Here is a 53,303-nt window from a genome sequence, read left to right as displayed (position 1 = left end):
GCGCGCTCGACGTCGTCGTGGCGAAGGCCAAGGCGGACCCGGCCGCCGTGCGGACCCTGCGGTGCCGGACGGTGGCACAGGGGCGGCTGCACCAGCTCAACTACATCCGGAACCTGCCGCCGCAGCAGGTGATGGAGGACGAGCCCGAGGGACTGCTCGGCGAGAGCGTGGCCCCGAACGCGTCCGAGGCCCTGCTCGCGGCCCTCGGGTCGTGCCTGTCCATCGGCATCCACGCCAACGCCCTGGCGCAAGGCATCCCGATCCGGTCCCTCGAACTCAACGTCGAAGCCGACATCAACATGACGTCGGTCTGGGGCAGCGGCGATCTCCAGCCGAAGACCATCGGGTTCGAGACCATCCGGGTTGCCGTGACGATGGACGCCGATGCGTCGCGAAAGGCGCTGGCCGCGCTCATCAGGCATACGGTGCTGTGGTCGCCGGTGGCGAACACGCTCCACAACCCGGTCCATCTCGATGTCGCGCTCACGGCGGCCGTCGCCTAGCGCATACGCCGTCTCCGGAATCCGGTGGCCGCCGTCCGGGGCGATCCGGTCGGGCGGGGCCCAACATCGCGACGCCCTGACTGCGGGTGAAGACAGGGGACCGATCCCGTCATCACGCGGCCCCCAGTCCGGGCACGGCGCAAATCCGGGTGTCCGGTCGCCGGATTTGACTCCGTTCGTCGCCGCCGCAGGCACGTTGTCCCGATACGGAGCGGATGCGGGTCACCGAATGGTGGCGGAGGCGCCGCGGTGCCGTCATCGGCGGAGCATGCGACCAGACCGAACCCGAAGGACAGGCCCATGTCGACCCATTCACTGCCGGTCAGCCCAGGGATCCATCCGTATCGACCGCCCGCGTATCGGCCGGACGGCGTGGGCACGCTCCGTCGCGTCAGTTCGGCCACGGCCCTTCCGCTGGCGGAACGCGACGCGCTGGAGCCGCTGAGCCGGCGGGTCGCCCTCGACCAGAAGCAGACCCTGTACGGTCAGGACGAGCCCGCCGCCTCGGTCTACAACGTCACGTCCGGCGCCCTTCGCCTGTACCGCATCCTCACCGACGGACGACGCCAGGTCACCGGATTCGCCTTCCCCGGGGACTTCCTCGGGCTCTCCATGCTCGACCGTTTCTCGGTCTCCGCCGACGCCCTCGGCCCGGTGACGGCCTGCCGCTTCGAGCGGCTGGCCTTCATGGACCTGCTGCGCGGGCAACCGGGCCTGATGATGCACCTGCACGCGATCACCGGGCAGGAGTTGTCCCGGGCCAAGGACATGATGATGCTGCTCGGGCGGCGCACCGCGGAGGAGAGGATCGCCACCTTCCTGACGGGCCTGCAGGCGCGCTACGTCCGGATCGGGCGGTCCGCGGTCACCCTCGAATTGCCGATGGGCCGCCTCGATATCGCCGACCATCTCGGCCTGACCATCGAGACGGTGAGCCGGACCCTGTCCCGCCTCGACCGGGACGGCGCCATCCTGATCGTGCCGGGCGGCGTGCGCCTCATCGATCAGGGCCGCCTCGACCGGCTGTCGGCACAGTGATCCCCTCGGTCGCAGCGCGCCGGAGGCCGGGCCCGCTCACGGGGACGGCGGCCGGGCCGGCGGCCGCTTGATGTCGCGCCACCGGGATATCGCGCCCGTCTCCGCGGGTCCTTGGGCGCTTCCCGCCGCGGCGGGATCCTCCGGTCGGATCTCGCTGGGCACGATGTCCCGCGCGGGCGGCATGTTCGGGCCGCTGGAACCGGCCTGAGGCCCGTCGGCGGGGGCCGCCTGAGCCATCGCGCCGACGAGGACCGCCCCGAGGGCGGCGAACGTGGTCGTCAGTGATCTTGCCATCGCGGGTTCGTCCTTCCCGGGTCGTCGGCCGCGTTCGGCCGCCCCGGTGCGCGATGCAGCATGGGCGCGTGGCCGGTCCCGGACTTTGCGTTGGATCAAGGACGGGGCCCGCCCGGTCATTAGGGTTCGGTGGCCAGGACGGACGGCCAGGACGCACGGCCCGAACCGAGGCCGCGACGGCCCCCCTCACCGTCCCGGCACACCGGACGCAGCCGATCCCCGAAGCCCCAGCGGCGACGGGGCGCCGTCCTCCTCGATCCAGGACCGCATCATGACCATGGACAAGACTCTGCAGACCAACGTCATCGCCGAGCTCGGCTGGGAGCCGAGCGTCACCGCCGCGCATATCGGCGTCACCGCCAAGGACGGCATCGTCACCCTCACCGGCCACGTCCAGAACTACATGGAGAAATACGCCGCCGAGCGGGCCGCCGGCCGCGTCAAGGGCGTGCGCGCCGTCGCCGAGGAGATCGAGGTCCGCCTGCCGGACCATGCCAGGCGGAACGACGACGAGATCGCGGTCGCCCTGCTGCAGCGCCTGGACTGGAACGTCTCGATTCCCGACGGGGCGGTCCAGGCCAAGGTCGAGAAGGGCTGGGTCACCCTCACCGGCACGGTCGACTGGCAGTACCAGAAGGAAGCGGCGCAGCACGACATCCGCGGGATGCTCGGCGTGGTCGGGATCTCCAACTGGATCGCGATCAAGGCCCGGCCCAGCGCGGTGAATATCGGCGCGGACATCACCAAGGCCCTGCACCGGAGCTGGTACGACCCGAAGACCATCGCGGTCAGCGCCGAGGGCGGCGTGGTCCATCTGAGCGGGACGGTGGACACCTGGTACGACCGGCAGATGGCCGGATGGACCGCCTGGGGCGCGCCCGGGGCCACCACGGTCGAGAACGACATCCGCGTCGTCTGATACCGGGCCTCGATGAGCCCGGCTCATCGAGGCCCGCCCACGCGACGGCGCGGCGGCGGCGATCCGCCGGGCCTCACCGATCCCCGCCAGGGGTCGGGATCGGTGGGGCTGAGCCAGCCGCGCACCGCGACCTACCGGGCGGTCCGAGCCGATCGGCCCGGTACGGCCTCCCTCAGGAGCCCCAACGTGATGATGCACGCCCGGATACACGGCCACGACCGGACCACCCTCGCCCTGATCTTCAACCACCCGACCAGCGAGAACCTGGAATGGCGGGAGGTCGTGGCCTTCGTCGACAGGATCGGGACCAGCGAGGAAAAGCCGGACGGGAACTGGAGCCTGAGCCTCGGCGGGCGGGCGTGGACCTTCCCCCAGCCGCCGCACAAGGACATGGATCCCCGCGAGGTCGAACGGCTGAGGCACCTGATGGAGGAGGCCGGCCTGTCGGCGCATTCCACGGAATTGATGGCGCCCGGCCCGGCCGCGGCCGAGAACGACGCCCTGATCGTGATCGATCATCACGAGGCGCGGATCTATCGCCTCGACCCCGAGACCGTGGGCAAGACGGCCGAGACCACGCTCCGGCCCTACGATCCCCACGGCTACATCCACCACCTCGCCCACAAGGAAGGCGGGACCTACCCCGGCCAGCGCGCCCCGGAGAACATGGCCTTCTACGACGGGATCGTCGCGTCGGTCCGGGATGCGCCGCGCATCGCCATCGTCGGCCACGGCACCGGCAAGAGCAGCGCCATGTCGGTCCTGTCGCGCCGCCTCGGCGAGCACCATCACGCGACGCAGGGCCGCGTCGTGGCGACCGCGAATGTCGACCTCTCGGCGGCGACCGACGGACAGTTGCTGGCGCTGGGGCGCACGATGCTGAACCGGGACGCAGGGTCATGACCGCAGGCGTCTCCACCGCCCCCGAGGGCGCCCTGACGCTGGCGGAGGCCAGCGCGGTCGTCGCGCAAGCCATCGCGGAGGCCCGTCGCCTCGGGCTCGCCGTGAGCGTCGCCGTCTGCGGCGGCCAGGGCCGCCTCGTCGCCTTCGCGAAGATGGACGGCGCGGGCTGCTTGACCGCGCGCGGGGCCATCGGGAAGGCCGTGGCCTCGGCGCTCTCGGGCGAGCCGAGCGAGGTCCTGCGCGCGCCCGGGGAGGCCGTCTGGAGCTCCTTCGTCGAGGCCGAAGGGACAGCGGCCCTCCACGAACGCGGCGGCGTGCCCTTGAGACGGGACGGCGCCCTGATCGGCGCCGTCGGCGTCTTCGGGGAGGCATCCCGGGACCAGGATCTCGCCTGCGCGACCGCCGGCAGCGGCGCCCTGCGGTCCACCGCGCCTGCGCCGGAAGGGCGGGGTCACACCGCCGTCACGGAGCGCCCCGTCGTCACGAACGACGCCCGCGGGATCGGCGGCCCCGAACCGGACCACGGGGCTGCCGGCGTCGCGGCGGGTCGCCCGGCCGATCCTCACAACGGGGCACGGCTCGAACCCGTCCTCATCCGAACGTAGCCCGCGATCACGCCAGGTGAGGAAAGTCTCCGATGTTCTTGCGCTGCCTGCTCGTCCCGACCGCCCCGGGTCTCGACCCGACCCGTCGGCTGGAGGCCGCCCTTCGTCTCAGCCGGCGCCTCCATGCCCATATCGGCGTGCGTTTCATCGCGCCCGGTCTGGACCATATGCTCGCCGGCTTCGCGAGCCTCGCCCCCCTCGACGGTGCGAGCCTCGAGGCCGTCCAACAGGGCGTGCGCGAGGCGGCGGCCGACGGCAAGGCGGCTCTGCAGGCGTGGTGCGCGCGGGCGGAGGTGCCGTTCCATGGGAAGTCCGAGCGCCTCGACGCCACCTTCGTGACCTGGGCCGAGCTCAGCGGCGAGGTCGAACCCCTCCTGACGCTGGCCGGGCGCGTCAACGACCTGGTCATCGTCGACCGGCCCGATCCGAAGCTGCCCTTCACCGGCCGTGCGCTCGACACCGCGCTGTTCTCGGTCGGGCGGCCGACGCTGATGGTCGGCGAGACCGTCCCGTACGACCTGCTGAACCATGTCGTGATCGCCTGGAACGGCAGCTTGGAGGCGACGCGCTTGATCGGCCAGTCCATCGACCTGCTGCACGAGGCCGCGCGCGTCACGGTCGTGCATGCAAGGACCGAACGCTCCGACGAGGCGCGGGCCGCGGACCTGTGCGGGTACCTGAGCTGGCACGGGGTCGTGGCCGAGGCCGCCAGTCTGGCGATCGAGGACGGAGCCCCGGTCGGCGCCGCGATCCTGGCCGAGGCCGAGCGACGGGGCGCCTCCATGCTCGCCCTGGGCGCCTACACCCACAGCCGCGTGCGCGAATTCCTGCTCGGCGGCGTCACCCGGCACGTCGTCGAGAACGCGGGCATGCCCGTGCTGATGGCCCACTGACGCGGAGAGACGGCGCGGCTTCTCGACCGCCGCCCGATCGCTCGAACGAGGCCGCGACCGTTCCGGTTACCGGCTTCGTCCCTCCGGTTGACCGGGGGCATCGCCGGACTCGCGCGCCGCCGCCAAGGTCCCGTCCGCGATCCGGTCCCGGATGTGGTCCGGTTCCTGTCGGATCGCCACGGCGAGGTGACCGAGCGCCCGCCGCATGCCGCTCATCCGGTCGACGAGGTCGAGGATCAGGTCGATCCCTTCGGCGTTCACGCCGAAATCCCGGTCCAGGTCCTGGATGAGCTGCGCCCGGCCGAGGTCGATCTCGCGGAACGTCCAGCGTCCCTCGGTCTCTCCGGGGATGAGCCAGCCGGTCTCGACCCAGGCGAGCAGAGCCTCGGTCTCGACCCCGGCGCGGGCCAGGAACTCACGCATCTCCATCATCGCGCGTCCTCGCTTTGGCGGGTCTCGGGATGGTCCGCGCTCCCCCATCGGGAGACGAAGTCCTGTAGTTCCACATCCGGCTCGGCCGGCAGGGTCAGCCGCAGCGTGACGTACGCGTCGCCAGGGGCGCCGCCGCTACGGACCATGCCCTTGCCCTTCAGGCGGAGCACGGCGCCGGCGTTGCTCCACTTGGGAACCGTCATGGAAACCGGACCGGACGGCATCGGCACGCTGACCCTGCCGCCGAGGACCGCGTCGCGGAGCGAGAGCGGCAGCGCGACATGGATGTCTTCGCCCTCCAGCTTGAACACCGGGTGGGGACGGACCTCGATCGCGATCAGGGCGTCGCCGGGCGGCCCTTTTCCGATGCCGGGCTCGCCCTTGCCGCGCAGGCGCAGCGTCTGCCCCGTCCGCGTCCCGGGCGGGATCGTGACGTCGAGGGCTGGACCGTCCGGGAGCGTCAGCGTGCGCGTCCCGCCGTTGAACGCCTCCAGGAAATCGAGATCCAGCCGATACCGGGCGTCGGCACCTGCTCGATTGGAGTCGGCGCGGCCAGCGCGACCGAACATCTGCGCGAAGATGTCCTCGCCGTCGAAATCCCCGAAACCCGCATCGCCGCCATACGGATGGCCGCCGTCGCGCTCGGCCTGCGCGCGGTAATACGGCTGCCGCGGCCGCTCCGCGCCGGACGCGTCGATCTCGCCACGGTCGAACTGGGCGCGCTTGGCGGGATCGTTCAGCAGATCATAGGCGGTCGCAACCGTCTTGAAGGCCGCCTCGGCTTGTTCATTGCCCGGGTTCAGGTCGGGATGCAGCTTCTTGGCGAGCTTGCGATAGGCCTTGCGCAGGGCCGCCTCGGAGACGTCCCGCGTCACGCCGAGGATCTTGTACGGATCGTCGCTCACTGCGGAGTCCTCCGGCTCGGGATGATCTCTGGACCGACCCGGGCCTGTCAGCCCGGCGTGCCGCCGCCGGATCGCACCTTGGCGACACTCACCCGGGCCGGTCTGAGGAGCCGGTCATGGAGGGTGAAGCCGTCCTCCATGACGTCGAGGACGATCCCCGGCGGGTGGATCGCATCCTCGATCTCGCGCATCGCCTCATGGGCCTTTGGATCGAAGGGCATCCCGAGGGCCGGGATCCGGTGGATGCCGAAGCGTTCGAGGGTGCCGGTCAGCATCCGCTCGGTCGCCCCGACGCCTTCGAGCAGGGACGCGTGGGCCGCCGGACCGACGCCCTGGCCGCTCATGGCCGCCGCGACCGCCCGGCCGAGGTTGTCGACGACCGGAAGAAGCGCGCCCGCGAGACCCTGGACGGCGAATTTCTTCGCCTCCTCGACACGCCGCTCGCCCCGCCGCCGGACGTTCTCGGTCTCGGCGAGCGCCCGCATCAGGCGATCCTGCAGGGATGCGTTCTCGGCCTGGAGGGCCGCGAGATCCGCGGCCTCCGAAGCGGGCGACATGGCCTCGGTCGGGGGCTCCGCGATCGGGCCGGTCATGCCGCCGGCCGGTGGCGGGTGTCGCCGCCCGGCGCCTCCTCGAATTCCGCGTCGACGATCTCCGGGTCGGAAGACGGCGCCTTCGGTGCGGCCCCGGTCTCGCCCAGCCGGGACGCCGCCTGGGTCAAGCGCTCGGTCGCCGTCCTGATGCGCGCGAGGTCGCCGGCCTGGATCGCCGCCTTCGCGGCCGTGACGGCGGTCTCGACCTCGGCCTTCACATCGGCGGCCACATGGCCCTCAGCATCCTTCAGGCTCTTCTCGGTGGTGTAGATCGCGACATCCGCCTGATTGCCGGCCTCGACCAGCTCCTTGCGCACCTTGTCGGCGCCGGCATGGGTCTCGGCCTCGCGCACGAGCCGCTGGATCGCCGCCTCGTCCAACCCGCCGGACGCCTCGATGCGGATCGTCTGCTCCTTCCCGCTCGCCTTGTCCTTGGCCGCGACGTTGACGATGCCGTTGGCGTCGATGTCGAAGGTCACCTCGATCTGCGGCTGCCCCCGGGGCGCCGGCGGGATGCCGACAAGGTCGAACTGGCCGAGCATCTTGTTGTCGGCCGCCATCTCGCGCTCGCCCTGGAACACCCGGATCGTCACCGCCGGCTGGGCGTCGGCGGCGGTCGAGAAGGTCTGGCTCCGCTTGGTCGGGATCGTGGTGTTGCGCTCGATCAGCCGGGTCAGCACGCCACCGAGGGTCTCGATGCCGAGGGAGAGCGGGGTGACGTCGAGGAGCAGCACGTCGCTGACGTCGCCCTGGAGCACGCCGGCCTGGATCGCCGCGCCGATGGCCACGACCTCGTCGGGGTTCACGCCCTTGTGCGGCTCGCGTCCGAACAGGGCCTGCACGGTCTCCTGGACCTTCGGCATCCGGGTCTGGCCGCCGACGAGGACGACCTCGTCGATCTGCGACACGTCGAGGTTCGCGTCCTTGAACGCCGCCCGGCACGGCGCCGTCGTCCGCTCGATCAGGTCGGCGACCAGGGCTTCGAGCTTGGCGCGGCTGAGCTTGATCGCGAGGTGCTTGGGCCCGTTCTGATCGGCCGTGACGAAGGGCAGGTTCACCTCGGTCTGGGTGGCCGAGGACAGCTCGATCTTGGCCTTCTCGGCGGCGTCCTTGAGGCGCTGCAGCGCGAGGCGGTCCTTGCGCAGGTCGATGCCGCTCTCCTTGCGGAACTCGTCGACGAGATAGTCGACGATGCGGTTGTCGAAATCCTCGCCGCCCAGGAAGGTGTCCCCGTTGGTGGATTTCACCTCGAACACGCCGTCGCCGATCTCGAGGAACGAGACGTCGAAGGTGCCGCCGCCGAGGTCGTAGACGCCGACCCTGCCGCTGCCCTTCTTGTCGAGCCCGTAGGCCAGAGCGGCCGCCGTGGGCTCGTTGATCATGCGCAGCACCTCCAGGCCGGCGATGCGGCCGGCATCCTTGGTGGCCTGGCGCTGCGCGTCGTTGAAATAGGCCGGCACGGTGATGACCGCCTTGGTTACCTTCTCGCCGAGGAAGGCCTCGGCGGTCTCCTTCATCTTCGTCAGGATGTAGGCGCTGATCTGGCTCGGGCTGTAGGTCTTGCCCCGGACCTCGACCCAGGCGTCGCCGTTGGGGCCGGGCACGATCGTGTAGCCGACCATGGCCTTGTCCTTCTCGGTCAGCGGGTCGTCGTAGCGGCGGCCGATCAGGCGCTTGATCGCCGAGATGGTGTTCTCCGGGTTGGTGATGCCCTGGCGCTTGGCCGGCTGCCCGACCAGCACCTCGCCGCCCTCCGTGAAGGCGACGATCGACGGCGTGGTCCTGCCGCCTTCCGCGTTCTCGATGACCTGCGCCTTCGCCCCGTCGAGGACGGCGACGCAGGAATTGGTGGTGCCGAGGTCGATGCCGATGGCCTTGGACATGGTGGTCTCCGCAGTGTCTGTGGTCAGGGTTGCCGGTGCCGGCGCGTTTCGGCATGGGCGTCGAAGGTCTCGAAGGGTCAGGCTCGAAGGCCGGTCGGGGGAAGGCTTGAGCGGGGCCGTCGCGACGGCCGATCCGGCGGGGCGCGACCCATGTCGGTTGCGGCTTGCGCGGGGCCCGGAGACGGATGCGGAACCCGGCTCGCCGTGCGCGGGCCCGACACGCCGGCCCCGCCATCGTCCGCCCAGGTCTCGCGCTGGAACCGCTCGATGGGCGTCAGGCGCTCGGATGGGGATGTCATGTCCGGTCCTCCCTGCATCGTGCCGGGCCGCGGGCGGCGGTCGCTCTCAGCGCGCGGGAACCGGACCGATGCCGGCCGCCCCCGGCACCGCAGCGTCGGGGCCGCGGTCGGATTTCGGGGCGGTCAGGGCCCCGGTCGTGTCCGGAGCCGCTTCGCCGCAGGTACAAGCGAAGGTCTCATCTCCGGCTTCGGAAACATCGTCCGGATCGGCCTGACGGTTCGAACCGCCGGGCAGGATCGAGCCCGCGGCGTCCGCACCCGGCGCCGTGATGCGGCAGGTGCAGTCCAGGGCCTGCTCACGGGCCGGCGCCGCGTTCCGCACCGAGCCGGGATTGTTCGCGCTGTTGACGGCATCATCCGGCAGAGTGGCCTGAGCGAAACCGGACCCGGTGATCGCCGCTGCGAACACGGCCGAAAGGATCAGAACGGACAGTCGCATCGGAGATTTCCTTCGTCCGATGGGGCTCACAAATCTGCATCCATCGCGACATATCTATGCATTTCATCGCAATGGAGGTCTTTGTCTTGGATCAAAGACGGTGGGAGCTCGTCCAATATTCTCAAGACCGCGCCTGAAGAGCGCGGTTTCTCGTGTCCACGGGCATCACGGTGGCGCGGGCGCGTCGAACAAGCGCTGGCAGGCAAGTTCTGGACAGCGCGTCACTGCATGGCCCACGCCGACGCCCCCCGCCACGGCCCGAAGGCCTATCTCGTCGGCGGCGGCCGTCTACCAGGGCAAGTTCGATCCCCGCATCCTGTTGACGGCTTACCGGGCCCTGCACGATCGGCAGGCCACCGGGGTCTCCCGCGCGGATCTCGGCAGACCGGCGGCCTGAGCCGCACGGGCCGACGATCCTGACCCGGTCGGCGCGCCGGCGGTCGGGATGACGGCCGGATGCCCCGAGGCGTCGCGGCGGTTGCGGTGGATCAAGGACGTCACCGGTGCGGCTGCTTAGGGTCGCCGAATGCCGGGCCATCCCCCCCCTCACGGCGCGGACGGCAAAGGAGCCTCCGCCGGGGGTTCAGGGTCATCCGCGCCCCGCATCGTCACGGAGACCACCATGTCCCACGACACAACCCTCCAGCACGCCGTCACGGCCGAACTCATCTGGGATCCCCAGGTGACCTCCTCCGAGATCGGCGTGACCGCCAAGGACGGGGTCGTCGCCCTGTCCGGCCAGGTCGGCACCTACGACGAGAAGATGGCCGCCGAGGCCGCCGCCCGCCGGATCCGGGGCGTGCAGGCGATCGTCCAGGAGATCGAGGTGACGGTGCCGTTCGCGCTGAAACGGTCCGACGCGGACATCGCGGCGACGGCCGTCGCCCGCCTCGCCTGGAACGTGGCCGTGCCGCCGGACTGCATCTCGGTGAAGGTCTCGAAGGGCGTCATCACCCTGACCGGGGAGGTCGACCAACACTTCCAGTCCAAGGCCGCCGAGCGGGAGCTTCGTCAGATCTCCGGCGTCGTGGCGGTGAACAACGACATCACCGTTCGGCCCCAGGTCGACGTCTCGGCGGTCAGCGACAACATCAGTGAGGCGCTGGATCGCTCGTGGCTGTTCGATCCGAAGACCGTGACCGTCACCGCCGACGGTGGGACCGTCCATCTCGGCGGGACCGTCCGCACGATGCAGGAGCGCCGCGCGGCGGTGGGGGCGGCCTGGGCCTCCCCGGGCACCACGGCCGTCGACAACCTCATCAGCGTCGTCTGACGGGCGCACCCCCTGCCGGATCGCACGTGCCGGCAGGGCGACCTTCGACCAGGACAGGGAAACCGACCATGACCAGACCCGATCACGAGCACGGCCAATCCTCGGATGCCGGGGCCGGCGGCAGCGACGACGGACGCCGCATTGAGGGGGCTGCCGACGAGATCTTCGCGCGCGCCCAGGACGCGGTCCGCGACGTCGCCGACCGGGCCACGCACCTGGCGCAGGATAGCCTGGCCCGCGGACGGGCCGGTGTCAGGCGGGCCGAACAAGCGAGCCAGGGCGACCCGCTCAACGGACGCGCGCGCGGTGGGGCGTCGCCGCTGGCCACCGCGTTGGCCGTCGGGGCGATGGGCTATGCCATCGCGACCCTGATCCAGGGGGCTTCGCGCAAGCGTCGCCCCGCCCCCCGGACGGCGTTGCCGGCGGCCCCCGCGGCATAGGCGCCGCGCCGTCGCGCCCGCGGGCGCGACGGCGGGCGTCAGGGCTTCGTCCTCACGCCGCGTGATCGGCGCAGGATTCGCCAGCCGGAAGATACAGGCCCCGATGGCGGCACAGACCGTCGCTGCTCTTCACGGAGGCGAAGGCCGAGCTCATGGCGGCGAGGTTGCCGAACAGGCGCTCCAGCCTGTGCGGATCGGTCTCGAAATGCACGCAGGTCCCGCAGCGGCGCCCCTCGCGCGCGGCCCAGCGCAGGCCGGCCACTGTGCGCCGCCAGCGGGGGGCGCTCACTTCGCCAGCTCCGCCCAGTAGGTGCCGAAGACCAGGACCGACATCACGAAGCCGACGATGAGGTTCACCGCGACGCCGGCCGTGAAGGCGATCGCCGGCCGCCCGCCCGCCGGGGCGAAGTCGCGGAAGCGCGTCGTCAGCCCGATCGACAGGAAGCTGAACGTGAAGGCCCAGATCCGCAGGCTGGTGATGGGGGCGATCAGGGCCGGCTTCACCCGCGCGTTGTAATCCGCGAACGAGATCCCCCGCGTCACGGCGGTGACCAGGAGCGAGGCGATCAGGAACCCGACCACGAATTTCGGGAAGCGCCACCAGATCTGGCCGACCTCCACCGGGCCTGTCGTGCCCTCGCGCTCCCAGTAGGTCACCGAGATGATCGACAGGACGAGGGCCCAGATGCCGATCCAGACATCGCGCCCGACCACCTTGATCAGCGTATAGGCCCAGACGGCCTGATCGGCCGTGCCGGCGATGCCCGTCGCCGGACCGGCGAGGCCGCCATAGGCCTGCGCCGCGGCGAAGCCCGCCGCATCGGCGAATTCCGAGGTGCCGATCCACGCCCCCCCGACCCCGGCCGGGAGGCCCAGAGCCCGGGACACCAGCGGCAGCAGGAAGATCAGCACGATCGCCCAGAGCACGACGAGCGTGATCGCGATCGGCGGATCCTCCTTGCGGGCGCGCACGGCCCCGGCGACGGCGATCGCCGCCGAGACGCCGCAGACCGCGCCGCCGGCCCCCAGCGTCGCGGCCAGCCGATGGTCGAGGCCGAGCCTGCGCGCCACGAAGAAGATGACCAGGAAGGTCAGGATCGAGACGATCGACGCCTGCAGGATCGCCACCGGGCCCGCCCAGAGGATCAGCGTGAACGGCAGCGTCGCGCCGAGCAGGACGATGCCGAGCTTCACGTAGAACTCGACGCGGAACGCCGCCGACAGGGCGGCCGGCAGGCCGGTCGTGTTGGCGATCACCAGCCCGATGAAGAGGGCGATCAGCGGTGGTTCGAGGTTGTAGGTCTGCGCCTTGTCCCAGGCGCCGAGGGTGAAGATCGCGAAGGACAGGAGATAGACCAGCACGAAGGAGGCCAGGAAGGCCCCCGGGCGCAGGCCGATGACGGCGAGGGCGATCGTGAAGACGGCGGCGAAGGCCACGAACTGGACGGCGTAGCGGACGGCATCGGCCGCAAGCTGCGCCCGGAGTTGATCCAGCGTCGACCATTTGGCCGGCGCCGCGGCGATCCAGCCGATGCTGGTTCCCTGGGCGAACGCCGCGTAGGCGATCAGCACGGTGGCCAGGCCGACCCAGACGGCCCACCAATCCTCCTTGCGCCACAACTCGTTCCACCCGCCCCCGTGTTTCGAGGACACCGGCTCGGTTGCGGCCGGTATCGCAGCGTCCCCACCCATCTCGACCCTTTCACACATCCAGCGCCCGAGACCCCGTGCCCGGCCGGACCGGCCGCGCATCCCGCCGCCACGTCGGCACTGAGGGAGACCCCCCGGGCGCGCTGTCTCGACTGCGCGTTGCGGTATGCCCGTCCACGGCGCGGGACGCTACGGCCCCGCGGCGTTGGCGAGCGCCTGCTGCGGCTCGGCGAGGAACAGGGACCGCAGCCGCGCCGCCGATTCGGGGGGCGGCAGCGCGAGGGCGCGCGTCGCATCGGCGATCCGGGCCTCGCAATCCTGCGATCGGGCGACGCTCGGAACCGTGACACCCGGGCTCGTGACCGCCGGGCTCGTGACCGCCGGGATCGTGGCGGGGACCACCCCTTGGCCCGGCGCCGCCCCTTGGCCCGGCAGCGCCCCTTGGCCCGGCAGCGCCCCTTGGCCCGGCAGCGCCCCCTGCGTCCGGGCGAGGAGCGGCGCCAGCCCGAACCCGGAGGGTCCCTCGGCGCGGAGCCGCGCGTCGAGCGTCACGAGATCGCCGGCCAGGAGCGCCGTGCAGGTGGCCGCGCCCCGCGTGCCGGTGATCCGCATCATCGCCAGCACCCGGCGCCCCAGCGCCCGGACGACCCCGTCGTCGGCCGCTCGGAAGCGCCGCCGCAGATAGGCGCCGGCCAGCCGGCTCAGGCCCGCCCGCGCCTCCGCCTCCGGCCGCCCGGCCGCGTAGCTGTCCCGGTACCACCGGGCGATGGGATCGAGTCCCGCCGCCCCGGCCTGCCGCAGGATCGGCAGGGCCCGCAGGATCGCCGCGCGGGCCCCGGCCTCGCTCGGATCCGCGTCGAGGGTCGAATCGGGGAAGCGGTCGGGGCCGACGACCTCGGTCACGACGCCGGCCGCGCGGAGTTCCGCCGCCGCGGGCATCCAGATCCCGGCCGGGGGCACCGCCAGGGCCCGCGCCACGAAGGCCCGCGGCAGGCCGGCGGCGCGGTAGGCCGCCCGCTCCGGCGCGGAATCGACCGGGTGCATCCGGCCATGGGCGCCGATCTCGTAGGGCGCGTGGAAGCCGAGCCGGCCACCGACCGCGAGGGAGCGCGCCCGCCCGCGGACGAAGATCAGCGTGCAGGCCGAGGCGCAGGCATCGGGCACGTAGGTGGCGAGCCCGCGTGCCGCCACGAGCGCCCCGATCGCCGCACCCTCCTCGACCAGCCCGCCGTCGCTGGTGAGGTGGAGGCGGGCGATCTGCGGATGCGCGGCGAGGATCTCGGCGACCCGCGCGGCCACGCCCTCCGTGAGGTCGCCGGCGAGGCGCAGGTCCCGGCCATCCGGTCCGACCGTGAGCCGGGCCGGGATCTCCGGCCCGTCCGCCGCGACGGACGCGCGGCGGTTCTTCGACAGGGGCCCGGCGACAACCGGGCCGGCGGCGAGCGCCAGGGCGAGGACGCAAGCCGCCCTCCCCGTCCGGCGCCGCCACCCGCGGGGGATGACCGACATGACAGGTTTCCATCGTTCGGGAGCGGGATTGCCGGCGCGGCCGGCCGCGGCGCGTCTACTGGAGGTAGGCGACGAACATCTCGGCGACGGCCCGGGACGCGTAATCCTCCGGGCTCTCGCCCCGGCGGACGGGAAAGGCCTCCGCCACCCGGCGGCCGGCGAGGATCCGGGCCACCTCGTCGGGCATCAGGCCGTCGTCGAAGGCGGTCGCGAGGGCGGCGCGTTCGTAGGCGGGATGGGAGCGGACGCTCCGGTACAGGGTTCGGCCGAGGGACGCGGCCGGTTCGGCCTGCGCGGCGCTCAAGTCAGATCGGGTGTTCCGGGTCGTCTCATAGGTCTGCATCGCTGGTCGCCTTCCGTGCCTGATGTCGTGCGCTCTCCGCCTCCTGGACGCGGCAACACGGCAGACACGGCACAGTCGTCAGGGCGATCCGATCCTTGCTGGCGACCACGGCACACCTCATTCGGCGCTGCGTCGACTTCGCGTCGACACCGTCAATCTAGATGCCGATGCCGAGAATGTGCTGCCAAATCGGCGATAACCTGCAGCGCAGGTTGTTCGCCGAAGGCGCGTCCCGGAGCATAAGATACGGTCCGGCCGGGGCCTGAACCCGCCCTCCGGCTCACCCGCGGCCGACGGCCCGGCGGCGAGCGGTCTGGGCGGGGTGGCGTTCGGGCAGCCGGTCGCCCTCCCCGAACAGCTTGTTCCGGTGCGACCCGTCCGCATACGCGGTCTTGTAGAGCCCCCGGTCCTGCAATTCCGGGATCACGATGTCGATGAAGTCGGAGAAGCTCTCCGGGGCGACGATGCGGCTGAGGTTGAACCCGTCGACCTCGCCCTCCTCGATCCAGGCCTGAAGCTCGTCGGCGATCGACACCGCGTCGCCCGCCAGCACCGCGTAGCGCCCGCCGAGATCCAGCTCCCCCAGGAGGTCGCGCTTGGTCAGGCCGCGCTTGGCGGCGGCCGCGGTGGCGGACTGGATGGCGTTGCCCGGGCCGTAGGGGATCGGCTCGTCGAGGCCATAACGCGCGAAATCGATCCCCGTGGACGCGGAGAAATGCGCCAGGCCCGCCTCCGGGTTGGCGTAGCGCCGGTACTCGGCGCGTTTCTCCGCGGCCTCGGCCCGGCTCCGGCCCGGGATGACCGCGAGGCCGACGAACACCTTGATGTCGTCCGGCCGGCGCCCCGCCGCCACCGCCTCGGCCCGGAGCGCGCGCACGGCCTCCCGGGCGGCGCCCCGGTCGCGGGCGGAGATGAACACGCACTCGGCATGGCGCCCCGCGAAGGCCCGGCCGCGGCCCGAGGCGCCCGCCTGGTAGAGGACCGGGGTCCGCTGCACCGACGGCTCGGACAGGTGATAGCCCTCGACATCGAAGAACTCGCCGTGGTGCGAGACCGGCCGGATATGGGCCGGATCGCTGAACACCCGGGCCTCCCGGTCCCGGCGCACGGCCGCGTCGTCCCAGCTGCCCTCCCAGAGCTTGTAGAGGACCTCGAGATACTCGTCGGCATAGTCGTAGCGCCGGTCATGGGCGGGCAGGCTGCCGCCGCTCTGGCCGCGATGGGCGCTGTCGAGATAGCCGGTGACGATGTTCCAGCCGATCCGGCCGCCGGTCAGGTGATCGAGGGTCGAGAGGCGCCGGGCGAAGGTGTAGGGCGCCTCGGTATGGACGTTGACCGTCACGCCGAAGCCGAGATGCGCGGTCACCGCCGCCATGGCGGGCACCAGCAGGCTCGGATCGTTGACCGGGAGTTGCACCGCCTCCCGGGCGGTGACGGCGATGCCGCCGCCGTAGATGTCGTAGACGCCGCTGATGTCGGCGATGAACAGGCCGTCGAACAGGCCGCGCTCCAGCAGCTTCGCCTGGTCGGTCCAGTACCGCAGGGTGTTGTACTCCGAGGACCGGTCGCGCGGATGGGTCCACAGGCCGTGGTTGATGTGGCCGACGCAGTTCATGGTGAACGCGTTCAGCCGGATCTGCTTTCTGGCGGCCATCAGAGGGCTCCGTGCCGGGGCGGCAGCCGGCCGTCGAGGTGGTAGGCGCCGATCCAATGGTATTTCCACCGCACCGGATCGTGCAGGGTGTGGGTGCGGACGTTGCGCCAGTAGCGGTCCAGCGCCTCGGCCCGGTCGGTGGCGGAGGTGCCGCCGAGTTCGAGCAGCGTGTTGGCGGCGCGCAGCCCGGCCCGGTGGCTCGCGGCCCGGGCCTCCGCCACCGCCACGGAGGCCGCCGCGACGCTGTCCGCGTCGGGTTCGGCCTGCGCGGCATCGACGAAGCGGCCGGCCCGCTCCAGCAGGGCATCGGCGGCGGCGAGCCGCACCCGCACGTCGCCGAGCGCGTGGAGGGTCAGCGGATCCTCACTGGCGCGGGCGACGCCGGCATCGATCCAGGGCCGGGCCCGATCCCTGACAAAGGGCAGCGTCGCCGCGAAGGCGCCCTGGCCGATGCCGAGATCGATCCCGGCGTGCAGGATCTGCGCGAAGGGGCCGATGGCGGTGGGGCGGTCCATCGAGGCCTGGAACGGCACCACCCAATCCGGCTCCACCCGAACGCGGTCGAACACGACCGAGCCCGAGCCGGTGAGCCGCTGGCCGAACCCGTCCCAATCGTCGACCAGCGTCACGCCGGGGGCGTCCCGGGGGATGAACACCAGACAGGCGACCGCCCTGCCCTCCTCCTCGGCATTGACCATCGTGGGGATGCGGTGGGCGAACAGCGAGCCGGTGCAGTAGTATTTGCGCCCCTCCACGAACCAGCCGGCGGGATCGCGCACGAGCCGCGTGCGGCGGCTGTGGTCCCGCGGGCCGATCTCGGCAAGCGCGTTGCCGAACCGCTCGCCGGCCAGGACCCGCCCGTAGAGGTCCTGCTTCTGCGCCGCGGTGCCGCCGTTGCGGAGCACTTCGAGGGCGTAGAAGTGGTTCTGCGGGATCTGGCCGATCGACCCGTCCGCCGCCGCGATGATCGCGATCACCTGCGCCACCGTGGCGGCGCTCACCCCGGGGCCGCCGTAGTCCCGGGGCACCGTGATCGCCCAGAGGCCGGTCCCGGTGAAGCGCTCGATCTCCGCGAAGGGTAGCGTCCGGTCGAGGTCGCGGGTGGCGGCATCGACGGCCAGGTCCTCGGCCAGCGCCCGGGCGGCCGCGAGGGCGGCGGCATCGTCGGCGAGGACCGGCACCGGACGCGGCCGCTCGGGCAGCCGGGGGAAGGCGGATTCGTGCGCCTGAAGCGGCATGGCCCTCAGTTCCACTGGTGCCGGGCGGGCAGCGCGCCGTTCAGGGTGTAATCGCCCAGCAGGTGATATTTCCAGCGCACCGGATCGTGCAGCGTGTGCACCCGCGCATCGCGCCAGAAGCGGCCGAGATTGTCGCCCGCGCGGGTCGCCGCGGCGCCGGCGAGTTCCAGCAGGCGCTCGGCGGCCTCGAGGGCGACTTCGGTGGTTAGGATCTTGGCCTCGGCGACAGCGACGGAGGCCTCGGCCGAACTCTGCGCGGTGACGGGGGCGGCGGCGATGCGGTCCAGCGTCCGGCCGGCGCGGGCGAGTACCGCCTCGGCGGCGTGCAGGTCGACCTCCAGCCGCCCGACCTCCCCGAGGAGGTGCGGATCCTCGGCCACGCTCTCGGCGGTGAACGGAAAGGGCCGTGTCCGGGTCCGCAGGAAGTCCAGGGCGGCTTCGGTCGCGCCCCGGGCGATCCCGGCATCGATCGCCGCCTGCACGAGCTGGGAGACCGGTCCGAACAGGGCCGGCCGCTCGGCCAGGGGCGCGAGGTCGAGGGTCAGTCCGTCCTCGATCGGCGCGTCCACGAACGCCACCGTGCCGCTGGCCGTGGTGCGCTGGCCAAAACCCTGCCAATCGTCCACGACCCGCACCCCCGGGGCGTCGCGGCGCGCCCAGACCAGGAGCGGCCGGCCGTCCGGGGCCACGGCGCGGGTCGGGATCCAATGGGCGAAGAGGGCGCCGGTGGAATAGAAGCGCCGGCCGGTGAGGCGGCTCCCCGCCGGCCCGGGCGCCAGCCGCGTCTCCACCTGGGTGATCGCCTTGGCGTTGCGCGACGGCCCGGCATTGCCGATCCGGTGGCCGTCGAGCACGGCGCCGTAGATCCGGGCCTGCTGCTCGGGGCTCGCCGCCGCCCGCACCAGGGCCAGCACGCCGAACTGGCTCTGCGGGATCTGGGCGGCCGAGCCGTCGGCGGCGGCCAGGATGGCGAACACCGCGGCCAGGGTCGTGTGCGCGACATCGGCGCCGCCATAGGCCCGCGGCACGGTGATGCCGCCCAGGCCGCTCGCCGTGAACGCCTCGATCTCCGCCCAGGGCAGGCGCCGGTCGCGGTCGCGCTCCGCGGCCCCGTCGGCGAAGCGCCGCGCGATGGTCCGGGCGATCGCGATCGCCTCCGCGTCCGAGCGGATCCGGTGCGGGCGGGTCGGCGGCAGCGGGCGCCGGTCCTCGAGACCGTCGGCACGGTGCAGGGTCATGCGCGGATCACCTCGAACGGAAAGGGGCGGCGCGACAGCCGCCGCGGGTGGCGCGCCCGGATGCGGGACGATCAGCGGGCGCGCAGGCGCCGGACCGCGCGGTCGCCCGCGCACTGCACCAGGCAGACCAGCGCGACCAGCACCGCGATCACCGCCGCCATCACGGTGGTGTCGAAGCGCTGGTAGCCGTACCGGATCGCGACATCGCCGAGGCCGCCGGCGCCGACCGCCCCGGCCATGGCAGAAGCGCCGATCATCGCGACCAGGGTGATGGTGAAGCCGCCCAGGATGCCCGGCAGGGCCTCGGGCAGGAGCACGTGGAGCAGGATATGCCGGCGCCGGCAGCCGATGGACTGCGCCGCCTCGATCAGCCCGCCATCGACCTCCCGCAGCGAGACCTCGGCGATCCGCGCGAAGAACGGCGTGGCGCTCACCGAGAGCGGGACGATCGCCGCCCAGATGCCGATGGTGGTGCCCGTCACCAACCGGGTGAACGGGATCAGCGCCACCAGCAGGACGATGAAGGGCACGGCGCGGAAGCCGTTGACGATCGTCCCGACCACCCGGTTGGCCTTCGGCGCCGGGAGGATGCCGCCGGGCTCCGAGGTGACCAGGAACAGCGCCAGCGGGATGCCGGCCAGCACCGCGATCCCGGCCGAGACACCGACCATAACGAGCGTGTCGAGACATGCCTGCCCGAGGCGATCAATCATCTGCGGTGACATAGCCGATCCTCTCCACGGTTCCTCCGAGGGCGCGCAATCGATCCTCCGCGTCCGGCCCCGCCGCATCGAGGGCGATCAGCATCCGGCCGACCGCGTGGCCCTGGATCCGCTCGATGCCGGCCTGGAGCAGCCGGACGGGTCCGCCGGCGGCCGCCACGAGGGCCGACAGATCGGGGCCGGCCGGCCCGGCACAGGTGACCGCCAGGACCGTCGCGGCACCGGGGGTGAAGTGCGGCCGGAGCCGGGGCGCCAGATCCGCCGGCAGGCCCCGGCTCAGGGGTTCAAGGAGGGCCCGGGTCGTGGGATGTTCGGGGCCGCCGAACACCCGCCAGACCGGCCCCGTCTCGACGACCCGGCCCTTTTCCAGCACCACCACGTCGCTGCAGATCTCCCGGATCACGCTCATCTCGTGGGTGATCAGGATGATGGTGATCCCGAGCCGGCGGTTGATGTCGCGGAGCAGGTTCAGGATCGTCAGGGTCGTTTCCGGGTCGAGCGCGGAGGTCGCCTCGTCGCAGAGCAGGATGTCCGGGCGGCTGACGAGGGCGCGGGCGATGCCCACGCGCTGCTTCTGGCCGCCGGAGAGGCGCGACGGATAGGTCTCCGCCTTGCCCTCGAGCCCGACCAGGCGCAGCGCCTCCTGGACCCGCGCGGCGATCTCCGGCTTCGGCAGGCCGGCCGCCTTGAGCGGCAGCGCCACGTTCCCGTGCACCGTCTTGGCCGAGAGCAGGTTGAAATGCTGGAAGATCATGCCGACGCGGCGGCGCAGGGCGACCAGCCCGTCCGTGTCCAGCGCCGCGACCGGCTGGCCGTCGACCAGAACGCGGCCGGAGGTCGGCGCCTCCAGCCGGTTGACCGTGCGCAGCAGGCTCGACTTGCCGGCCCCCGACCGGCCGATGATTCCGAGGATCGCGCCCGCGGGCACGTCGAGGTCGACCCGATCGAGGGCCTGGACCGGGCCGGCGGCGGACAGGTAGGTCTTGGACACCGCCTCGAACCGCACGGTGCCGGCCGCCCGGGTCGCGATCGCCGACACGAGGGCGGGCGCGGCGGATGCGCCGGGCCGGTCCCGGGCGATCCAGCGGGCGGGGTCGCGGAGGCTGTCGAACGTGAGGCCGGCCATCAGTTCTGCCACACCAGCACGTAGAGCTTGTCGCTGTTGGCGAAGGATTTGTGGATCTGCCGCTTCACCGCCTCCGAAGTCTGGAAGATCCGCACGAACCTGGCGATGGTCGGGTCTTCCTTGCGCGCCGCCTTGGTGACGAAGCTCACCGCGAAGAGCTTGTCCTCGATGCCCGTATAGATGAGGCCGCTGGTCGGATCGAAGCTGCCGGCGGCGACGATGAAGTGCGGATAGCCCTGCGCCAGATCGACATCGCCGGTGATGCGCGCGAGCTGGGGGCCCTCGACCTCGGTGAATTTGAGCTTCTTCGGGTTCTCGGTGATGTCATCGAGCGTGCCGAGGAAGCCGACCTGGTCCTTGAGCTTGATCAGCCCGGCCTTCTGGAGCAGCAGCAGGCCGCGGCCCTGGTTCACCGGATCGTTGGCGATCGCCACCGTGCCGCCCACCGGGATCGCCGCGAAGCTCGTGTGCTTCAGGGAGTAGAGCCCGAGATTCTGCAGGATACCGAGCCCGACGATCGCGAATTTGTAGCCCTTCTGCCGCTCGGCATTCTCCATGAAGGGGCGGTGCTGGAAGAAGTTCAGGTCGATATCGCCCGCGTCGAGCGCGACGTTCGGCGTCGTCCAGTCGCTGAACTCGATGACCTTGACGGTGATGCCCTGGGACTTGGCCTCGTCTGCGGCGACGTTGACCGCGTCGGCATAGGCGCCCGGCACCACACCGACCGTGAGGGTCTCGGCCCGGGCGGCCATCGCGCCGAGCGACAGGAGGGCGGCGGCAAGGAGACGCGGGACTCTCATCGGGTCGAACTCTGGGATGGGGCGGCTTTGGGCAGCCAGGGCAGGGCGTAGAGGCTCGGGTTGTGGGCGAAGGACGCGTCGATCCGCGCCCGCACGGCCGGCGAGGTCTGATAGATCGCCACGAATTGCGCGATCTCGGGATCGTCGGCGCGGTCGGCCCGGGTCACGAACCGAATGGCGTAGGCGCGGTCGCCGATGCCGGAATAGATCAGGGCCTGGCCGGCGAAGTCTGCGCGACCGGCATTGACGTAGTGGCCCGGATACCCCTGCGCGAGATCGACATCCGAGACCGCGCGGACCAGTTGCGGACCCGCGATCTCGACGAATCTGAGTTGTTTCGGATTGGCGACCACGTCGTCGAGCGTCGCCTTCGTGCCGGCCCCGTTCGTGAGCGTGATGAGCCCGGCGGATTCGAGGAGCGCGAGCCCGCGGCCCTGGTTCACCGGATCGTTCGCCACCGCCACCGTGGCCCCGTCGGGCAGGGCGGCGAGGCGCGCATGCCGCTCCGAGTACAGGCCGATATTGGGCACGATGCCGAGGGCGACGCTCCTGAGCGGAAAGCCGGTCTCTGCGACGGCGTTGTCGAGGAAGGCCTGGTGCTGGAAGTAGTTCACGTCGAGATCGCCGTTGGCGACGGCGAGATTGGGCGTCGTCCAATCGGTGAATTCGACCACCTGCACATCGAGCTTGCGTGCCTTGGCCTCCGCTGCCGCGACGTGGATGGAATCGGCCAGGGATCCGGGCGTGACCCCGATCCGCACCCGGGCGAGGGCCGGCGCAGCGCCGAGGGCCAGCAGCAGCGCGGCCGCCAGGACGCGGCGTCTCCGGCGCGGCCGCCGGGGCGAACGGACGATTCCGGCCTGTGGGGGAAGGATGGCGCGGGACTCCATGACGGCGTTCGACCTCGCGGGACCCCGTCGGGGGATTCCCGCAGTGCAGAGCGGATGGGACGGCCATTCATCGAACACCCCGAACACCGATTCCCGGCCTCCGAAGTCTTCCGTGCGCGACAGCCGAGGGAAGATCGGATGGGATCGTGTCGGGACGATCGTTGCGACCGCGAGCGTTTGATCTCGCGTCGCAAATTAGACCAGAGTCGCGGGGCCGGGCATTCCAAAGATCTCTGAATCGCGATACAGACGACCTATCGCCGGCCTGACGGACAGAAGTTCTAGCCTGCCTCCGATCGGTGGCCCGGGCTCGCAGTCAGACCGTCGTCGGTCTGCGGTCCGCGGCCCCGGAATGGGGCGTCCCGCGGGAGGCCCGCTCGGCGTGCCCCTTCAGATGTCGTCCCACGCGATTGCGATGTTGCCGCCCTGAGACAAAGTCCCGCTCGACCGCTGCAAGCTGCGCGACGCCGGGAACCTGCCTTTCAAGACCGGATCTGCTTCGGGATCGCGCGGCCGCGGCAGGCGGCGCGGTATTGCTGGCGCGGCAGGCCGCGCATGTTGCGCCGGTCCGCCTCCTGCGTGCAGGCGGTCTTGCGGTCAGCCTTGCTCAGTTCCCGGGTGCCGGAGGACGGCACGTCGGTCGGCGCGGGGGCGATGTAGCTTTGCGCGCCTGCCGCACCCGGAAGAGCAACGAGAAGGGCGAGCCCGAGATACAGCCGGCGCATGATCGTCCCTGTGAACTAGAGCCAAGTCGAAGCAAGCACCGCGCCAGGACGAAGACCCACGGGACGTGCAGGAACTCCGGTTCAAGCCCCGGATTCTGGCGCGGGATAGCGCAGCGGGTCGCCTCCGCGGGTCCGGCATCTGTTGCACTTTTATAACGCGTGCGGCCGGCCGCGCTCTGAACCGGAGCGATGGCATATCGGTTGCGGCCGCTCGTCCGATGCTTTGCGTAGCCGGGGGACCGAGACGATGTTCAGGCGCGGGATCGCGGCTGCCTTGTTGCCAGCCCTGATGTTCGGGGCCGCGCATGCGGCAGACCTTGAAGCCGGCAAGACGGCCAAGGCACCCGAGGCTGCCGCCGTGGCCGATGTGCCGTTCTTCCTCTTCGCCGACACGCAGGTCAGCTATCGCTACCAGTTCCCGACGGTCTCGCCCGGCGTCCAGATCCAGCGGGCGGACGGCAGCTTCGTCTCCCGGGAGGCGCCCAAGCAGATCCTCAACATCGCGCATGCCGATGCCTGGGCCTACGGCACCAACTTCTTCTCCCTCGACATCCTGAAATCGGGCTCGCAGTTCCCGGCGGGCACCACCAACCCGCCGGGCAGCGTCGCCGCGCCGGCCTTCTTCGAGAACGGCAATACCGAAGCCTACGGCCTGTACCGCGGCACCCTCAGCCTGAACGCGCTCACCGGCACCAGGGCGTTCACGATTCCCGGGCTCGTCAAGGACGTGTCCCTCGCCTTCGGGTTCGACGCCAATGCACAGAACGACGCGTTCGGCTCGAAGAAGCGCGATATCGTCGGCGGCTTGAATTTCTCCTTCGACGTCGCGGCGGGCTTCCTCAATCTCAGCACGCATGTCTACAAGGAGTGGAACCGCAATGGCTTCAACCTCCAGCCGGATCGCGACCAGAGCTTCGACGCCGTTCCGGAATTCGAGCTCGTCTACAACTTCCCGCTGACGTTCACCGGGCTGCCGCTCAGCCTGACCGGGTTCAACAACATCGTTCTGCCCAAGGGCCGCGGCGTGCGCAACGTCGCGGACTTCCCGTACAACCCGCCGCGCGGTCTCGAGTTTCTCTCGCGCACGAACCTCGTGCTGGATCTCGGCAAGCTGATCTACGACCAGCCGAACAAGGTCGATGTCTTCATCGGCTTCCAGTACTGGCTGAACAAGTTCGGCAACCTGGAGACTGCGACCTTCAAGGGGACCGAGGAGAAGAGCTTCCTGGCGGGCTTCGCCTTCCACGTCCTCTGAGGCGCTGTCCCGGCATCGCGGAGGGTCTGGATGACGATCGCGGCGACTGAGCCGATGCCCGCCCCGGGCGATCCGAGGCCGCTGTTCGGCGCCTACGGCATCGTGAAGCGCTTCGGCGCTTTTACGGCCAACGACCGCATCGACCTCGAGATCCGGGCCGGCGAGATCCATGCCCTGCTCGGCGAGAACGGGGCCGGGAAATCCACGCTGATGAAGATCCTCTACGGCCTCCTGGAGCCGACGGCGGGCGTCGTCACGCATCGGGGCGAGGTGGTCCGGCTCAGGAACCCCGAGGCCGCCCGCCGGCTCGGCATCGGCATGGTGTTCCAGCACTTTTCCCTGTGCGCGAATCTGACGGTCGCCGAGAACATCGCCCTCGTGATGGGCAAGGGCCTCGGCCGCAGGGCGCTCGCCGACCGGATCGCGGCCCTCGGTCGGACCTACGGCCTGCACCTCGACCTGGATCGGCCGGTCTGGTCGCTGTCGGCGGGGGAGCGTCAGCGCATCGAGATCGTGCGCTGCCTGCTCCAGGATCCGAAGCTCGTCATCCTCGACGAGCCGACCTCGGTGCTCACCCCCGGCGAAGCCGAAAAGCTGTTCACGGTGCTGGAGCGCCTGCGGGACGAGGGCCGGGCGCTGCTCTACATCTCGCACCGGCTCGACGAGGTGCGCCGCCTCTGCGCCCGCGCCACGATCCTGCGCGGCGGCCGGGTCGTCGGCGCCTGCGACCCGCGTGCGGAGAGTGCCGGCTCCCTCGCCGCCCTGATGGTCGGCGCGCCGGTGCGCGCGCTGACGCGGGAGGCCGCCCCCGCACGGTCGGCGCCGGCGGGACCCGAGCGCCTGCGCCTCGACCGGCTGTCGCTGCCCGCCCCCGGCCTGCACGCCACCGGCCTGCGCGACATCTCGCTCAAAGTCCGCGGCGGCGAGATCCTCGGCATCGCCGGGATCGCGGGAAACGGCCAGTCCGAACTGTTCGCGGCGCTCTCGGGGGAGGCCCGGGCGCCGGAGGCCGGCGCCGTCCGCATCGACGGGACGCCCGCCGGCCACCTCGACATCAACGCGCGGCGGCGTCTCGGGGCCGCCTTCGTGCCCGAGGAGCGCAACGGCCATGCCGCGGCGCCCGGCCTGAGCCTCTCGGAGAACGTCGTGCTCTCCCGGTACGCCACCGCGTCGCTGACGCGCATCGGACTCGTGCGCCGGGGCGCGGCCCGGGCGCTGGCGGCCCGGGTGATCGCGGCGTTCGATGTGCGCAAGGCCGGCCCGGACCCGGCCGCCGGCACCCTGTCGGGGGGCAACCTGCAGAAGTTCGTGGTCGGACGCGAGATCCTGGGCGAGCCCGGGGTGCTCGTCGTCGATCAGCCGACCTGGGGCGTCGATGCGGCGGCGGCCGCGCGCATCCGCCAGGCGCTGATCGACCTCGCCGCGCGCGGGAGCGCCATCCTGATGATCAGTCAGGATCTCGACGAGCTGTTCGCGATCGCCGGCTCCATCGCGGTCCTCCAGGCCGGCACCCTGTCGCGGGCGGTGGCGCGCGCCGAGACCTCCCGCGAGGCGGTGGGCCTGCTGATGGGCGGCTCCGGCGGCCCGCCCCCGGGCGGCCACACGGGCACACCGGCGGGCCGCAGCCGCGAAGGAGATTCCCATGCGACGTAACCAAGCGACGTAGCCATGCGCCTTGACCTCGTGCCGCGCCCCGGCCGCGCGCCGCTCGCCGCCCTCCTCGCGCCGGCCCTGGCCTTCCTCGCCTCCGTGCTGCTCGGCGGCGTGGCCGTCGCCCTGCTCGGCGTCTCGCCGGCGGCGGCCTTCGCGGCCTACTTCATCGCGCCGCTGTCCGAGCTGTGGTCCCTGCAGGAGATCGCCGTGAAGGCCGCGCCGCTCGCCCTGATCGCGACGGGCCTGGCCTTCTGCTACCGGGCGAACCTGTGGAATATCGGTGCCGAGGGCCAGTTCGTGGTCGGCGGCCTCGCCGGCGGCTGCGTCGCCCTCGCCACCCAGGGCAGCGCGGGCTTCACCTTCTGGATCCTGCCGACGATGCTCGTCGCCGGCACCCTCGCCGGCATCGCCTACGCGATGATCCCGGCTGTGCTGAAGGTGCGGCTCGGCGTCTCCGAGATCCTGACCAGCCTGATGCTGGTCTACGTCGCGGAACTGCTCCTCGACTACATGGCCCGGGGCCCGTTGCGCGATCCGGCCGGATACAACTTCCCGCAGAGCGTCCCCTTCGATGCCGCGGCGCGCCTCCCCTACCTGATGGAGGGGGAGACCCTGCATGCGGGCGTGCTCGTCGCCTTCGTGGCCGTCGTGCTGGCCACGATCGTCCTCGGGCGGACCCTGTTCGGGTTCGAGGTGCGGGTCGTCGGGGCGAGCCCCCGCGCCTCCCGGTTCGCCGGCTTCAGCGAGGCCCGCCTGACGCTCGCCGCCTTCGCGGTCTCGGGCGGGGCGGCGGGGCTCGCGGGGATCGCGGAAGTCGCGGGCCAGATCGGGCAGCTCCAGCCGACGATCTCGCCGGGCTACGGCTTCACGGCGATCATCGTCGCCTTCCTCGGCCGGCTCTCGCCCCCGGGCATCCTCGTCGCCGCCCTGGTGATCGCGCTGACGACGATCGGCGGCGAGGGCGCGCAGATCGACCTCCGGCTTCCCCTCGACCTGACGCGGGCCTTCCAGGGCGTGCTGCTCGCCTTCGTCCTGGGGGCGGATGTCCTCACCCGCTTTACGGTCCGCCTCGTCCCGGGAGGGGCCCGATGAGCCTCGACATGGTCCAGATGATCCTGGTCACGGTGCTGACGGCGGCGACCCCGCTGATCATCGCCGCGATCGGCGAACTGGTGGTCGAGCGCGCGGGCGTGCTCAACCTCGGGCTCGAGGGCATGATGATCTGCGGGGCGGCCGTCGGCTTCGCCGCCGCGGTCGAGACCGGCTCGACCCTCCTGGGCGCCCTGGCCGGCGCCGGCGCCGGATTGGGCCTGGCGGCCCTGTTCGGGCTGCTGACCGTCGGGCTCGCGGCCAACCAGGTCGCCTCGGGTCTCGCGCTCACGATCCTCGGCCTCGGCCTGTCGGGACTCGTCGGCGCCCGGTATGTCGGCCTGAAGCGGGATCCCGCACCCCATCTCGACATCCCCGGCCTGAGCGACCTGCCGGGGGTCGGCCGGCTCCTGTTCGGCCAGGACGCCTTCGTGTACGCGGGCCTGGCCCTGACCTGCGCCGTCTCGTGGTTCCTGTGGCGGACGCGGGCCGGCCTGATCCTGCGCGCGATCGGCGACGACCACACCGCCACCCACGCCCTCGGCCTGCCGGTGCGCAAGCTGCGCTTCCTGGCCGTGCTGTTCGGGGGCGCCTGTGCCGGGCTCGCCGGATCCTACCTGTCGCTGGCCTACACCCCGTTCTGGGCCCCGGCGATGACCGCGGGCCGCGGCTGGATCGCCCTGGCGCTCGTCGTCTTCGCCTCGTGGCGGCCGGCGCGGCTGGTGGCCGGGGCGATCCTGTTCGGGGGCGCCACGGTGCTGCAGCTCCATGCCCAGGCGGCGGGCATCGGCCTGCCCGGACAGCTACTCTCGGCGCTTCCCTACCTCGCGACGATCGTCGCCCTCGTCCTGCTGTCCCTCGGGCGGCGGCAGGGCGGATCGCTCGCCCCCGCCGCCCTGGGGCGCGACTTCACCCCGCACCGCTAGCGGTGCCGTCCACCGGAGAGGACACGAGCGACCATGCGACATTCCATCTGCGCCGGCCTCGGTGCGCTCCTGCTCCTGCTCGGCCCGGCGCGGGCCGCGGACAAGCTCAAGGTGGGCTTCGTCTATGTCGGGCCCGTGGCCGATTACGGCTACTCGTTCCAGCACGACCTCAGCCGCAAGGCCCTGGCCGAGGCCATGCCCGACACGGTCGAGACCACCTTCCTGGAGAACGTGCCCGAGGCCGACAGCGAGCGGGCGATCGAGAAGCTCGCGCGCTCGGGGGTGGGCCTGATCTTCACCACGTCGTTCGGCTTCATGGAGCCGACCCTGAAGGTCGCCAGGAAATTCCCCGCGGTGAAGTTCGAGCACGCCACCGGCTACAAGCGCGCGGCCAACGTCTCGACCTACTCGGCCCGGTTCTACGAGGGTCGTTACGTCTGCGGGAAGATCGCCGCCAGGCTGTCGAAGACCGGGACGGTCGGCTACATCGCGTCCTTCCCGATCCCCGAGGTGGTGAGCGGCATCAACGCCTTCATGCTCGGCGCGCAGTCGGTCAACCCGAACGTGAAGGTGAAGATCGTCTGGGTGAACACGTGGTTCGACCCGGGCAAGGAGGCCGAGGCCGCCAAGGCCCTGCTGGCGCAGGGCGCCGACATCCTGACCCAGCACACCGATTCCGCCGCCCCGCTGCAGGAGGCCGAGAAGCAGGGCAAGCTCGCCTTCGGGCAATCCTCCGACCAGTACCGCTTCGCCCCGAAGGCGCAGCTCACCGCGATCGTCGACGACTGGAGCGGCTACGTGATCGGCGAGGCCAAGGCCGTGCGCGACGGCTCCTGGAAGAGCCACGACACCTGGGGCGGGATCAAGGACGGCCTGGTCGTGCTCGCCCCGTTCACCAACATGCCCGCCGACGTGAAGGCCATGGCCGAGGACACCGTGAAGGCGATCGCCGCCGGCACGGTTCATCCCTTCGCCGGTCCGGTGACGAAGAAGGACGGGACCGTCGCGGTCAAGGACGGCGAGACCGCCCCCGACCCGATGATCCTCGGCATGAACTGGTACGTGAAGGGCATCGACGACACGCTGCCCCAGTAGGGAGCCGCGGACCGCCGGACGCGGATCGGGATCGGGATCGGCGCCGTCAGCGGCTCGCGGGGGACCCGTAAGTGCCGGGCGGCGGCCCGGCGGGCTCCTCGACGGCGACCCCGCCGCGGCTCGGCGGCACCGCCACGGCATCACCCGACCGGATCGATTCGGCCTCGTTGCGCGGTCCGGCGATGCCCTCCGTGCCGCCCGGTGCGGTGGATGGATCGCGCCCGGCCGGCGCAGTGTAGGATTGCGCCGCGGCGGCGCCGGCGGCGCCGAGAAGTCCGCAGAGCGCCAAAGTCAGGGTCGTCTTCGTTCGCATGGTCGCCTCGCGCCCGCTGCATCCTGCAATCGGGACGAATGGCGCAGCTGCGGGCTGGTTCCGCCGTTTCAGCGCCGGTGGCGCGGATGCCTATGAAAGAGGTGAAAATGGCGACGGCGGACGCCGCGACCGCGCAGGCCGCCCTCGAATCCGGCGCCCGGGCGGAAGATCCGCTTCCCGCCTGAGCCTGACATCTCGCCGGCGTCGCGGCCAACCCCGTGCCGCGGGCTCAGCTCCCCCGGTAGGTTTGGAAGCTCCACGGGGTCGCGGCCAGCGGCACGTGGTAATGCGCCTCCGGCTCCGCCACACCGAAGCGCAGGGGCACGACGTTAAGTAAGGCCGGCCGCGGCAGGGCGAGACCGAGCCGGCGGTGATAGTCGCCGAGGGCGAAGCGAAGCTCGTAGACCGCGATCGGGACCGGGCGTCCGCCGATCAGCGGCGGCCCGGGCGACCCACGGCGCATGCTCGAAGACCGCGCCCAGCGCCGCGATGAAGTCGGGTTCCGGGAGGCCGTCGAGATCTGCGAGGGAAAACGTCATCGCGCTCGCACCGCCCCGGTCCCGTGCGGCCGCGACGCAGGCACCGGGCCAAGCGCCGGCGCTCGGGAATCGGCCGGCCCGCGGGAGCGATGGCCAGGGCGGGGCCGGGACGCGGGGGTGGCATATGGCTTGCGCCTCCGCCCTCGTGGCGCATCGGGCCGCGCTCCGGCTGCCGGCCCGTAACGCCTCGGGGGAGTCTCCGCGATGTCGAGCGCCGTCCGGTCAGAGCCTTCCGCAGCCTCGGGTACCGTCGCGCTCGGGCCGGCCACCGCCCCGGTGGGCGGGGTCGGCCCCCTCGCCCTCGGGCTCCTCGGCCTCCAGCACGTGCTGGTGATGTATGCGGGCGCGGTGGCGGTGCCGCTGATCGTCGGGCGGGCGCTGAAGCTGGCGCCGGAACAGGTGGCGATGCTGGTCAGCGCCGACCTGTTCGCCGGCGGCCTCGCCACCCTGGTCCAGAGCTGGGGCCTGCCCGGGATCGGCGTGCGCATGCCGGTGATGATGGGCGTCACCTTCGCGGCGGTCACGCCGATGATCGCCATGGGGAGCAATCCCGCGATCGGGCTCACCGGCATCTACGGCGCGGTGATCGCCGCGGGCCTGTTCGCGCTCCTCGTCGCGCCGCTGATCGGGCGGCTGCTGCCGCTGTTCCCGCCGGTGGTGACGGGCACCATCATCCTGGTGATCGGCATCTCGCTGATGCGGGTCGGCGTGAACTGGGCGGCCGGCGGGGTCGGCAACCCGGCCTACGGGGCGCCGGTCTACCTGGCGATCGCGGCCTTCGTCCTCTGCGTCATCCTGGCGATCACCCGATACGGCACCGGCTTCGTCAACGCGGCCTCGGTGCTGATCGGCATCGTCCTCGGCATGGTCGTGGCCGGCATGTTCGGGCTGGTCGACTTCGGCCACGTGGCCAGCGCGCCGTGGTTCGACGTGGTCCGCCCCTTCGCCTTCGGCTGGCCGAGCTTCGAGCCGGTCTCGGTGGTGACGCTGAGCATCGTGATGATCGTCGTGATGATCGAGTCGACCGGCATGTTCCTCGCGCTCAGCGAGATCTGCGCCGATCCGATCGACGCGGCGCGCCTGACCCGGGGCCTGCGCGGCGACGGCCTCGGCACGGTGATCGGCGGCATCTTCAACACCTTCCCGTACACCGCGTTCTCGCAGAATATCGGCCTCGTCGGGGTCACCGGCGTGCGCACGCGCTCCGTGGCGGTGATCGGCGGGATCATCATGCTGGGCCTCGGGCTGGTTCCCAAGCTCGCCGCCCTGGTCGAGGCCGTGCCGCAATGCGTCCTCGGGGGCGCGGGGCTGGTGATGTTCGGCATGGTCGGGGCGACCGGCACGCGCATCCTCGGCGCCGTCGATTTCGCCAGCAACCGCAACAACCTGTTCGTGGTCGCGGTCTCGGTGGGCTTCGGAATGATTCCCCTGGTGGCGCCGGGCTTCTTCCGGCAGATGCCCCAGGCGCTGCATCCGCTGCTCGAATCCGGCATCCTGCTCTGCGCGCTCTCGGCGGTGCTCCTGAACCTGTTCTTCAACGGGCTCGGCAGCACGGAGGAAGCCCGCGCGGCCGCCATCCGCCAAGCCAAGACCGCGGAGGCGCATTGAGATAGGCCTTCGGCCCGATTCCGGAGATCCCCATGGCCCTGACGGCATCGCGATACGGCAAAAGCCGGGTGCGGGTGATGCGCCTGACCCGCGACGGCGACCACCACACCCCGCGCGAACTGACACTCACGGTCCTGATGACGGGGGGGTTCGACGCCGCCTGGACCGCGGGCGACAACCGGGCCTGCGTGGCCACCGACAGCGTGAAGAACATCGTCAACGTCACCGCGGCGGAGAACCTCGCGCTCGACAAGGAGGCCTTCGCCGAGGCCGTGGCCAAGGTCTTCCTCGACACCTACCCCCAGGTGGAGGAGGTCGCGATCGAGGCCACGGAGACGCGCTGGCTGCGCCAGGAGATCGGGGGCGCCCCGCACGGCCATACCTTCGTCCTCGACGGCAACGGCTTCGGCTATGTCGGCCTCGTGGCGAACCGGGGCGGGTCGGTGCTGCGCTCGGGCCTGCGCGGATTCACCGTCATGAAGACCACGCAATCGGGCTGGGCCGACTTCGTCGACGACGCCTACCGGACGCTGCCCGACACGACCGACCGCATCGCCGCCACCAGCATGGACGCGACCTGGACCTGGGCCGGCAAACCGATCGACTATGCCGCCGCCAACGCCGAAATCCTGTCGGTCCTGATCGCGGTGTTCGGAACCACCTACAGCGCCAGCGTCCAGGACAGCATGTATCGGATGGGCGAGGCGGCTTTGGCCGCCGTGCCGGAGATCGACACGATCAGCTTCGCGATGCCGAACAAGCATTACATCCCGATCAACCTGCAGCCGTTCGGCCGGGCGAATCCGGGGGCCGTGTTCCTGCCCACGGACGAGCCGCACGGCCAGATCGAGGCGACGATCCGCCGGACGGGCTGAGGCGGCCTTCGACAAGCGCGGCATCGGCGATCGATCGGGCCGAGCGGGAGGGGGTCGACGAAAGAACCGTGCCAGCAGGCCGGCCGTGCCGAGAGCCTTCGAAAGCCCGGCTAAAAGGCTGAGACATCAGGGACTTCGCCGATCCTTCGACCCTCCGCCTGCGGCGCCGGCCTCCGGAGCGGGCACCGCCTCGTGCGCGAGCGCACAAATAGCGAACAGGGTGTGTTGTTATTTTCGGCAGCGCTGCACAGTTCCGATTCCATGGAGAGCGGCCGGCCCATGCCCGGCACCTTCGCCATCGGATCCTGCGCCATGACCGCCCGCATCGTTCTCGGAGCCGTTCTCGGCTTCACCCTCTCCACCGCAGCGCTCGCGCAGAGCTATACGGCCCCCGCCGGGATCCCCGCCACCACCGCGCCGGGCGGCCTTGAGGGGCGCGCGGCCGTCCCGAATTTGATGAACGACCGCGGGCCCGCGTTCCGTGCCGGTCCGTCCCACGGGACCACGGACGATCTGGTCACCGGCACCCTGCCCCACCCGCATCGGAACCACACGGGCGGCGCACGCTGAGGGCGGGCCCCGAGACGCGACGCCGGTGAGTGCCGGGTGGTCCTTTCGGGATCGCGGAACGCAGTTTCGCCGAAGCACCACCCGATGACCGACCGTTTGCCTTCCTGGTTGCCGCCGCGGGCCGTGGTGGTCCCACATCGGCCCGAACACGGCGCGACCCGCCCCCCTCCCCCGTGCGGGCTACCGGAGTCACACCTCGCGTTTTGATCCCCTGCCGGGTCGAAGGATCTTGGCTGTCCGGAGCCGCCATGCGCCCGCCCTCCCCCGCGTCAGCCACCCGGTCATCCCGGGTCCACGGCGGTGCGGCGCCCTGTTTCACGTGAAACAAAACGCGAACCCAGCGGTCTCAGCCCGTCTCCGACCGCGGCGCCTTACCCACCGTCTCGCAGGCGAAGGGCGCGGGCGGCGCCTCGACGCCGCGCCAGCGGGCATAGGCCCAGGGGCGGTACCAGGCGGCCCCCGCGGGCAGCCGCTCCGGCACGAGATCGATGCCGTGGGTGCCGAACGGCCCGCAGCGGCAGATCCGGGCGAAGCCCATCCAGCCCCCCGGCCAGAGCCCGTGCCGGGCGATGGCCGTATCGGCGTAGTCGGAGCAGCTCGGCCAGTGGCGGCACTGGCGGCCGATCAGGCTCGACAGGGTGAGCTGGTAGATGCGGATCGCCCAATGCGCGGTGCGCCGGACCATGCCGTCACGCGGCCTGCCGCTTGGCGGCGATCTGGTCGAGGGCGTCCACCACCGCGTCGAAGGTCAGCAGCGTCGAGGCGTGGCGCGCCTTGAACTCCCGTACGGGCTCCAGCACCGCGAGATCCGCCCAGGCCCCGCCGGGGGCCGGGCCGTTCTCCTTGAGCATCGCCCGCATGGTCGCGCGGACCGCGCGCAGTTCCTCCGGGCTGGCGCCGACCACGTGCCGGCCCATCAGTGACGAGGAGGCCTGCCCGAGGGCGCAGGCCCGGACCTCCTGGGCGAAATCCGCGACCCGCCCGTCGGCACCGAGCACGAGATCCACCGTCACGGTCGAGCCGCACAGGCGGGAATGCGCGGTGGCGCTGGCCTCGGGGTGCTCCAGCCGGCCGAGCCGCGGGATGTCGGCGGCCAGTTCCAGGATACGGCGATTGTAGATGTCGTCGAGCATCGGGTCCTCGGCCGGAAGCGCATATCCCATCGGGACGCTGCCGCGTGCATCGCGCATTGCGCGTTGCCCCGCGAACGATGATATAGGCGCCGGACGGACGCTTCGCGAGGAGGCGGACCGTCGACCAGGGTCGCGCCCACGGCCACGGTGATTCCCACAGCTTCTGAACCGCCCGGGGCGCCGGCTTGAAACCTTTTCGAGCCCGGGATCTTCCCTCGAACGCCCGACGCGATCCGACGATGTACGCCAAGCCCGACAGCACCCCGATGAAATCCCGCGTCGCGCGGGCCGGAGATGCCATGGATGCCGCGCTCAAATCCCTGTCCTACCAGGGCGACGCTCCGGGCTTCGACCGGGGCGGGCTCGACGGGCAAGGGCTGAACGGCATGCGCAACGACAACCGGCCGGTGGATGACGGGCGTCCCGCCGAGGTCGCCCCCGAACCGGCCTCCGCCACCCGCGTCCCGGACGGGATCGAGACCGGCCGCCCGAGCCGCGCCGAGGCCGAGGCCGCCGTGCGCACGCTGCTGCGCTGGGCCGGCGACGATCCGGCCCGCGAGGGGCTGCGCGACACCCCGGCCCGGGTGACCAAGGCCTACGAGCAGCTGTTCGGCGGCTACGGGGTCGATGCCGAGAAGCTCTTGGAACGGGTCTTCGAGGAGGTCGAGGGCTATTCGGACATCGTGCTGGTGCGCGACATCCCGTTCCACTCCCATTGCGAGCACCACATGGTGCCGTTCATGGGGCTGGCCCACATCGCCTATTACCCGACCCGGGGTGTGGTCGGCCTGTCGAAGCTCGCCCGGGTGGTCGACACCTTCGCCCGCCGCCTGCAGACGCAGGAGACCATGACGGCCCAGATCGCCGACGTGATCGAGAGCATCCTCAAGCCCCGCGGCGTCGCCGTGATGGTGGAGGCGGAGCACCTGTGCATGGCGATGCGCGGCGTCCAGAAGGCCGGGGTCTCGACCATCACCAGCCAGTTCCGCGGCGTGTTCAAGGGCGACGCCAACGAGCAGGTGCGCTTCCTGACCCTGGTGCGCGGCGGCGCCAAGTAGCCTATAGGACCCGCGAACCAGAGGTCCCCGCCCCCGCCCCATGACCGCGCGCGACATCGCCTTCGATCCCCCCGGCTCCCGTGCCGAGGTCGAGGAGGGCACGGCCTTCATGCCCCGCTTCGACCGGGACGGGCTGATCACCTGCATCGCCGTCGACGCCGGGGACGGCCGCGTGCTGATGCTCGCCCACATGAACGCCGAATCGCTGGCGCGCACCCTGGAGACCGGGGAGGCCTGGTACTGGTCGCGCTCCCGGCGGGAACTCTGGCACAAGGGCGCCACCAGCGGCCAGATCCAGCGCGTCGTCGAGATGCGGGTCGATTGCGACCAGGACGCCCTGCTGATCCGGGTCGCGGTCGGCGGCGACGGCGGCTGCTGCCATACCGGCCGGCGGGACTGCTTCTACCGCGGCGTCGTCCGGAAGCCGGACGGCGGCGTCACCCTGGAGAGCGCCGGGATATGAGCGCGAGCCTTGCCGCGACCGGGTGGCAAGACTGTCCCGCCGTCACGTCCTTTCTGCCCGGCGCGGTCGAGCCGATCCGGCCCCTGCCCAGGGCGGGCCCGCGGATCGGGCTGGCCCTGGGCGGCGGCTCGGCCCGGGGCTGGGCCCATATCGGCGTGCTGCGCGCCCTCGAGGAAGCGGGCATCCACCCGACCGTGGTGGCGGGCTGCTCGATCGGGGCGGTGGTGGGCGCCTGCTACGCGGCCGGGCGCCTCGACCGGCTTGAGGCCTTCGCCCGGGCGCTGACCCGGCGCCGCGTGGTCGGTCTGATCGATCCGCGGCTGCCGGGCTCCGGCCTGATCGCCGGCAATCGCCTGCGCCAGCGGCTCCGCGCCGACCTCGGCGAGCGCCGCATCGAGAACCTGCCGATCCGCTTCGGCTGCGTCGCCACCGAGTACGGCAGCGGCCGGGAGGTCAGCCTGACCGAAGGTCCGGCGGTGGACGCGGTGCGCGCCTCCTACGCGATTCCCGGCCTGTTCCCCCCGGTGACCCACGAGGGCCGGGTGCTGATGGACGGGACGCTGGTCAATCCGGTGCCGGTGGCCCTGGCGCGGGCGCTCGGCGCCGATCTGGTGATCTGCGTCAATCTCAACGGCGACACCGGCGGCCCGGTGGTGCGCAAGGCGCCGAAGCATCCGCTCCGCCGCGGCTTCCTGCAGACCCTGCGCGAGCGGCTGCCGGGCTTCCCAAGCGCGGAGCCGGAGATCGCCGTGCCGGGCCTCGCCCGGGTGGTGCTCGACGCCTTCAACATCACCCAGGACCGGATCTCGCGCGCGCGGCTGGAGCGCGACCCGCCGGACGTGGCCATCGGCCCGGACGTGGCCGGGTTCGGCCTGTTCGACTTCCACCGCGCCGCCGAGGGCATCGCCCTCGGGCACCGGGCCGCCCGGGCCGCCCTGCCGCGGATCCGGGCCGTCCTGCAGGGCGCCGAGGCGCGGGCGTAGGGCCTCGTCCCCGGCGGGGTCGCGGGACGGGCCGCTATCGGAAGACGGGCAATCCCGCGCCGATGATGACGAGTCCGAGCACGATCAGGCCGCCCCCGGCCCCCTCCAGGGCCGCCTGCTGCACCGAGCGCCGCGGCGCCAGGCCGGCAAGCGACGCCCCCGAGACCAGGCAGATCACGCTGAGCAGGGTCATGGCGGCAGGCGCTCCGGCGCCCAGGCGGACGCTCACGACGACATCGGGCCGCCGAGGCTACAGGCGCACCGTTAAGGAAAGATCTCGCGGAACGCGCCCGCCCGGGGCGGTGACGGCAGCCGACGGCCCCACGGATGGCGCTCGGCGCCGGGCCTGCGCCCCCATAGCCCGATCAAAAGTCACTTCCCAAAGTCCGAGTAGAATTGGATAAAAATTGATTAATCCTGAAATCAAAATCTACCTTATAATATTATGATCATATTATCCATGTATTTCTATAATTCTTGAGCCTGTTCGGCCGTTCTTTCCCCGCCCCGACCTCACCCTGCGGCGTGTCGCGGAGCGGAGCTATACAAGAAGGCCTCCAGCCGGCCGCGCGATCGCTGGAGGGCTCCTTCGAGTCTGGTGCGCAGCACCTCACGATGAGGCGACGATCGGGCTACACGTCGGTCAGGACGGCCACGCGACCGCAATCGCACGGTCAAACGGGCGTTCAGACTCGGCAGCCGCCCCCATCCCGGTCCGGAGCGCGGACACGCGGCCCACGCTCCGTGTTCGATCAGGCGATGGAGATGTTAGTGCTTGCCGGTGCTCTTGGCGTGGGCCTTGGCCGAGCTCTCATGCGCCTTGACCGAATGGCCATGCGCTTCCTCGGAGTGTTTCGTGGCCGTGGCCATGTCACCCTTCGCATGATGATCGGCCGCACTCTTGTGGGATTTGGCCGCGGCCTCGTGATGCTTGGAGGCTTCGGCGTGGGATGTCTGAGCCATGGCTGGTTTCCTTCGTTGCACCGGTGACCGGTGCGTGTTGCGGTCGTTGCGACCGTCGCATCCGGACAGGATGTTTCCCGCCCGGCGTGCTGGGTTCCTCGGAACCGGCCCATATCGGGGGCGGGCCGTTTCGCTGCCGGTGGGACGGTGCCGACGGCGGGAGGCTCCCGAGAGACTTTGAATCGAGGATCTTCGTCGTTCCGTTGCGCCCCGGACCGATCCTCCGGGATGTCAGGGTCGAGCCCGGGGGGCGCGAAGATGGATCGCGACCGCGGCTCGATCCGGGACGAATCCGGGAGGGATGATCGACGGTCGCCGGGGCTGTCCGCCCCGTCACGCCCGCCTTCAGATCGGCCGGACGGCGGCCTTCTCGACCACCACGGTTTCGACCATGTCGGCCGGCTCGTAGAACCACCGCGCGAGCCTGCCCGCCACCATGGCCCCGGCGATGGGCGCGAGCCAGAACAGCCACAGCTGCCCGATATAGGCCTCACCCGCGAACAGCGCCGGCCCCGTGCTCCGCGCCGGGTTGACCGAGGTGTTGGTCACCGGGATCGAGATCAGGTGGATCAGAACCAGGGCGAAACCGATCGGGATGCCGGCAAAGCCCACCGCCGCCCCCTTCGAGGTCGTTCCGATGATGATGAACAGGAAGAAGAACGTCGCCAGGAACTCGATGGCGAGGCAGGAGACGATGCCGAACCGGCCGGGGCTGAGGTCGCCATACCCGTTCGCGGCGAAGCCGTTCGGAACCCAGCCGGGCTTCCCCGACGCGATCAGGTAGAGGGCGCCCGCCGCCAGGATCGCCCCCGCGACCTGCGCCAGGATGTAGGGGACCACATGCCGGCTCGCGCATCGCCTGGCCGACCATAAGCCGAGGGTGACCGCGGGATTGAAGTGGCCCCCGGAGATATGCCCGACCGCGTAGGCCATGGTCAGGACGGTGAAGCCGAAGGCGAAGGATACGCCCAGGAAGCCGATGCCGAGCTCGGGGAAGGCCGCCGACAGCACCGCCGCGCCGCATCCGCCGAATGTCAGCCAGAACGTGCCGAGGAGTTCGGCCGTCGCACGCCGCATGGTCGAATGATCTGTCATCGAAGCCCTCCAGGGCTGTCGCGCGGGACGATCGACGCCGGGACGACGTCGCCGCAGCGCCCGCCCCCGGTCCGGATGCCCCCGCATAGGCGTTCGCGGCCCGAGACCCGCGCTGCGACGGGCTCTCTGGCGCCGAGCCGGGCACCCACCTCGGCGGACAGCGCTCCACGGCATCGTCCCGAACGGGGGTTGCCGCCTTTCGGAACACGATGATGCCAGATCAAAGATCTAGCGCATCGCCCTGATCCCGGTATTCAGGACGATGCGTTAGACGTGAGGGCTTTGCACGTTCCGTCGAAGCGGGCCGTCGGTCCGATGCACCGCCGCGGTGATCTCATCGCGAAGATCCTGACGCTGTATCTCTTCAAGATCGGGGAGGATGTCGTCTTGCGCGGCGTCGATCACCGAGATCAGACTGACGTCGCTGCCGTCCCCCTTGAATGTCACCAGGACCTGAGCGTCGCTGTATTGATCGGTCGGATCGATGCAGAGGTGCGTCGGCATAGGCATCTCCGGACCACGGTTCGGGATGAGCGCCACCGCATCGCCGCCGTCCCGATGGGCCGGGTCCGGGGCGACGGTGCGCGGGCAGGTCGGGCGCGTCGCGCGCACCGGCCGGATACCGACCGGCGATCCGACATTCGGAGTCTATCCGCGGGACGCTGCCGTGGCGCCCACCAATTCTGATGCTCGGATCCGCGAATATGACGCGACCGGCCTGTCCCGGACCCGGTCCGACATCCCCGGGCTCCCGCTCTCCGGCGCGCCATCCTGGCCGGGCCGTAGCCGGTCGGGCGACGGTCCGACCGATCCCGACCGGATCAATCGTCCGGGCGCGGCATCGGCCGCGCCTGAAGGAACGCGGCACGCACGAAGGGGCGCTTCAGTCCGATGCCGACATTGGGACGACCGACAAATTCCTGGGCGCCCGGGTGGCTGCGCACCGCCTTGACGAGGTTCAGCCGATAGCCGCCTCGGAAGAGGAACACGCTCGCGACCGACCCGGACAGGAAGGCTTCGACGGCCGCGTCCACCTCGTCCTCCGAGATGAGCTTCCGGTCGCACAGCGTCCCGATCGTCTGAAAATCCATCATCGTGACGATGTAGGGCGCGGATCTCGCCCGTGGATCCGAAGGCCGCCGCCGCTCGTCAAGGCGCGGGGCGCACGACGGGATCGCTCGACGCCTGTGCCGAGGGGCGTTCCTGCGCGCCTACGGCCGCCGCGACCTGGGCCAGCTTCTCGGACATGTATCGGAGCGCTTCCGCGCCGCGATCGATCTCGTGCCGCCTATTGGCGACGGGACCCGCCTCGTCCTTGGTCGATGAGATCGCGTCTGCGGCGAGGCCGAGCCGTGCAGCCACACGCTGCAGGGATTGCGGCCCGGTGAAGACCGTTCGCGCATCGGCGGCGAGGGTCTCGACCAGCGTTCCCGTCTCGGGCTCGAGCTGCATGCCCCAATGCTGCTCGTAGTTCGAGGCCAGCATCTGGCACTTGGTGAACCAGCTGAATTCGATGCCCGTCAATCTGGGAGTTGTCATTGCAATTTTCCTAATCCTGTGAGCCGAAATCAGGACATGTCGGCGTCTTTAATCTCGACGATGCCGTTCATGACCCCGCCGAATTCGTATTTATTGCTGGCGAAGCCTTCGATCTCGCATTGGAAACTCTCGAAGAGAGCGATCGGCTCGGAATCCGCATCGCCGAAGCAATCGCGCAGCGTGCTGATCGCAATGCGGCATGGGATAAGCCTGCGCCCATCCGACATCGCGAAACGGACGTGTTCGCGGGTGTTCGCATCGATGACCGGTTGCCAGGCCGGGTATCCGACAATCGGCATGACGTATCTCCGCAGTCTTTGATATCATTTAAAACATGATTGATGTGTGCCGCAATAATTGGAAACGTGCGAACGCGCAAAAAGTCACGGATTTTATTTTCGATGATCTCGCGACAGGCCCGATACCGCCCGACGCCCCCGTGGCGGGGCGCCGGGCTCGTCCTGCGAGACCGAAGCGGTGGCCGCCGTTTCGCGGATCAGGACGCGAGCGGCAGCCGGATCCGCCGGGCCGGTTTCACCCGATCTCCGGAGGTGCACCGGAGGGGATGCCGAGGGGCTCGTTGGACGGCGGGACCTCGTCCGGCCCATCGTCGGGCATGCCCGGAGGCTCGGGGAGCGGCGTCCGGTCGGGATTCGGGGGATGCGCCGGTGACGGATCGGGATAGGTCGGGTCGGGGCGCTCGGGAGACATCGGGCTTGTCATGCGGGGGTCCTCGCACGCTCGCCGCCGAAACGGGGACCGGTTCGCCGTCTGCGAGCGCGTCAGATCAAGGACCTGGGGCGACGCCCGGTTGCACAGCCACGCGGTACGCCGGGGATTCCGCCTCGCTCCGGCGACGACAAGGGGGCTACAGAGGTTTGAGGTCTCAGCGCGCTCGCCGGTCAGATCGGCGGGGCTCGGGTCCCCTCACTCGTGCGGGGCGGCGTTGGAGGTTGCGGGTGGTGCAGGATCGAAGGGCGCGGTGCCGTCGGCACCATCCCCACCCCTGACCCCTCCCCGCAACGGGGAGGGGAACAGCGCCCTCCCTTTCAAGATGGGGGCGTCAGCCCGAGACGTGTGAACCCGGCAGGCCGTGGGGGAAGGGCGACGCGCCTGGGGCCGGCCGTTGCCCCCGGCCGGACGCGATCCGTGAATCCGCCAGCCCCTGCGGGCACGGCGGATGCGGCGGATCCCGATCGCCCCCCCCCGGCCGCTCAGCCCTCCTTGAAGCCGTATTCCGGCGTGTCGTCGTCGTTGCCGTAATACTTGTACGGCAGGAACTTGCCCGACATGGTCAGCCGCACCCGGTCGCCCTTGTTGTTGGCCTCGCGGGCCATGTCCATGTTGAAGTCGATCGCCGACATGATGCCGTCGCCGAACTCTTCCTGGATCAGTTCCTTGAAGGTCGTGCCGTAGACCATCACCAGCTCGTAGAACCGGTAGATCAGCGGGTCGGTGGGCGGCATCTGGGGGATCGAGCCGCGATAGGGCGCCTCGTTGAGCATGCGCTCCTCGGCGGCGGTGAGCCCGAACAGGGCGGCCGCCCGCTTGGCCTGGGCCTTGGGCAGCTTCATCTGGCCCATGCAGGCCGCGGTGATCAGGAACGGCGACAGGCCGCCGATCTCCGCGTGGATGTGCTTCCAGCTCCAGCCCTTCTCGCGCTTGATGTCGAGAAGCTTCTCGGTGAGGTCCTCGCGCTTCATGCGTCACTCCCTGCCTGATCGTCGAATGGGGGGCCGGGCCGGCCCGCGGGTCGTTCGCGTCGCCCTCGGCAAGCGGTATGCCAAGCGCGGCGCCGGTCCGGCAATCCGCAGCCGATGCCCGCGAGCGTGGTTTCGGTGCACCGGGCGAACGGGAAGCGCACGAGAGGGGCCGGAAACGCTTGCATCCGTGGCGTGTTTTCGGACCATGCGTCTTCGGGTCTCGGAGGCGGGCTTTGGACGGGGACGATCGGGACGGGCAGAGGGCCGGCGGGGCGGCGGGCGCATCCGCGCCCTGGGAATTCGTGCTGCCGGAGGAGACCGCCACCGAGGATCTCGGCCTGTTCCTGTCCGAGTTCCTGCTCCCGGGGGACGTCGTGACGCTCTCCGGGGGCCTGGGCGGCGGCAAGACCACCCTCGCCCGTGCGGTCATCCGCGAACTCACCGGCGACCCGCGCCTGGAGGTGCCGAGCCCGACCTTCACGCTGATCCAGCCCTACGCGACCCGGGACGGCCGGCCGATCATCCACGCGGACCTCTACCGCCTGCGCGACGCCGACGAATTGGTGGAACTCGGCTTCGACGAGTTGGCCGAGGGGGCGATCACCCTGGTGGAATGGCCCGAGCGGCTGCCGGCCCGCGACGGGCCGGTGCTCAGCGTCGACCTGTCCCTGCGGGCGGAGTTCGGTCCCGGGGCGCGGCTCGCCCGGATCGCCGGCACCGGCGCCATGCGCGCCCGGCTCGACCGGGCCCGGGCGGTGCGCCGGCTCCTCGACCGCAGCGGCTGGGACCTCGCCGAGCGCGCGCTGATGCAGGGCGACGCCTCGTCCCGCGCCTACGAGCGCCTGACCAAGCCCGACGGCACCAGCGCGGTCCTGATGATCGCGCCGCCCCGGCCCGACGGGCCGCCGGTGCGCGACGGCAAGCCCTACAGCGCGATCGTGCATCTGGCCGAGAGCGTCCACGCCTTCGTGGCCCTCGACCGGGGGCTGCGGGCGCTCGGCTTCTCGGCGCCCAAGATCTACGGCGAGGACCTCGCCGAGGGTCTGCTGATCCTGGAGGATCTCGGCAGCGAGCCGATGATCGAGGCTGGCGCCCCGCGGCCCGAGCGCTACGCCGAGGCCGTACGCCTGCTCGCGCGGCTCCACGCCACCCCCCTGCCCGCGGTGCTGCCGGTGGCGGAGGGCATCGACCACGTGCTGCCCCCCTACGACACGGAGGCGCTGCTGTTCGAGGCGGAGCTGCTGCCCGACTGGTACGCCCCGGCGATCCGGGACGTGACCCTGCCGGAGGCGGCGCGCTCGGACTTCGTGGCTCTGTGGCGGGCGGCCCTGGAGGGGGCGGTCCCGGACCGGCCGACCTGGACCCTGCGCGACTACCATTCGCCCAACCTGATCTGGCTGCCCGACCGGGACGGGCTGGAGCGGGTCGGGCTGATCGACTTCCAGGACGCCGTGATGGGCCACCCGGCCTACGACGTCGCCTCGCTGCTGCAGGATGCCCGGGTCGATGCCAGCGCCGAGTTCGAGCTGCGGCTCCTCGGCCTCTACGCCCGGGAGCGCCGGGGCCGGGACCCGGCCTTCGACGTCGGCGCCTTCGCCACCGCCTACGCCCTGCTGGCGGCCCAGCGCGCCACCAAGATCCTCGGCATCTTCGCCCGGCTCGACCGGCGCGACGGCAAGCCCGGCTACCTCGCCCACCTGCCGCGGATCGAGGGCTACCTCGCCCGCAACCTCGCCCATCCGGCGCTGGCCGGGCTGCGGGCCTGGCACGCGGAACACCTGCCGGGCCTGGTCGCCCCCGCCCCCGAACCCTGACCACCGGATCCGCCCCGCATGAGCGAGCTCGAGCCAGCCGTCAGCCGCGCCTTCGTCCTGGCCGCCGGCCTGGGCAAGCGCATGCGGCCGGTGACCGCCACGGTGCCGAAGCCCCTGGTGGAGGTGGCCGGCAAGGCGCTCCTCGACCACGCCCTGGACCGGGTCGCCGAGGCGGGGATCGGGACCGCGGTCGTCAACGTCCATTACCTACCCGACCTGATCGAGGGCCACCTCGCCCGCCGGGCCGAGGCGCCGGGCCGGGGGCCAGCCACGATCGTGTCCGACGAGCGCGGCGCGCTGCTGGAGACCGGCGGTGGCATCCGCAAGGCGCTGCCGCTCCTGGGGGATGCGCCCTTCGTCGTGCTGAACGCGGATTCGTTCTGGCTGGAGGGGCCGGCCTCCAACCTGCGCCGGCTGGTCGAGACCTGGGACGCGGCCCGCATGGATGGGCTGCTCCTCGTGGCCCCCACCACCACCAGCCTCGGCTACGAGGGCGCCGGCGATTTCGTGATGGATGCGGACGGGCGCCTGGAGCGCCGCGGCGAGCGTGCGGTGGCGCCGTTCATCTATGCCGGGGTGGCGATCCTGGACCCGGGCCTGTTCGCCGACACGCCGGAGGGGGCGTTCTCGCTCAACCTCCTGTTCGACCGGGCGATCGCGGCCGGGCGGCTGTTCGGCATGCGCCTCGACGGCCAGTGGCTCCATGTCGGCACGCCGGAGGCGATCCGGGCCGCGGAGGAGCGGGTGAAGGCGAGCGCCCGGATTCTCTGACCCGGCGGGGGCGACGCTCGTGGCCGGATTCTCTTGCCACGATGTGTCTTGCCAAGCCCGATCCGAGCCTCTAGAAGCCCCCTCACACCGGCAGGGCGAGACCCCGCCGCCGTGTCAGGCGCCCGTAGCTCAGCTGGATAGAGCACCAGACTACGAATCTGGGGGTCAGAGGTTCGAATCCTTTCGGGCGCGCCACTTCCGTACAGAACTGCGAACACTGGGCGCGGCTGAGCCGGCATCAAGGATGGCCGTTTCCAGGGCTTCTTTCCCGCCAACGATGCGGATGACATCTGCCCCGACCTCGACCCGGTCGACGATCGCCTGAAGCCACGCCTTCCGGAACGGGATCTCTCCCGTCGTCACGTTCTCGCGCATCAGACGGCCGAATCGTTCGATGAGGTCCGGAGCGATTTCCGCCGGCGGACGCGCGTTGACGTGGATCCGGTCGAGCGCCGCTTTGGCGCGGTCCCGCTCCTGTTTCAGCGCCGCAAGACGGTCCCTCAGGATGTCGTCGAGGTCGGTCATTCCTTCTTCGATCATTCGGTACAAGCGCTTCAGTTTCTCCTCCGCCCCGGCGACCTCGCGGTGCAGCGCCGCCACCCGCACGTCGACCTGGATCGCCTTCTCCGCCCTCACCGACCAAAGCGAGGCGAGCGTCGTCCGCAGCCGGTCAGGCTGCAACAGCTCCGCCACGAGGCGGTCTGTGACCAACGTGTCGAGGGTATCCATCCGGATCGATCGGCCGGTGCAGCCGGTCTTGCCTTGCCGGCCGTGGGTCGAGCAGCTGTAGTAGCGATGGACTTGGCCGGACTTCGACGTGCCGGTGCGGAGCGTCATAGGGCCGCTGCAGGTCGTGCAGGTCGCCAGCCCGGTGAGCAGGATCGGGCCGGTCACGACCCGGGCCGGCGTGGTGCGTGGGTTGTGCGCCTTCAGCGTCGCCTGCACCGCCTCGAACTCGGACAGGGAGATGATCGCCGGCACAGTGATCGGGATCTGCTCCGCCTTCGGTTTCTCGGTCAGCGTCCGCGAGCAGCGCCGGTTGAACACCCACTCGCCGACATACACGCGGTTGGTCAGGATACCGTGAACCGTCGCGACCCCGAAGCGACCCCCGGAGCGAGTGCGGTAGCCGCGCTCGTTGAGATGGCAGGAGATCGCCTTGACCCCGAGCGGACCGGAGATGCCGTCGCCATGGCGGTAGAGGCGGAACATCAGTGCGATCGTTTCCGCCTCGACGCTGTCGACCGCCAACCGCTTCTTGATCCGGGCCCCGCGCTTCTCGACCTCGACGGCGGTGTAGCCCAGCGGCACCGGAGCGCCGTTGTAGAAGCCCTGACGCGCATTCTCCTTCATCGCCCGCAGCACGTGCTTGGCGTTCTCCTTCGACTGGTACTCGTCGAACAGGGCGATCACCTGCCGCATCATCACCTGGGCGGGATCGTCACCGAGTTCCTGGGTGATCGAGATCAGCCGCACGCCGGCCTTGGCGAGGCGGCGCACGTACATCTCCAGACCGAACGAGTCCCGGAAGAACCGCGAGTATGAGTGGACGAGGATGACGTCGAAGGGGTCGTCGTCGTCGCAGGCGCGCTCGATCATCTTCTGGAACGCGGGGCGGTTGTCGTCGGTGGCCGAGGCACCCGGCTCGACATACTCCCCCATCACCGGCCAAGCCTTGGCGGCGCAGAAGGCGTGCACCTGCGCTCGCTGATCGGGGATCGAGAGATCCGATTCGGCCTGGCGTCCGGTGGAAACGCGCAGGTAGCAGACGACACGCTGAGGCTCATCGAGAGCAGGCATGGCGCGCGCTTTGCGGGTGTAATGACTCACGGCGGGAACCTCGGCACGGCAGGGGTGGTGAGCACGTTCAGAGAGATGAAAGCTGCTTCGACTGGTACGCGTCGAACCGGGCGATCACCTGCCGTATCATCACCTGGATGGGGTCGTTGTAGAGTTCCTCGGTGACCGAGATCAGGCGCACGCCGGCCTCGGCGAGGCGGCGCACGTACGGATCGCGCCCGCAGGCATCCCGAAGAAATCGCGGATGAGAGGGGACGAGGATGACGTCGAAGGGATGGTCGTCGTCGCAGGCGCGCTCGATCATCGTCTCGAATGCGGGCCGGTTGTCGTCGGTCGCCGAGGCACATGGTTCGACACACGCGTCCACCACTGGCCAAGCCTTGGCGGCGCAGAAGGCATGCACCTGTGCCCGCTGGTCGGGGAGCGAGAGATCCGATTCGTCTGCAGTCCAGTGGAAACGCGCAGGTAGCACACGACGCGCTGCGGTCCGTCGAGAGACGGCAGGACGCGCGTTTTGTGGGCGTGTCGGCTCATTGGCGGAACCTCAGCAGTTCAAGAACGAGAGCTCTCATGGACATGGAGGCTGCGAACTCTGCGACTCGGCGGCAAGAGTCGTCGCTGCATCCTCCAAAGGCGGTCACGCTCGCAGGGTGGCGAAGCCTCAACCCAGCAGATCGTCGATGAAGCTCCCGAGATGCCGATCGATCACTTCGATCTCCCGGGTCGCCACGTTGGTGGGATCTGCGAGATCGAGGACGAACGAGGGATGCCTGCGGATACCGGGGCGGCGCTGCGTTGCGACGCGAGCCCGCGCACCGGGGGCATGGCGTCCGTCAGGCCGCCGAGGCTCGGTCTTGCGTCGTCCGTTTCGGCGAGATGTGTTCGGGGGAAATGGCTTACGCATCGTCGGGCTCCTCAATGGAGCTCTCCAATGATGCCAGTCCGCTTTGAAAAACTCGGGTAAAAACTCGCGCGGTCCTGTCGAACGACGAAATCTTCAGCCTGTCCGCTGCTTCGCGATGATCGCCGGCACACGGATCTCGATCGGCCCCCCCCGTTTGATCGCTGTTTCGACCTCGTTCAGCAGCTCGCCGCGCAAGAAGTGGATGTTTGCGTCGGCGAGACCGTTGCAGGCGTCGATGATCAGGTCCCTGCAGAGGAAGTACCGGCTGATCGCATCGGGATCGGTGCTGTCGAGACTCGACCAGCCGGCGAGGTAGTTGATCAGCCAGTTTGCACCGTCCGGGCTCAGCGGACCGAACTTTCCGATCCTGCACCACCCGGCGCAGCGTGCCGCTTCGAACATGGCACTCGACAGATGGTAGCTCCGCCACAGCTCAGCGGGATTGATGTGACCGTAGATCGCGACTTCGACCATCTCCGGTAGGCTCAGGCGGAATTTCTCCTGTTGCTTGGTGTCGAGGAGCAGGCGCTCCTCCAACAGAGCTTCCTTCCCTTCCCACCAACCGATGTCGTCGTGCGCGCGCACCGCGTGGCCGAGTTTGTGTTGCTCGCTGGTGATGAGCTGGTCTTGTTCGCTGGCGATGGCGAGCAGGCGCAGGATCCGTTTCTATGCGGTGATCCAGGCATCGCCGGTTTTCGCGTTCGGCTTTCCCGGATGTTTGCGTCCCCGTCCGCGCGCGTCACCCTTGAACGCCTTGAAGGTGGGATAGGGCGATAGCTCGGCTACGAACTTCTCTGCCGCATCGGTAACCGTTGCCGGACTCCACGACACTGGGATCCCATGGAGGATCTCCTGCCGCAACTCCTCGTGCAGAACCTCACGCCGATGTCCTTTCGCGCGGCCAGCATCTCGCGCGCGACGGAGCAGCGCCTCGAAGAGGCCGACGTAGGTGAGGCCGAAGCTCGCCTGCAGGAGCCTCTTCCGCTCAACGGTGCGGGGGCGTCCCGTCTGGACGGGCGGCGGACACGTAACTGGGACCCAGGCGAGCGGGTGACCTCGTCCATCCCGACGGATGTCCTCCGTTTTGAGGGGCCGGCTGTACACGAACCTGGGGGCATCATCGTCGCCGAGCATTGAGTCCGCTCCATCGTTTGAAGGTGGATTCGAGCGATCTCAAGATCGCGACGAAGAATGTAGGTCGGCATGAGAGTCCTCATGCCGACCCTTGGTATGAAGATATGAAAGATTATCGACTATGGGCCTGATGTCGTATTTTGCCTGGTATGACGCATAGCTCTGTAGACTGTTTGTGTAAGTCGCGGATCGCAACCTATCGCTGCCGTCATCTCGACGGATGATCAGAACAGCGGATCCTCTTTCTTTGTCGGATTGTTCCTGGGCTGTGGAATCGGATGTGGCTCGAAGCCCGGGGGAGGTGCGCGATCCATTCTCGCCGCAGCCGCGAGGCGTAAATCGAGACTCGGTTGATTTCGAATGCCCGATGTCCGCTCTGCCATGGATGCAGGCGATGATGGTGTCGGCGCCCGTGACGTGCTCAGCGGAACGCTCGTCTCTCGGATTGGCGGCGCCGGCATCGGATTGTGTGAAGTGACGGGCTGCGCCGCCGGCCGCGTTACCTCGGCGGACTGAGGTGGCTTTGCGGGTATCACCGTTTGTGCGAGCGGCGCTGGTGCCGGTCGAGCCTGTTGTACTGGGTGCGCGTCGGTTATCGGTCGCGAGACATCTGGCTGGACTGGAATGCCCCGCATCGCCTGTGTTTGTGACGTCGATGCTGGCTTCGACGACGCTGCCGCAGTCGGTGATCGGTTCGACGGACAGGGATCGCCGCTGACCATTATCGCGGGCGATGACGACCCGGCTGACTGACCAGCTCCACGCTTTGCCGGTTTCGTACCCTTCGTGCGCCGCCCCTTCGATTTGCTGCGCCGGCCGCCACGCGCCGCGATGTAGCGCTTGAGCGTGGCTGCGAGCATCGGTTGGCCGCCAAGCCGAACGCGCTCGGCAATCATCTCGATGGTGTGGCCCGCATCCAGGAGCGCCAGGATCTTCGGGGCGAGGTCTCCAATGGCTTTCGCAAGTGTGATCGTCTCGCGTGGCGGCGGTGGCGGAATGCGTAGCAACGCATCGAGCGCCTCGTGCGACGCAGAGATTTCCTCCGACTTGATCGGGACCCTTATTCGCTTTGGCTTTACCATCATTGGCTCCACCTGTGGATTGGTTCGCTCGACGCATCGTCAGCTTCCGCCGTCACCATGGTCACGCTTGCCTGTACCGATTGCAAGAACTTTTTGCCGCGAATCGATGCAGATGAGTGTTATATTGATTGTGTTTTACGGTGATTCGCCCCCGCAAATTTCGCTGTGATTGTCAACTCATTGACCAATCAAGCGCCGGTGTGAATGCTTGAGACGGCGATGCTCGATTCCTCCACGGACTCGACAAAGTTGATCGCTTTCGAGTTGGCTAGCGAGCTTATGATCTACGTAGAAAACTGCGCGACGCCGGTTAAACGAGCTCGCCGCAAAACGATCGCCAGTGCGCTGCGCGACGGCTTCGTTCCAGGCTTGGTGGCCAAAGCGGAGGCGATCACCGCGCGTCGGCTGACGCCGCGGGAAGACCAGGGAAAGACAACACCCATGGAGGACGCAGGGGGCAGGATGCCCTTTGCTAACCGCGCCGTCCCCGCCGGCCACGGAGCGCAAAGGGTCGGGGGCTGTTCGGCGCTCTCGCTTCTCACCTCCCCCTCAGCCTGTCGGGGCGTGCCCCCGAACCCCCACCCCTGAAGGCCCCCTGAGGACGACGCCGATGTCCGGCCAACGTGGTTCAGAGCGCCGCCAACTCACGGAGATGGTCGGCATTCGGCTCGCCCCCGACGAGCACGCGCGCCTCCTTCGCGAAGCGCAGGTGGCCGGGCTCACCCTCGCCGCGCTCACCCGCCGTCGGCTGATCGGGCTGCACATCGCGGCACAAGTCGATGATGAGCACATTCGCGAGCTGCGCCGGCTCGGCGACCTCGCCAAGCTCGCCATCCGCACCCCCGGTTTGCGCGAGGACGGCCGCCTCGCCCTGCGCGATATCCGCCGCGCCATCGACGCCCTGTCGAGGGCGCCGTCATGATCGGCAAGCGCGTGGACAAGCGCCGCGACGGTGCGCCGGTCGCACGGCAGGTGGAGGCGCTGGTTACCTACATCGACCGCAGCGCCGACAATCTCGACCGCGGCGATGTCCTGGCCCGCGGCAGGCTCAACCTCATCGCCGGAACCCGCTCGGGCCAGGTCGCCGAACTCATCTCCACCGTCACGGGGGCGCCGCGAGCGCGATCACCGGTCGAGCACCTCGTGTTGTCCTGGCGACCCGGCGAGCAACCCACGGTGCGACAGGTCGAGCGGGCGCTGACCATCCTGCTGGATGAGACCGGTTTGCGCGGTCACGGCGTGCTCTGGGCGCTGCACCTCGGCGAAGGTGGCAACCCGCACCTGCACGCGCTGGTCTCACGCGTCGCACCGGATGCCGACAAGGCGACCAAGGTCGCCTTCTTCCACAACGCCATCGGGCGCGCGGTCGCCCGGATCGAGCATGCCCAGGGCTGGCGACGCGAGCCCGGCGCGCACTTCGAGATCCTCGAAGACGTCACGGGAGAACAGCATGTCAGCAGGTACAGGACAGCCCGGCGGCCAGCAGCCGAATTGGGGGCAGGTCGCCGCCAAGCATGCGGAGCATGCCTCCGTCGAAGCGCACGCCGCCCATCGCGACACGCGCAGGATCCTGCAGTTCCTGCAGGGCGGTGGGGATCAAGCCGAGGAGGATCCGATGAGCGCGATCCTCGAAGCCCAGGACGCGATGATGGAACAACAGGAGCAGATCGTCGGGCTCCTGGCAGACATGCGCGAAGAGATCGGCCAGTTGCGGGCTCAGATGCAGGCGGTGCTGGTTCGGCTCGGGATCGGTTGAGGCGGGCCAATGCCGACACGGCTCACCTCCCACGACAGGTGAGCGCGAGCCGGTTGCGTGCTTCCGCTGCTCACGCTTCCAAAGCTGACGGGCAACGCCGGGAGAGCACCGAGGCGCGTATCACCCGCGTCCGGGACGCACTCCGAGCGGCCGCGGCGGACGATCCAAACGCGCGGGTTGCCCGTTATATGGCCGCCGCCCGCGTCCGTGAGAGCTATCGGGCGACGGCCCAGGCAAAGACCCTCGCCCGCCGTTTCGATCCGGGCGACGCCCTGCCTTCCGGAGCGGCCCGGGCGGAGATCTACCAGGGCGGCGAGAGTGCCGCGCGGCGGGCCATCGAGATCGTAGCCCCGATCGTCGCGCGCGCCGGATCCTGGGCCGCCCTGCACCGCGATCTCGCTGCGGAGGAGATCGTCTACGCGAGCAAGGGATCGGGCGCGATCCTGATCATCGATGGTCAGGTCATCAAGGCCTCGACCTGCCGCGCCGCGAGCTTGGCCAAGCTGCAGGCTCGGCTCGGGCCGTTCGAGCCGGGTCCGGCTGCGCAGGGCGTCCGACTGGCCTACCTTCCCGAAGCGCAACCTTCCGGATCACCGCGCGCCGCACCGGGAACCGATCCAGAACTTCATGTGCTGGCACGGCGGCGCAAACACGAGGCTGATCGGGTCCGTGAGCGGTACGACGCGAGCTATCCCGCGCTCGATGCGATGCCCCTGCTCAAATCGGTGCTGGTCGGCCCCCGGCCTTCGACCGCGCCCAGCGCGCGAACGCTCGCCAGATAGACCGGTCGATCGCCGCCCAAGCTCGCCCCCCTGAAACGTGATAACGAGCCGGCGGCACGGATCCCGCACACGCTGGCAACGTGTCATGCCGCGCTCGATGCTTATAGCTACCGCATCGTCGCCGTGCGACCCGCTCCGGTCCCGCACGACCCGATCGACCGGAGCGTTAGGCCGGTCAGAATACCCGATCGCCTCGCCCATGTTCCGCCCAGTCCGATGGCAAAGATCGCCGCGGCATTGCCCGGCTTCCTGGCGGCGTTCGACGATCGGACGATCCATCTGGCTCCCGACGACGACCGGCGCCACCACGTCGTCCTGGCCGATCTCGATGCTCGAGCCGTTGATCGCCTCCAGCGGAGGTTCTCACCGTCCCTGATCCTCGCCCGGGGGAGAAGGCGCTTCGACGCTGTCCTGAGCGCGACCAAGCTTCTACTCCCGTTCGAGATGGCTGCGGTTGCGCGAGCTGCTGCCGCGATCCGCGGTTTTGTCGGTGCGGCCCGAGGGCGTTTGGGACTGACGATCCTCGACGATCCGAGCCCGGACGGCTTCAGGCTATTCGCACACGCGATCCAGACGACGGGGAAGGATTGCAGCGCGTTCGCAGCAGCGATCCAGCGGCAGGCGCGGTGGTTCGTCCGGCGTTTCGGCGTCGGAGCCTCCTCACGCTCGGGCGTAGCGCCGGATGCCGCACACCCGACGCAGCCCGTGCCGCCGGACGCGATGCTCTACCGCGAACACCGGTTGAACATCCTCGCGATGTGGGAAGGACCTTGGCCGGACGCCTCACGGGTCGATGCCCTCGTCGCCCGCCGTCTGCGCGTCTCGGGGCACGACCAGACCGAAGTCGCCGCCTTGATCGCCGCGTATGCACCCTCGACCGCCGGCAGGCACCGCGACTGGCAGGCCTACGGAAAGCGGGCCGCGGCACACGCGTTCAGTGACTTGGATGACGGGAGCTGGACGTTCGACCGTCGCCCGGATGCTGAGCCATCGGACATGCTTCGTCGCAAGAGGAAGCTGAACGCCGAGAAGACCGAGCCTTCAACACCGCTGCTGTCGACTCCGCCGGAGATCATCGGGGCGCTC

General features: G+C 70.3%; 61 protein-coding genes, 1 tRNA gene and 1 pseudogene (2 of these 63 cut by a window edge). 28 read left to right on the top strand and 35 right to left on the bottom strand.

Translation table 11 applies throughout. The features are described from left to right. Window positions 1–503, top strand: partial view of an OsmC family protein gene (locus AC3IF1_RS05160; protein WP_243971783.1) — the 3' portion only. It extends 55 nt beyond the left edge of the window; 503 of the gene's 558 nt are visible here — the last part of the coding sequence; its start codon lies off the left edge, out of view; the stop codon is at window positions 501–503. A 300-nt stretch (window positions 504–803) separates the two neighbouring features. Next, window positions 804–1,541 (top strand): cyclic nucleotide-binding domain-containing protein, encoded by a 738-nt coding sequence (locus AC3IF1_RS05155; protein ID WP_243971785.1) that lies wholly within the window; start codon window positions 804–806, stop codon window positions 1,539–1,541. A gap of 36 nt (window positions 1,542–1,577) precedes the next feature. Here the strand turns inward: AC3IF1_RS05155 and AC3IF1_RS05150 are convergent, their stop codons facing one another. Further along, on the bottom strand, window positions 1,578–1,835 hold the full coding sequence (locus AC3IF1_RS05150; RefSeq protein WP_489216280.1) for a hypothetical protein: 258 nt from the start codon (window positions 1,833–1,835) through the stop codon (window positions 1,578–1,580). Between the two features lie 271 nt (window positions 1,836–2,106). Here AC3IF1_RS05150 and AC3IF1_RS05145 point away from each other — a divergent pair, with 271 nt between their 5' ends. The 4 genes from AC3IF1_RS05145 to AC3IF1_RS05130 all read left to right on the top strand — a co-directional run bounded on the left by AC3IF1_RS05145 (window position 2,107) and on the right by AC3IF1_RS05130 (window position 5,155). Next, entirely contained in the window at window positions 2,107–2,754 is a 648-nt protein-coding gene (locus tag AC3IF1_RS05145) for a BON domain-containing protein (protein ID WP_243971787.1), read from the top strand. 189 nt (window positions 2,755–2,943) lie between these two features. Continuing rightward, on the top strand, window positions 2,944–3,657 hold the full coding sequence (locus tag AC3IF1_RS05140; protein ID WP_489216278.1) for a hypothetical protein: 714 nt from the start codon (window positions 2,944–2,946) through the stop codon (window positions 3,655–3,657). Further along, window positions 3,654–4,262, top strand: coding sequence for a GlcG/HbpS family heme-binding protein (locus AC3IF1_RS05135; RefSeq protein ID WP_489216276.1), 609 nt, complete (start codon window positions 3,654–3,656; stop codon window positions 4,260–4,262). The genes AC3IF1_RS05140 and AC3IF1_RS05135 overlap by 4 nt, the downstream gene beginning before the upstream one ends. Window positions 4,263–4,294: 32 nt before the next feature. Further along, window positions 4,295–5,155, top strand: a complete 861-nt coding sequence (locus AC3IF1_RS05130) for a universal stress protein (RefSeq protein ID WP_489216274.1) — start codon at window positions 4,295–4,297, stop codon at window positions 5,153–5,155. 66 nt (window positions 5,156–5,221) lie between these two features. On the opposite strand, the gene AC3IF1_RS05125 is transcribed toward AC3IF1_RS05130, so the two are convergent. The 5 genes from AC3IF1_RS05125 to AC3IF1_RS05105 form a co-directional block, all read right to left on the bottom strand. Beyond that, complete coding sequence (locus AC3IF1_RS05125; protein WP_489216272.1) at window positions 5,222–5,587, bottom strand: chaperone modulator CbpM; 366 nt, start codon at window positions 5,585–5,587, stop codon at window positions 5,222–5,224. Then, window positions 5,584–6,492 carry a DnaJ C-terminal domain-containing protein gene (locus tag AC3IF1_RS05120; RefSeq protein ID WP_489216270.1) on the bottom strand — a complete coding sequence of 303 codons (909 nt, stop codon included), beginning with the start codon at window positions 6,490–6,492 and terminating at the stop codon, window positions 5,584–5,586. The genes AC3IF1_RS05125 and AC3IF1_RS05120 overlap by 4 nt, the downstream gene beginning before the upstream one ends. A gap of 47 nt (window positions 6,493–6,539) precedes the next feature. Beyond that, entirely contained in the window at window positions 6,540–7,085 is a 546-nt protein-coding gene (locus AC3IF1_RS05115) for a nucleotide exchange factor GrpE (RefSeq protein WP_489216268.1), read from the bottom strand. Next, window positions 7,082–8,968: a molecular chaperone DnaK gene (gene dnaK / locus AC3IF1_RS05110; RefSeq protein ID WP_489216266.1), complete on the bottom strand. Its 1,887-nt coding sequence runs from the start codon at window positions 8,966–8,968 to the stop codon at window positions 7,082–7,084. Before dnaK ends, AC3IF1_RS05115 begins: the two co-directional genes overlap by 4 nt. A 345-nt stretch (window positions 8,969–9,313) precedes the next feature. Then, window positions 9,314–9,706 (bottom strand): hypothetical protein, encoded by a 393-nt coding sequence (locus AC3IF1_RS05105; protein WP_489216264.1) that lies wholly within the window; start codon window positions 9,704–9,706, stop codon window positions 9,314–9,316. A gap of 622 nt (window positions 9,707–10,328) precedes the next feature. Here AC3IF1_RS05105 and AC3IF1_RS05100 point away from each other — a divergent pair. Together AC3IF1_RS05100 and AC3IF1_RS05095 are read left to right on the top strand one after the other, a co-directional pair. Further along, entirely contained in the window at window positions 10,329–10,979 is a 651-nt protein-coding gene (locus AC3IF1_RS05100; protein ID WP_243971805.1) for a BON domain-containing protein, read from the top strand. 68 nt (window positions 10,980–11,047) lie between these two features. Continuing rightward, window positions 11,048–11,419: a hypothetical protein gene (locus AC3IF1_RS05095; RefSeq protein ID WP_489216262.1), complete on the top strand. Its 372-nt coding sequence runs from the start codon at window positions 11,048–11,050 to the stop codon at window positions 11,417–11,419. Window positions 11,420–11,471: 52 nt separating this feature from the next. Here AC3IF1_RS05095 and AC3IF1_RS05090 read toward each other — a convergent pair whose 3' ends face one another. The 12 genes from AC3IF1_RS05090 to AC3IF1_RS05035 all read right to left on the bottom strand — a co-directional run bounded on the left by AC3IF1_RS05090 (window position 11,472) and on the right by AC3IF1_RS05035 (window position 23,314). Next, window positions 11,472–11,708: a hypothetical protein gene (locus AC3IF1_RS05090; RefSeq protein WP_489216260.1), complete on the bottom strand. Its 237-nt coding sequence runs from the start codon at window positions 11,706–11,708 to the stop codon at window positions 11,472–11,474. Beyond that, on the bottom strand, window positions 11,705–13,072 hold the full coding sequence (locus AC3IF1_RS05085; RefSeq protein ID WP_489216258.1) for a YeiH family protein: 1,368 nt from the start codon (window positions 13,070–13,072) through the stop codon (window positions 11,705–11,707). Before AC3IF1_RS05085 ends, AC3IF1_RS05090 begins: the two co-directional genes overlap by 4 nt. Before the next feature lie 186 nt (window positions 13,073–13,258). Continuing rightward, window positions 13,259–14,578, bottom strand: a complete 1,320-nt coding sequence (locus tag AC3IF1_RS05080) for a hypothetical protein (RefSeq protein WP_489216256.1) — start codon at window positions 14,576–14,578, stop codon at window positions 13,259–13,261. 55 nt (window positions 14,579–14,633) lie between these two features. Further along, window positions 14,634–14,921 (bottom strand): hypothetical protein, encoded by a 288-nt coding sequence (locus AC3IF1_RS05075; protein ID WP_243971814.1) that lies wholly within the window; start codon window positions 14,919–14,921, stop codon window positions 14,634–14,636. Between the two features lie 280 nt (window positions 14,922–15,201). Continuing rightward, window positions 15,202–16,575 carry an LLM class flavin-dependent oxidoreductase gene (locus AC3IF1_RS05070; RefSeq protein ID WP_489216254.1) on the bottom strand — a complete coding sequence of 458 codons (1,374 nt, stop codon included), beginning with the start codon at window positions 16,573–16,575 and terminating at the stop codon, window positions 15,202–15,204. Next, the gene (locus AC3IF1_RS05065) at window positions 16,575–17,813 is read right to left on the bottom strand and encodes an SfnB family sulfur acquisition oxidoreductase (RefSeq protein ID WP_489216252.1); all 1,239 of its coding nucleotides are present in this window, start codon (window positions 17,811–17,813) and stop codon (window positions 16,575–16,577) included. The genes AC3IF1_RS05070 and AC3IF1_RS05065 overlap by 1 nt, the downstream gene beginning before the upstream one ends. Before the next feature lie 5 nt (window positions 17,814–17,818). Then, window positions 17,819–19,051: an SfnB family sulfur acquisition oxidoreductase gene (locus AC3IF1_RS05060; protein ID WP_489216250.1), complete on the bottom strand. Its 1,233-nt coding sequence runs from the start codon at window positions 19,049–19,051 to the stop codon at window positions 17,819–17,821. A gap of 71 nt (window positions 19,052–19,122) precedes the next feature. Next, a complete protein-coding gene (locus AC3IF1_RS05055; protein WP_489216248.1) occupies window positions 19,123–19,776 on the bottom strand; it encodes a methionine ABC transporter permease in 654 nt (217 codons plus the stop codon). After that, complete coding sequence (locus AC3IF1_RS05050; RefSeq protein WP_243971822.1) at window positions 19,757–20,899, bottom strand: methionine ABC transporter ATP-binding protein; 1,143 nt, start codon at window positions 20,897–20,899, stop codon at window positions 19,757–19,759. The genes AC3IF1_RS05055 and AC3IF1_RS05050 overlap by 20 nt, the downstream gene beginning before the upstream one ends. Beyond that, window positions 20,899–21,699, bottom strand: coding sequence for a MetQ/NlpA family ABC transporter substrate-binding protein (locus AC3IF1_RS05045; protein WP_489216246.1), 801 nt, complete (start codon window positions 21,697–21,699; stop codon window positions 20,899–20,901). The genes AC3IF1_RS05050 and AC3IF1_RS05045 overlap by 1 nt, the downstream gene beginning before the upstream one ends. Further along, the gene (locus AC3IF1_RS05040) at window positions 21,696–22,589 is read right to left on the bottom strand and encodes a MetQ/NlpA family ABC transporter substrate-binding protein (RefSeq protein WP_489216244.1); all 894 of its coding nucleotides are present in this window, start codon (window positions 22,587–22,589) and stop codon (window positions 21,696–21,698) included. The genes AC3IF1_RS05045 and AC3IF1_RS05040 overlap by 4 nt, the downstream gene beginning before the upstream one ends. 482 nt (window positions 22,590–23,071) lie before the next feature. Beyond that, complete coding sequence (locus AC3IF1_RS05035; protein ID WP_489216242.1) at window positions 23,072–23,314, bottom strand: hypothetical protein; 243 nt, start codon at window positions 23,312–23,314, stop codon at window positions 23,072–23,074. A gap of 247 nt (window positions 23,315–23,561) precedes the next feature. Between AC3IF1_RS05035 and AC3IF1_RS05030 the strand changes: the two genes are divergently transcribed. Genes AC3IF1_RS05030 through AC3IF1_RS05010 form a run of 5 tightly spaced genes read left to right on the top strand, consistent with a single transcriptional unit; the run spans window position 23,562 to window position 29,332 of the window. Then, entirely contained in the window at window positions 23,562–24,569 is a 1,008-nt protein-coding gene (locus tag AC3IF1_RS05030; protein WP_489216240.1) for a hypothetical protein, read from the top strand. A gap of 54 nt (window positions 24,570–24,623) precedes the next feature. Further along, window positions 24,624–26,222: an ABC transporter ATP-binding protein gene (locus AC3IF1_RS05025; RefSeq protein ID WP_489220322.1), complete on the top strand. Its 1,599-nt coding sequence runs from the start codon at window positions 24,624–24,626 to the stop codon at window positions 26,220–26,222. Window positions 26,223–26,237: 15 nt separating this feature from the next. Next, window positions 26,238–27,314, top strand: coding sequence for an ABC transporter permease (locus tag AC3IF1_RS05020; RefSeq protein ID WP_489216238.1), 1,077 nt, complete (start codon window positions 26,238–26,240; stop codon window positions 27,312–27,314). After that, window positions 27,311–28,237 (top strand): ABC transporter permease, encoded by a 927-nt coding sequence (locus AC3IF1_RS05015; RefSeq protein ID WP_489216236.1) that lies wholly within the window; start codon window positions 27,311–27,313, stop codon window positions 28,235–28,237. Before AC3IF1_RS05020 ends, AC3IF1_RS05015 begins: the two co-directional genes overlap by 4 nt. A gap of 33 nt (window positions 28,238–28,270) precedes the next feature. Next, a complete protein-coding gene (locus AC3IF1_RS05010) occupies window positions 28,271–29,332 on the top strand; it encodes a BMP family ABC transporter substrate-binding protein (protein ID WP_489216234.1) in 1,062 nt (353 codons plus the stop codon). 46 nt (window positions 29,333–29,378) lie between these two features. Here AC3IF1_RS05010 and AC3IF1_RS05005 read toward each other — a convergent pair whose 3' ends face one another. Together AC3IF1_RS05005 and AC3IF1_RS05000 are read right to left on the bottom strand one after the other, a co-directional pair. Continuing rightward, window positions 29,379–29,645, bottom strand: coding sequence for a hypothetical protein (locus tag AC3IF1_RS05005; RefSeq protein WP_489216232.1), 267 nt, complete (start codon window positions 29,643–29,645; stop codon window positions 29,379–29,381). 229 nt (window positions 29,646–29,874) lie between these two features. Beyond that, a complete protein-coding gene (locus tag AC3IF1_RS05000; protein WP_489216230.1) occupies window positions 29,875–30,108 on the bottom strand; it encodes a hydroxyisourate hydrolase in 234 nt (77 codons plus the stop codon). 280 nt (window positions 30,109–30,388) lie between these two features. Between AC3IF1_RS05000 and AC3IF1_RS04995 the strand changes: the two genes are divergently transcribed. The 3 genes from AC3IF1_RS04995 (at window position 30,389) to AC3IF1_RS04985 (ending at window position 33,237) form a co-directional block, all read left to right on the top strand. After that, entirely contained in the window at window positions 30,389–31,792 is a 1,404-nt protein-coding gene (locus AC3IF1_RS04995) for a nucleobase:cation symporter-2 family protein (protein ID WP_489216228.1), read from the top strand. A 32-nt stretch (window positions 31,793–31,824) separates the two neighbouring features. Then, window positions 31,825–32,667, top strand: a complete 843-nt coding sequence (gene pucL / locus AC3IF1_RS04990; RefSeq protein ID WP_489216226.1) for a factor-independent urate hydroxylase — start codon at window positions 31,825–31,827, stop codon at window positions 32,665–32,667. Between the two features lie 312 nt (window positions 32,668–32,979). After that, the gene (locus AC3IF1_RS04985) at window positions 32,980–33,237 is read left to right on the top strand and encodes a hypothetical protein (protein ID WP_489220321.1); all 258 of its coding nucleotides are present in this window, start codon (window positions 32,980–32,982) and stop codon (window positions 33,235–33,237) included. A gap of 346 nt (window positions 33,238–33,583) precedes the next feature. Here the strand turns inward: AC3IF1_RS04985 and yidD are convergent, their stop codons facing one another. Together yidD and AC3IF1_RS04975 are read right to left on the bottom strand one after the other, a co-directional pair. Then, window positions 33,584–33,922, bottom strand: a complete 339-nt coding sequence (gene yidD, locus AC3IF1_RS04980) for a membrane protein insertion efficiency factor YidD (protein ID WP_489216224.1) — start codon at window positions 33,920–33,922, stop codon at window positions 33,584–33,586. A gap of 4 nt (window positions 33,923–33,926) precedes the next feature. Continuing rightward, window positions 33,927–34,370, bottom strand: coding sequence for an iron-sulfur cluster assembly scaffold protein (locus AC3IF1_RS04975; RefSeq protein WP_489216222.1), 444 nt, complete (start codon window positions 34,368–34,370; stop codon window positions 33,927–33,929). Window positions 34,371–34,756: 386 nt separating this feature from the next. Between AC3IF1_RS04975 and folE the strand changes: the two genes are divergently transcribed. From folE to AC3IF1_RS04960, 3 genes are read left to right on the top strand one after another with little or no spacing between them, the layout of a single operon-like run. Further along, window positions 34,757–35,428, top strand: a complete 672-nt coding sequence (gene folE / locus AC3IF1_RS04970) for a GTP cyclohydrolase I FolE (protein ID WP_489220320.1) — start codon at window positions 34,757–34,759, stop codon at window positions 35,426–35,428. Window positions 35,429–35,468: 40 nt separating this feature from the next. After that, the gene (gene hisI / locus AC3IF1_RS04965; protein WP_489216220.1) at window positions 35,469–35,891 is read left to right on the top strand and encodes a phosphoribosyl-AMP cyclohydrolase; all 423 of its coding nucleotides are present in this window, start codon (window positions 35,469–35,471) and stop codon (window positions 35,889–35,891) included. Continuing rightward, a complete protein-coding gene (locus AC3IF1_RS04960; protein WP_489216218.1) occupies window positions 35,888–36,874 on the top strand; it encodes a patatin-like phospholipase family protein in 987 nt (328 codons plus the stop codon). Before hisI ends, AC3IF1_RS04960 begins: the two co-directional genes overlap by 4 nt. Window positions 36,875–36,908: 34 nt before the next feature. On the opposite strand, the gene AC3IF1_RS04955 is transcribed toward AC3IF1_RS04960, so the two are convergent. The 9 genes from AC3IF1_RS04955 to cynS all read right to left on the bottom strand — a co-directional run bounded on the left by AC3IF1_RS04955 (window position 36,909) and on the right by cynS (window position 42,174). Next, a complete protein-coding gene (locus AC3IF1_RS04955; protein ID WP_489216216.1) occupies window positions 36,909–37,067 on the bottom strand; it encodes a hypothetical protein in 159 nt (52 codons plus the stop codon). A 575-nt stretch (window positions 37,068–37,642) separates the two neighbouring features. Continuing rightward, a complete protein-coding gene (locus tag AC3IF1_RS04950; RefSeq protein ID WP_243971855.1) occupies window positions 37,643–37,837 on the bottom strand; it encodes a hypothetical protein in 195 nt (64 codons plus the stop codon). Between the two features lie 345 nt (window positions 37,838–38,182). Then, on the bottom strand, window positions 38,183–38,932 hold the full coding sequence (gene aqpZ / locus AC3IF1_RS04945; protein ID WP_489216214.1) for an aquaporin Z: 750 nt from the start codon (window positions 38,930–38,932) through the stop codon (window positions 38,183–38,185). A 267-nt stretch (window positions 38,933–39,199) separates the two neighbouring features. Beyond that, a complete protein-coding gene (locus AC3IF1_RS04940) occupies window positions 39,200–39,544 on the bottom strand; it encodes a hypothetical protein (RefSeq protein ID WP_489216212.1) in 345 nt (114 codons plus the stop codon). 209 nt (window positions 39,545–39,753) lie between these two features. Beyond that, a complete protein-coding gene (locus AC3IF1_RS04935; protein WP_489216210.1) occupies window positions 39,754–39,966 on the bottom strand; it encodes a hypothetical protein in 213 nt (70 codons plus the stop codon). A 115-nt stretch (window positions 39,967–40,081) separates the two neighbouring features. Continuing rightward, window positions 40,082–40,471, bottom strand: a complete 390-nt coding sequence (locus AC3IF1_RS04930; RefSeq protein ID WP_489216208.1) for a hypothetical protein — start codon at window positions 40,469–40,471, stop codon at window positions 40,082–40,084. 29 nt (window positions 40,472–40,500) lie between these two features. After that, window positions 40,501–40,770 (bottom strand): DUF1488 family protein, encoded by a 270-nt coding sequence (locus AC3IF1_RS04925; protein ID WP_489216206.1) that lies wholly within the window; start codon window positions 40,768–40,770, stop codon window positions 40,501–40,503. A gap of 235 nt (window positions 40,771–41,005) precedes the next feature. Next, complete coding sequence (locus tag AC3IF1_RS04920) at window positions 41,006–41,194, bottom strand: hypothetical protein (protein WP_243971866.1); 189 nt, start codon at window positions 41,192–41,194, stop codon at window positions 41,006–41,008. Between the two features lie 491 nt (window positions 41,195–41,685). After that, the gene (gene cynS, locus AC3IF1_RS04915; protein ID WP_243971868.1) at window positions 41,686–42,174 is read right to left on the bottom strand and encodes a cyanase; all 489 of its coding nucleotides are present in this window, start codon (window positions 42,172–42,174) and stop codon (window positions 41,686–41,688) included. 233 nt (window positions 42,175–42,407) lie between these two features. Here cynS and tsaE point away from each other — a divergent pair, with 233 nt between their 5' ends. The 3 genes from tsaE (at window position 42,408) to AC3IF1_RS04900 (ending at window position 44,954) form a co-directional block, all read left to right on the top strand. Further along, entirely contained in the window at window positions 42,408–43,988 is a 1,581-nt protein-coding gene (tsaE, locus tag AC3IF1_RS04910) for a tRNA (adenosine(37)-N6)-threonylcarbamoyltransferase complex ATPase subunit type 1 TsaE (protein WP_243971870.1), read from the top strand. Between the two features lie 18 nt (window positions 43,989–44,006). Further along, window positions 44,007–44,759 carry a nucleotidyltransferase family protein gene (locus AC3IF1_RS04905; RefSeq protein ID WP_489216203.1) on the top strand — a complete coding sequence of 251 codons (753 nt, stop codon included), beginning with the start codon at window positions 44,007–44,009 and terminating at the stop codon, window positions 44,757–44,759. Between the two features lie 118 nt (window positions 44,760–44,877). Beyond that, window positions 44,878–44,954 (top strand) — tRNA-Arg (locus tag AC3IF1_RS04900). Here the strand turns inward: AC3IF1_RS04900 and AC3IF1_RS04895 are convergent. The 3 genes from AC3IF1_RS04895 to AC3IF1_RS04885 all read right to left on the bottom strand — a co-directional run bounded on the left by AC3IF1_RS04895 (window position 44,925) and on the right by AC3IF1_RS04885 (window position 48,000). Further along, window positions 44,925–46,559, bottom strand: coding sequence for a recombinase family protein (locus tag AC3IF1_RS04895; protein WP_243971874.1), 1,635 nt, complete (start codon window positions 46,557–46,559; stop codon window positions 44,925–44,927). The two genes, AC3IF1_RS04900 and AC3IF1_RS04895, sit on opposite strands and share 30 nt — an antisense overlap. Before the next feature lie 67 nt (window positions 46,560–46,626). Further along, complete coding sequence (locus AC3IF1_RS04890; RefSeq protein ID WP_243971876.1) at window positions 46,627–46,962, bottom strand: recombinase family protein; 336 nt, start codon at window positions 46,960–46,962, stop codon at window positions 46,627–46,629. A gap of 594 nt (window positions 46,963–47,556) precedes the next feature. After that, window positions 47,557–48,000, bottom strand: coding sequence for a hypothetical protein (locus AC3IF1_RS04885; RefSeq protein ID WP_489216200.1), 444 nt, complete (start codon window positions 47,998–48,000; stop codon window positions 47,557–47,559). 303 nt (window positions 48,001–48,303) lie between these two features. Between AC3IF1_RS04885 and AC3IF1_RS04880 the strand changes: the two genes are divergently transcribed. From AC3IF1_RS04880 to AC3IF1_RS04870, 3 genes and pseudogenes are all read left to right on the top strand, one after another. Beyond that, the gene (locus AC3IF1_RS04880; protein WP_489216198.1) at window positions 48,304–48,600 is read left to right on the top strand and encodes a hypothetical protein; all 297 of its coding nucleotides are present in this window, start codon (window positions 48,304–48,306) and stop codon (window positions 48,598–48,600) included. Window positions 48,601–50,289: 1,689 nt separating this feature from the next. Beyond that, window positions 50,290–50,601 (top strand): plasmid mobilization protein, encoded by a 312-nt coding sequence (locus tag AC3IF1_RS04875; protein ID WP_489216197.1) that lies wholly within the window; start codon window positions 50,290–50,292, stop codon window positions 50,599–50,601. Next, window positions 50,598–51,014 (top strand): annotated as a pseudogene (locus tag AC3IF1_RS04870) (relaxase/mobilization nuclease domain-containing protein); the annotation flags it as partial. The gene AC3IF1_RS04875 and the pseudogene AC3IF1_RS04870, both read left to right, overlap by 4 nt. On the opposite strand, the gene AC3IF1_RS04865 reads toward AC3IF1_RS04870, so the two are convergent. Beyond that, the gene (locus AC3IF1_RS04865; RefSeq protein WP_243971880.1) at window positions 50,976–51,131 is read right to left on the bottom strand and encodes a hypothetical protein; all 156 of its coding nucleotides are present in this window, start codon (window positions 51,129–51,131) and stop codon (window positions 50,976–50,978) included. The pseudogene AC3IF1_RS04870 and the gene AC3IF1_RS04865 sit on opposite strands and share 39 nt — an antisense overlap. Between AC3IF1_RS04865 and AC3IF1_RS04860 the strand changes: the two genes are divergently transcribed. From AC3IF1_RS04860 to AC3IF1_RS04850, 3 genes are all read left to right on the top strand, one after another. After that, window positions 51,130–51,435: a hypothetical protein gene (locus AC3IF1_RS04860; RefSeq protein WP_489220498.1), complete on the top strand. Its 306-nt coding sequence runs from the start codon at window positions 51,130–51,132 to the stop codon at window positions 51,433–51,435. The genes AC3IF1_RS04865 and AC3IF1_RS04860 overlap by 2 nt on opposite strands. A 188-nt stretch (window positions 51,436–51,623) precedes the next feature. Next, window positions 51,624–52,217, top strand: coding sequence for a hypothetical protein (locus tag AC3IF1_RS04855; protein WP_489220319.1), 594 nt, complete (start codon window positions 51,624–51,626; stop codon window positions 52,215–52,217). A 216-nt stretch (window positions 52,218–52,433) separates the two neighbouring features. Next, a protein-coding gene (locus tag AC3IF1_RS04850) for a hypothetical protein (RefSeq protein WP_489216196.1) crosses the window boundary here: on the top strand, window positions 52,434–53,303 show its 5' portion. It continues 63 nt past the right edge of the window; the window shows 870 of its 933 coding nt (coding positions 1–870); the start codon lies at window positions 52,434–52,436; its stop codon lies off the right edge, out of view.

Source organism: Methylobacterium sp. E-012 (assembly GCF_057836545.1).
Note: the sequence above shows the minus strand (reverse complement) of the source record. Positions and strands in the feature narration are given on the sequence as shown.

Bases quoted from the DNA above. Each gene is read 5' to 3' on its own strand.
- AC3IF1_RS04895 (WP_243971874.1), bottom strand. From the start codon at position 46,559: ATGCCTGCTCTCGATGAGCCTCAGCGTGTCGTCTGCTACCTGCGCGTT.
- cynS (WP_243971868.1), bottom strand. From the start codon at position 42,174: ATGAAGCGCGAGGACCTCACCGAGAAGCTTCTCGACATCAAGCGCGAG.
- AC3IF1_RS04905 (WP_489216203.1), top strand. From the start codon at position 44,007: ATGAGCGAGCTCGAGCCAGCCGTCAGCCGCGCCTTCGTCCTGGCCGCC.
- AC3IF1_RS05035 (WP_489216242.1), bottom strand. From the start codon at position 23,314: ATGCGCCGGCTGTATCTCGGGCTCGCCCTTCTCGTTGCTCTTCCGGGT.
- AC3IF1_RS05005 (WP_489216232.1), bottom strand. From the start codon at position 29,645: ATGCGAACGAAGACGACCCTGACTTTGGCGCTCTGCGGACTTCTCGGC.
- aqpZ (WP_489216214.1), bottom strand. From the start codon at position 38,932: ATGACAGATCATTCGACCATGCGGCGTGCGACGGCCGAACTCCTCGGC.
- pucL (WP_489216226.1), top strand. From the start codon at position 31,825: ATGGCCCTGACGGCATCGCGATACGGCAAAAGCCGGGTGCGGGTGATG.
- AC3IF1_RS05155 (WP_243971785.1), top strand. From the start codon at position 804: ATGTCGACCCATTCACTGCCGGTCAGCCCAGGGATCCATCCGTATCGA.
- AC3IF1_RS05045 (WP_489216246.1), bottom strand. From the start codon at position 21,699: ATGAGAGTCCCGCGTCTCCTTGCCGCCGCCCTCCTGTCGCTCGGCGCG.
- AC3IF1_RS05080 (WP_489216256.1), bottom strand. From the start codon at position 14,578: ATGTCGGTCATCCCCCGCGGGTGGCGGCGCCGGACGGGGAGGGCGGCT.
- AC3IF1_RS05060 (WP_489216250.1), bottom strand. From the start codon at position 19,051: ATGACCCTGCACCGTGCCGACGGTCTCGAGGACCGGCGCCCGCTGCCG.
- yidD (WP_489216224.1), bottom strand. From the start codon at position 33,922: ATGGTCCGGCGCACCGCGCATTGGGCGATCCGCATCTACCAGCTCACC.
- AC3IF1_RS05015 (WP_489216236.1), top strand. From the start codon at position 27,311: ATGAGCCTCGACATGGTCCAGATGATCCTGGTCACGGTGCTGACGGCG.
- AC3IF1_RS04925 (WP_489216206.1), bottom strand. From the start codon at position 40,770: ATGCCGATTGTCGGATACCCGGCCTGGCAACCGGTCATCGATGCGAAC.
- dnaK (WP_489216266.1), bottom strand. From the start codon at position 8,968: ATGTCCAAGGCCATCGGCATCGACCTCGGCACCACCAATTCCTGCGTC.
- AC3IF1_RS05075 (WP_243971814.1), bottom strand. From the start codon at position 14,921: ATGCAGACCTATGAGACGACCCGGAACACCCGATCTGACTTGAGCGCC.
- AC3IF1_RS05025 (WP_489220322.1), top strand. From the start codon at position 24,624: ATGCCCGCCCCGGGCGATCCGAGGCCGCTGTTCGGCGCCTACGGCATC.
- AC3IF1_RS05065 (WP_489216252.1), bottom strand. From the start codon at position 17,813: ATGCCGCTTCAGGCGCACGAATCCGCCTTCCCCCGGCTGCCCGAGCGG.
- AC3IF1_RS05000 (WP_489216230.1), bottom strand. From the start codon at position 30,108: ATGCGCCGTGGGTCGCCCGGGCCGCCGCTGATCGGCGGACGCCCGGTC.
- AC3IF1_RS05030 (WP_489216240.1), top strand. From the start codon at position 23,562: ATGTTCAGGCGCGGGATCGCGGCTGCCTTGTTGCCAGCCCTGATGTTC.
- AC3IF1_RS05020 (WP_489216238.1), top strand. From the start codon at position 26,238: ATGCGCCTTGACCTCGTGCCGCGCCCCGGCCGCGCGCCGCTCGCCGCC.
- AC3IF1_RS05125 (WP_489216272.1), bottom strand. From the start codon at position 5,587: ATGATGGAGATGCGTGAGTTCCTGGCCCGCGCCGGGGTCGAGACCGAG.
- AC3IF1_RS05095 (WP_489216262.1), top strand. From the start codon at position 11,048: ATGACCAGACCCGATCACGAGCACGGCCAATCCTCGGATGCCGGGGCC.
- AC3IF1_RS04950 (WP_243971855.1), bottom strand. From the start codon at position 37,837: ATGGCTCAGACATCCCACGCCGAAGCCTCCAAGCATCACGAGGCCGCG.
- AC3IF1_RS04920 (WP_243971866.1), bottom strand. From the start codon at position 41,194: ATGACAAGCCCGATGTCTCCCGAGCGCCCCGACCCGACCTATCCCGAT.
- AC3IF1_RS04860 (WP_489220498.1), top strand. From the start codon at position 51,130: ATGTCAGCAGGTACAGGACAGCCCGGCGGCCAGCAGCCGAATTGGGGG.
- AC3IF1_RS05100 (WP_243971805.1), top strand. From the start codon at position 10,329: ATGTCCCACGACACAACCCTCCAGCACGCCGTCACGGCCGAACTCATC.
- AC3IF1_RS05040 (WP_489216244.1), bottom strand. From the start codon at position 22,589: ATGGAGTCCCGCGCCATCCTTCCCCCACAGGCCGGAATCGTCCGTTCG.
- folE (WP_489220320.1), top strand. From the start codon at position 34,757: ATGCGCAACGACAACCGGCCGGTGGATGACGGGCGTCCCGCCGAGGTC.
- AC3IF1_RS05105 (WP_489216264.1), bottom strand. From the start codon at position 9,706: ATGCGACTGTCCGTTCTGATCCTTTCGGCCGTGTTCGCAGCGGCGATC.
- AC3IF1_RS04985 (WP_489220321.1), top strand. From the start codon at position 32,980: ATGACCGCCCGCATCGTTCTCGGAGCCGTTCTCGGCTTCACCCTCTCC.
- AC3IF1_RS04875 (WP_489216197.1), top strand. From the start codon at position 50,290: ATGTCCGGCCAACGTGGTTCAGAGCGCCGCCAACTCACGGAGATGGTC.
- AC3IF1_RS04880 (WP_489216198.1), top strand. From the start codon at position 48,304: ATGGAGGATCTCCTGCCGCAACTCCTCGTGCAGAACCTCACGCCGATG.
- AC3IF1_RS05055 (WP_489216248.1), bottom strand. From the start codon at position 19,776: ATGTCACCGCAGATGATTGATCGCCTCGGGCAGGCATGTCTCGACACG.
- AC3IF1_RS05130 (WP_489216274.1), top strand. From the start codon at position 4,295: ATGTTCTTGCGCTGCCTGCTCGTCCCGACCGCCCCGGGTCTCGACCCG.
- AC3IF1_RS04995 (WP_489216228.1), top strand. From the start codon at position 30,389: ATGTCGAGCGCCGTCCGGTCAGAGCCTTCCGCAGCCTCGGGTACCGTC.
- AC3IF1_RS05050 (WP_243971822.1), bottom strand. From the start codon at position 20,899: ATGGCCGGCCTCACGTTCGACAGCCTCCGCGACCCCGCCCGCTGGATC.
- AC3IF1_RS04975 (WP_489216222.1), bottom strand. From the start codon at position 34,370: ATGCTCGACGACATCTACAATCGCCGTATCCTGGAACTGGCCGCCGAC.
- AC3IF1_RS04855 (WP_489220319.1), top strand. From the start codon at position 51,624: ATGGCCGCCGCCCGCGTCCGTGAGAGCTATCGGGCGACGGCCCAGGCA.
- AC3IF1_RS04955 (WP_489216216.1), bottom strand. From the start codon at position 37,067: ATGACCCTGCTCAGCGTGATCTGCCTGGTCTCGGGGGCGTCGCTTGCC.
- AC3IF1_RS05070 (WP_489216254.1), bottom strand. From the start codon at position 16,575: ATGGCCGCCAGAAAGCAGATCCGGCTGAACGCGTTCACCATGAACTGC.
- AC3IF1_RS04960 (WP_489216218.1), top strand. From the start codon at position 35,888: ATGAGCGCGAGCCTTGCCGCGACCGGGTGGCAAGACTGTCCCGCCGTC.
- AC3IF1_RS05145 (WP_243971787.1), top strand. From the start codon at position 2,107: ATGACCATGGACAAGACTCTGCAGACCAACGTCATCGCCGAGCTCGGC.
- AC3IF1_RS05010 (WP_489216234.1), top strand. From the start codon at position 28,271: ATGCGACATTCCATCTGCGCCGGCCTCGGTGCGCTCCTGCTCCTGCTC.
- AC3IF1_RS04930 (WP_489216208.1), bottom strand. From the start codon at position 40,471: ATGACAACTCCCAGATTGACGGGCATCGAATTCAGCTGGTTCACCAAG.
- AC3IF1_RS04865 (WP_243971880.1), bottom strand. From the start codon at position 51,131: ATGCTGTTCTCCCGTGACGTCTTCGAGGATCTCGAAGTGCGCGCCGGG.
- AC3IF1_RS05150 (WP_489216280.1), bottom strand. From the start codon at position 1,835: ATGGCAAGATCACTGACGACCACGTTCGCCGCCCTCGGGGCGGTCCTC.
- AC3IF1_RS05115 (WP_489216268.1), bottom strand. From the start codon at position 7,085: ATGACCGGCCCGATCGCGGAGCCCCCGACCGAGGCCATGTCGCCCGCT.
- hisI (WP_489216220.1), top strand. From the start codon at position 35,469: ATGACCGCGCGCGACATCGCCTTCGATCCCCCCGGCTCCCGTGCCGAG.
- AC3IF1_RS05135 (WP_489216276.1), top strand. From the start codon at position 3,654: ATGACCGCAGGCGTCTCCACCGCCCCCGAGGGCGCCCTGACGCTGGCG.
- AC3IF1_RS05140 (WP_489216278.1), top strand. From the start codon at position 2,944: ATGATGCACGCCCGGATACACGGCCACGACCGGACCACCCTCGCCCTG.